Consider the following 57671-nt stretch of genomic DNA (forward strand, 5'->3'; position numbering starts at 1 on the left):
ACTCAAGATATTATAAAACATAAATTTCTTTTTATCCATAGAAACTATTCCCGCAATGATTGGTGCAAAAGTTCTAAAGATTGGCAGGAAACGTGCATAAATAATTGCTTTTCCGCCGTATTTTTCAAAGAAATCTTTTGATTGCAAAAGGTATTTTTTCTTGAACCAAAATGTATCTTCTTTTTTAAACAAATAATAACCGCTTTTTGCTCCAAACCAATAACCTGTCATGTTTCCTAAAACTCCCATAAATGCAACAGCAGTAGAAAGCAAAAATACATTGATAAAATCTCCCGGAATATAAACAACATTTTGAATTAAGTCACGGCTGTAAATACCTGCCAAAAAAAGCAGACTATCTCCTGGTAGAAAAAAACCTGCAAAAAGTCCTGTTTCGGCAAAAACTATAAACAGAACAATAAATAACCCAATCTCAAAACCTCCGATACTTAAAGTTATATAGAATTCAGGGTTTAGTAACTGGGTCCACTCAAAATTATTCATAAACGAATTTGATTATACTTATAAGTTTGTGAAATTAACAATAATTTACCTTAACCACAATTAAAAGCCATATTTTAAAGATAAATTAACTATTAAAAAAGCCCGAAGATTATACTCGGGCTTTTAAAATTATTTTTCTCTCTCATACTTACAGCAAGAATGAAGATTTTCATAATCAGCATCTGCGGCCTTTACTTCTTTTGTATCATGTCCAACTTTTGCAATTGCAGCATTCAAATCTTGTGGAGAAGATTTCTCTTCATTTAAAATCACAGTAAGCTGATGTGTGCTAATATCCCAAGAAGCAGTTTTTACACCCGGAACTCCAAATGCAGCTTTTTCAATTCGCTTTTTACACTGTTCACAGTTTCCGTTAACTTCTACAGTATATTTTAAATTCTTATTTTTTTTAGTTTGAGCCTGAGCCGAAAACCCTAAAAAAGTTATCATTGCTATTAAAATCAAATTTTTCATTGTCTGTTATTTAGTGTTATAAATTTATTATTGATATTGATATTGATATTGATATTGATATTGATATTGATATTGATATTGATATTGATATTGATATTAAATACCTATTTTATTTTAAAACGTAATCCTGCATAATACATCTGTCCAAAAATTGGTGCATAAGCAACAGAAGCATCAAAGTTTGGTCCAAAAGGATCATTTGCTCCTAAAATTGCTTTTTGCTGTTTGTAATTTCCAATATTCTCTCCTCCAATATATACCTCAAAAACTGGCGAGAAAATCCTTGTAACCTGAGCATTCATAACGACATACGAGGGTGAGAAATCAGGAAATTGATCTTCAGCAGGATTTGAAGCTGTGTACGGAAGCTGTTGTTTTCCAGACCAGTTAAAGGTATAATCGAACTTCCATTGCCTGCCATTACTTAAATTTGTTTCGTATTCTAAATTCCCCAGAAAACGATGTTTTGCCTGAAGCGGGCGCTGAAAAGTTCCTCTTAAATAATCTGTTTGTATGTCATAATATTTATAAGCCGTTCTTAAATTTAAGTTGTGAATTAGCTCATAATTAAATTCAATCTGAATACTATTAGCAAAAGAACTTCCTTTTAGATTATAAAACAAAACTTCCTGCGGACTCTGCATTAAATCTACAACGGCCTGGTTTTGAAAATCGGTTCTGTAGATATCAAATCCGGCATCGGCATTTTTACCAAAAAGTTTAAATTTCTGCGAAAAACTAACTCCGTAATTCCATGCAATTTCCGGATTTAATCCATAGATTTTTCCACTGTTATCTAAAATTGAAAATGTTCTCGAACTTGCAAAAAGCTGCTGATTCTCGGCAAAAATATTAGCCGAACGTTTTCCTCTTCCGGCAGAGAAACGAATTACTCCATTTTTCCAGGGATTGTATCTCACATGAAGTCTCGGTGTAGCAAAAAAACCTAAACGGTTATGATTGTCTACTCTTCCTCCTAAAATTATGCTGAAGTTATCTGTATTGTCATAAGTATATTCAAAAAATGCTCCAACCGAATTATCGATTCTACTGTAATCCGTAACATTTACAAACTCCTGATATTGATCGTATGAAAAATTTAAACCAGTCGTAAATTTATGCATCGTATTATTGATAATCGAATTAAAAATTAAATTCGAATAAAAACTATTCTGCTTAATATCATATTGATTTAAACCAAAATATGAATCTTGTTTATGACTATTGAAAGCATTTTGAAATCCGATGCTTTGATAGGGCATATCTTTAAAAACATATCCTATTTTCGTAGACACATCAAAACGTTCTGTATTGATTTCTGAACCCCAATGATTGGTAGTTCCTCGATCACGGTCTTTATCAAAATCAACTTCTCCGGTCTGTTTTTTATCATTCATGTATCTGAAATTGATAAAACTTACCAAACCACTTTCGGGATCATAATATTGATAACGGTTTAAAACATTTATTTGTTTTCCTAACGGATTGTCTAAAAAACCGTCATCGTTCATGTCGTTCTTAGCAACACGCGCATTTCCATGAACAAATAAACTTGTTGCCCATTTATCAGATAATTTTTTATTGAAATGCGTATTCAATTCAAATCTGGAATCGGTAGACCCATAAGCGTTCAGAAAAAATGGAATATCACTTAATGGTTTTAAAAGTTCGGTATTTATTTGTCCCGAAATACTTTCGTAACCATTAATAACACTTCCGGCACCTTTGGTAATCTGAACACTTTCGATCCAGGTTCCAGGTGTAAAAGACAAGCCATAAGCTTGTGACGCTCCGCGAACTGAAGGAATATTTTCTTCTGTTATCATTAAATACGGACTTGTTAAGCCCAGCATTTTGATTTGTTTCGTTCCTGTTAAAGCATCAGAAAAATTGACATCAATTGATGGATTTGTCTCAAAGCTTTCGGCAAGATTACAACATGCTGCTTTTAAGAGTTCTTTACTAGTAATTAAAGACGTATTTGCGGTAACGGTATAGGATTTTGTAATTCCTTTTTGCTTTTTTGTAATTTTTACTTCCTCTAGATTTTCTTGTGAAAACACAGAAACCGAAAGCAAAAACATCACAAAAAGCACGATATTATTTGACATAAAAAAGATTTTAATGTTATTTAGAAATTCTGTTTTTAAGTTTCTCACGAAGAAGAAACGTTCAACAGTCTATTACAAACCTTATAAAGAAGGCTTGATTCTAAACATTAAAATCAGGAATAAAAAATGTATTGATTATATAGCTTAAATAAGGGGGGCGAATTTGCATCAGAATAATACGAAATAACCTGATTGTTTTTGAAGTTTGGAATTGACAAAAACGCAATAGGTTTGTATTCCTGAATTACAGCTGGAAATGCAAGCTGAAAAAAGAAAACCTTAAAAGTTGCATCGCTTGATTTTTTTTCAAATTTTACAACTTTGTCTTTACAGCAAGATGATTTCTCTTCTTTTGCCCCACAGCATTTTTTTTCAGGTGATACAGAAGCTGAAGTATTTAAAGACACAGAAGCTATTTTTCCTCCGCAATAATGCACATCAAAAGCAAACCCCGTGTTGGAAACCAACAATAGGAACGCTAAAAATAATATTGTGCACTTTTTTAAACTCATACTGCAAAAGTATTCAAAAAGACTTGGATAAAAATATAATAAAATGTTATTTTTTTAAATTCTGAAGCTGGTAGTAAAATGCCGGAATAAACAAAAGTACAAATATGGGCTGAATAATAAATCTTCGAACATAAAACAACAGCCAGCTTTTCTCTGGAAAATATTCAACAATTATAAAAAACATTGCGAAAAGAACTACTGAAAAAAAAGTGTATAAAAAGGAACTAAAAATTAAAATTCCTTTATCCTTAAAAAGCGTATAAATCAGAATAAGAGATAAAGCAGTATTTAAAACAAACCGAAGTAAAAGATTCAGGAAAAGTTTTAACGAATCAACTTCTGGTAATTTGATATTATTAAAATCCGATTCAAAATAATCTAAAAACGGGTCATAAAAGATAGAACGTTCAAAGGCTCTTATCAACCCGAAACAGCAAATAACAAGTATCGAAATGAAAACTTTATTTTTTTCTTCTCTTATTTTATTTAGCATATTTCGAAAATTTATTAACCCAGATAATCCATAAAATAAAAACAGTTCCGTAAATAATTAACGGAAAAAGGACGCCGTGCAAAAAATGACTTTTTTCAGGAAAATGAAATAACAAAATTGTCAATAAAGCGATTCGGGCAATATTTAAAATATAAATAAACACGATTCCAAACAGGATATAATATAAGGTAACTTTAAACTTACCCGAAAATGCAAGCACAAAAGAAATAAATAAGATAATAACGCTTACAGCATTGCAGCCTTCTATAATTCTAACAATGTAATGATTGCTATATAGAACTTCTAACCAGGAACTGGAAAAGCTTTTTTGAACTTTTATATCAAAATTAAAAGCATGAAGCAGCTGCTCGACATTACGGCCAACCAAATTTGTAATTCCGTCGACTTCATCAGCTTTAAAGCTGTTCAAATAAAATTTATATAATAGCGTTAATGCAATGTAAGCTGCAAAAAAAGTACCTATAAAAATTAAAAACGGCTTGAATTGGGCTAGATATTTTTTCAACAGATTTTTTTTTCAAATTTATGTATTTTTTGAGTTCAGCTTTAAATACTTTTGTATAAAATTTTCAAATCATGACATTTCAAGAATTACAACCAAAAATAAGTGCTATAGTATCTGATAATAAAAAAGTTAGAGACGAAAAAATACTAGCTGTCTGCCAATTATTAAACGAAAATGTAGAATATTACAATTGGGTTGGTTTTTATTTTGCAAATCACGAAAATAAAACACTTCATTTAGGCCCTTATGTAGGGGCTGAAACAGATCATACTGTTATTCCTTTTGGGAAAGGAATCTGCGGACAAGTTGCTGAAAGCAATGCTAATTTTGTTGTGCCAGATGTAAAAGCACAAGACAATTATATTGCCTGCAGTTTAACAGTAAAATCTGAAATCGTTGTTCCGCTTTTTGTAAATGGAGTAAATATTGGCCAAATCGATATTGACAGCCACGTAATTGATCCGTTTACAGAAGCTGATGAAAGATTTTTGGAGCTTGTTAACCAAGAAGTTGCGAAGTTATTCTAGAAGACCTATTTTTAATGTATCAAAAATAGATCTGAATGAAAAAAAATGTATTCATCATATTTCTTCTTATAAGTTCAGTCAATCTATTTGGACAGATTAATGTTGTTTCAAAGAAAATTTTCCTTGACTCATTAAATCGTGAAGCTACTCCCGAAAACTATGTCTATACCAGAGTAATTACTAATTATTCTCAAAAAAGCGCGCGCTACGTTGTAACTGATTTTTACAAAAACGGAAGAAAAAAAATGACGGGCTGCACTTTAGATAAAGACATTTTAAAAAAGGATGGAGAGTTTATTTATTATTTCAAAAATGGATCGAAAGAATCAGTAGTAAATTATTCTGACGATCATAAAGTGGGTAAAGAGATTAATTGGTATGAAAACCAAAGTAAAAAGTCTGAGAAACAGAATTCGTGGAATCCTAAAACCAAAACAGCTCAAACTTTAATCCTTAATTTTTGGGATGAAAATAAAAATCAAACCGTAGTTGATGGAAATGGGGAATATGAAGAAAATGATAAGTTTGTTGCCCAAAAAGGAATGATCAAAAATGGTTTAAAACAAGGTGTCTGGACAGGAAACGATGCTTTACGTAAAGTTTCATTTACAGATAATTATGATCAGGGAATTCTAATTTCAGGAATGAGTATAGACGAAAACAATATAAAACTTTCTTACTCTTCCTTAAATGAAAAGGAAACAGGCAAAAAAATTCAGAAATCAAAATAGATTTTTGTTTAAAATCAATCTTCAAACCAATCACAAATAGCTGTATTTAAAATCAAACTGCCTTAAAATCAGCAAAAAAGGATTATTTTTACCTGAAATTGACTAATTATTAAAATTTTCAAAGTTTAAATTTATTTTTTCGGAAAAAAGATGTAATTTTGCACCCGTCTTACAAAGGATGTATGACATACATAAAAATCATTAAATAATATTGGAATGTATTTAACTAAAGAAAAGAAAGAAGAGATTTTCGCACAACACGGTGGTGCAACAAACACTGGAAGCGCAGAAGGTCAAATTGCATTGTTCACTTACAGAATTACTCACTTAACTGAACACTTGAAAAAAAATCGCCACGATTACAACACTGAGCGTTCTCTTGTACTATTAGTAGGTAAAAGAAGAGCTTTGTTGGATTACTTGAAAAAGAAAGAGATCAACAGATATCGTGAGATTATCAAAGTATTGAATATCAGAAAATAATCAATATAGAAAAGAGGTGCGAGAGTGCCTCTTTTTGTTTTTACATTACAAGCATTTACAAGAAAAAAAGTTTGGTTTTTCATTGGGTTTTAGATAACAACAACTACACACAACAACAACTACAACACAACTAAAACCCATTGTATAATCAAAAAGGAAAAATTTATGATTCCACAAGTTTCAAAAGAAATTATCGATTTAGGAGATGGAAGAAGCATCTCAATCGAAACTGGTAAATTAGCAAAACAAGCCGATGGTTCAGTTGTTGTACGTTTAGGAAACTGTATGCTTTTAGCAACTGCAGTATCTGCAAGAACATCTAACCCAGGTGTTGATTTTTTACCATTAACGGTAGATTACCGTGAAAAATTTGCTGCTGCGGGACGTTTCCCAGGTGGTTTTTTCAAAAGAGAAGCCAGACCAAGTGACAGCGAAGTATTAACAATGAGATTAGTAGACCGTGTATTGCGTCCGCTTTTCCCAGACGATTACCATGCTGAAACTCAGGTTATGATTCAATTAATGTCTCATGACGACGATGTTATGCCAGATGCATTAGCTGGTTTAGCAGCATCTGCAGCATTAGCAGTTTCAGATATTCCATTTTACAATTTAATTTCAGAGGTTCGTGTTGCACGTATCGACGGAAAATTAGTAATCAACCCAAGCAGAGCTGAATTAGAAAAATCTGATATCGATATGATGATCGGTGCTTCTTTAGATTCTGTTGCAATGGTTGAAGGTGAGATGAAAGAAATCTCTGAAGCTGAAATGGTTGAAGCAATTAAATTTGCTCACGAAGCAATTAAAGTTCAAATTGAAGCGCAGCAGCGTTTAAGAGCAAAACTTAGCTCTCAGGAATACAGAACGTACGAAGGCGAAGTTGAAGACGAAGCTGTTTACGCTAAAGTAAAAGCTGCCGCTTACGATAAATGTTATGCAATTGCACAAGAAGCTTCTGGAAAAAGTGAAAGAGGCGAAAAATTTGCAGCTGTAAAAGAAGAAGCTAAAGCTTTATTTACTGAAGAAGAATATGCTGAAAACGCAGATTTAGCTGGTTTAGTTGGAAAATATTTCTACAAAACAAACAAAGAAGCTGTTCGTAACGTAATTCTTGAAAAAGGAATTCGTTTAGATGGAAGAAAAACTACAGAAATCAGACCAATTTGGTGTGAAACTGATTATTTACCATCTGTACACGGTTCTTCTTTATTTACACGTGGAGAAACTCAGGCTTTGGCAACTGTAACTTTAGGAACTTCCAGAGAAGCAAACCAAATCGACTCTCCGTCTGAACAAGGTGAAGAAAAATTCTACTTACACTATAACTTCCCTCCTTTCTCTACTGGTGAAGCAAAACCATTAAGAGGAACTTCAAGAAGAGAAGTTGGTCACGGTAACTTAGCTCAAAGAGCATTAAAAAATATGATTCCTGCTGATTGTCCTTATACAATTCGTGTTGTTTCTGAGGTTTTAGAATCTAACGGTTCTTCTTCTATGGCAACAGTTTGTGCTGGAACAATGGCTTTAATGGATGCTGGTGTTCAAATGGTAAAACCAGTTTCTGGAATTGCTATGGGATTGATTACTGACGGAGAGAAATTTGCTGTATTGTCAGACATTTTAGGTGATGAAGATCACTTAGGAGATATGGACTTTAAAGTAACCGGAACTGCTGACGGTATCACAGCTTGTCAAATGGATATCAAAATTGACGGGTTACGTTATGATATTATGGAGCAGGCGCTTAACCAGGCTCGTGACGGACGTATGCATATTTTAGGTAAATTAACTGAAACTATTGCAGCTCCAAGAGCAGATGTAAAGGCACACGCACCAAAAATCATCACCAGAACTATTCCTGGAAACTTTATTGGAGCATTAATTGGCCCTGGCGGAAAAGTAATTCAGGAATTACAAAAAGCTACTGGAACAACTATTGTAATTAATGAAGTTGATGAGCAAGGAGTTATCGAAATCTTAGGTACAGATCCCGCTGGAATTGAAGCAGTATTAGCAAAAATTGCTTCTATTACTTTTAAACCACAATTAGGAGAAACTTACGAAGTTAAAGTAATCAAAATGCTTGATTTTGGAGCTGTTGTAGAATATACTGCTGCACCAGGAAATGAAGTATTGCTTCACGTATCTGAACTTGCTTGGGAACGTACTGAAAATGTTGCCGATGTAGTTAAAATGGGAGATGTTTTCCAAGTGAAATACTTAGGAGTTGACCCTAAAACCAAAAAAGAAAAAGTGTCTAAAAAAGCACTTGTTCCAAGACCTCCGCGCGAGGACAAAAAAGAGTAATCAGATCTTAGTTTACTAAAGGTTTATTCATAGAAAACCCCAGCTCATTTATTTGAGTTGGGGTTTTTAAATTTAATTAAACAGCTTATTCTTCTTGAAAGGAATTTTATTACGAATCAAATAGGCATGATAACAACTGGGAACATCAAATGTCCATTTTGGAAGAATTAAGATGATAAGTAAAACATCTATATGACCAATAATCCCAAAAAGATTAAAACAACAAGTTCTTTTCTAATTTCGGCTCCAAAATTATAAGTCAGCATTATTAAAATTGGCCCTAATAAAAGCCTGAAAGCGATAAGCAGGATTGGTATATTTTTCATTTGTTTTATTTTTATTTCTTAAACTGCCAGTTAAAAAAAGGAAGCTTACGTTTTCCGTTTGTATTCCAAAGACCAAATTGCATTCCTCGTAATTCTTTAGAATTATTAAACAATCCGATCTGAATTCCGTTATGTCGTCTGGAAACGTTTGATGACCCAATTTGAATTCCATTTCCCGAATCAGATATATTTGCTAAACCCGAAATACTCACCCCAGAAAAGCTCTTCGTATTCAATATCCCTCCAACAGAAAATCCATTCATTTTATTCATTCCTGAAATTATCGAAATATTTATCCCTCTTAATTCTGCACCACCCATAAATCCTCCTGAACTGATGTTTAAACCATTTATCTTAATATAAGTATCGGTTCGGTCATCAAAAAAAGCTACGTTACTAATAACATTATCATTAATTCCAACTAAAAAAGATTCAAATGGAACATTAATCGAAATTGTAAATAAAGCTACTGACAAAGGACTCGCCTCAACATTTAATCCATTAATTATTTGAAGTTTAATTTTTTCATTCTCATAATGCCCTACTCCCAAAGCAAAACCATTTACTTTATTTACTCTTCTGGATATTGGAGACAGGCTAAAAATCTTTATGCTGTCATTCCTTAAGCCATTATTAGATTTCCATCTGAAATAGTGCAGATCAATATCTTTTCCATCAAATTCTACAGAAGGGCCTGCCGAAATATTACTAGCCAAAGTATCAACGGTTTTTGATGAACCATCCTGTCCAAAGCAAAAGGTGGCAAACAAGAGAAGACTTATAAATTGTACACTGTGAAAACTGCCAAAAGAATTGACAATCCTAACTTGATTTATCATTTTCATACTGTTTCTTTTTAAAATTACAGGACAAACCTATTGCATTTATCACATATCAATTTGCACAAAACAATAAAACATTTTATTATATTTGCGATTATCGCAAATTATGAAACATCAGGAATCATTTTTAAAAGCTATTAGAAGTAAAATTTCTAAATCAAATTCTTTGATAGATGAGATTGCTTCTATTCTGGAAATCAGTTATGATGCATCGCATCGAAGGATATCACAAAAGAGTAAATTTTCTATTGATGAAACCATCATACTGGCCAATCATTTTAATATTTCATTGGATAATTTATTTTCTCAAAAAGAAAAAGTTATTGTAGAAAAAACAATTGAGATTGAATCATTAAAAGATATGCTTCAATATTTTAAAGCATCAGCACAGCAAGTTGAAATATTGACAAAGAACTCCAAAACAAAACTTTATTATTCTGCCAAGGATATTCCGTTGTTCTATTTTATGGATGGAACAATTTTGTCAAAATTTAAAGCTTTTGTATGGCTGAATCTTTTAAATACAAATCAAAAAAAAGTATCATTCGAAAATTTTGTGATTGAAGAATCTTTTACCGAGTATATGCAAACCTTAAAAAAAGCATACGAAAACACTGCTGTAAATGAAATCTGGAATGACACAACCATAAATAGCAGTTTACAGCAGATTCTCTATTTTTATGAAGCCGGCTTATTAAATTTAAAAAATGCCAATGCACTTTGTAAAGACTTAAAGAGAATTCTAAATTTAATACAAGCAAAATGCAATGATCCTAATAATAACTTTGCTCTTTATTATAACGAACTAATATTATTGAACAATAACATGCTCATAGAAACGGAAGAAAAACTAACTATGTTTGTTCCTTATACTCTCTTGGGTTATTTTATTACAGACAATGAAGACAGCTGTAAAAATGTGCACCAGTTTTTTAAACAGCAAATTATCAACTCAATAGCCTTAGGGCAATCAGGAATTAAAGAACAAAATCTTTTCTTTAATCGTGCCATTCGAAAAATAGATTATTATCTCGAAAAGATTAATTCGCAAGTCGATTTATTATTTTAATGTTTTAAGCCGTATCTGCAACAATTTATTTCCTGGTTTTTTCATTTTTTTTAAAGCAAATTATAATTTTATATCTATGAACAGCAATAAATGAATGATTTAACAAAAAAAACACGACAATCCTTATATTTTCTTAAAGAAATAAAATATCTTTAACCCACCAAAAATAAAATTATTAACCCTAAAAACCTTATTATGGACTTTAATGTCATTCAAATCACAAGAATTAACTCAGAACCTTTTTCTTTTACAGACAAAGTGAATATTACTTTTCCGGTTCCGCCTTTGGCTTCAGCTAAAATTTACGAAAATGAAGGATCAAAAACATTAAAAATTTGTGCTACTGTATACATTAACTCTAAAGATTCGCAAAATCCGGTAGTTGGAACACTAACAGAACATCTTAACACTGTCGAAATTTATTTTGACTATGACTGGGATGAAGAAACACCGGATACTTACGATGTATGGTATATTGAAATAGATTATGCTTCTGAAAGTGTTGAAAATATTACTACTGTAATGTCATATTTAAGAAATATTGATCCTGAAACATCTAGAGGAACAGAGACATCTGTAGGTCGTTAAACCCTCACAATAGATATTTTACTAACATCGTTTATTGAGATTATAAATTATCCATTAAACGATGTTTCCTCATTATATAATATTTTCTTGTTAAATTCTAAACAAAAAATGAGTAATGCTTATTATTAGATTTTTTTTAAATTTATTGATTGTTTGCTCTCCTTTCTTGTTGTTTTCTCAATCGTCAAACAAACAGTTAAACGAAGTGCTAAAGAAAAAAGAGATTGAATTCAAAAATGAATTGAATTTTAGCAAAGCTTCTAACTTTTTTATTAAAAAAAATTGGGACTCGACTTTGGTCAGTTCTATGAAACAATTAAATATTAATAAAAATAAAGAACTCGCAGATTATTGTCACTTTTTTAGGGGATATAGCTTTATTGAAAAAAAATTATTTAAAGAAGCAAAATTTGAATTAAACTTAATTTCTAAAAAATTCACGTTCTATTCTTTAGTCAACAAAAACTTAGGTGATGCTTCAATAGAGTTAAAAGAATTTGAAAAAGCAATTATATATTTCAAAAAAATAGAAAAACTTAAATCCTTAAATCAACAAGGCTTAAAAATTAGTCTTATTTATCAAAATTTAGGAATTTGTCATTTACACCTAAATGATTTTATTAAAGCGGAAGAGTATCTTTTTAAAAGTTTAGAAATTCTGGAAATAGAAAAAGACATTATAAATTTATTTTGCATTTATAATGATATTGCGAACTTATACTATATTCAATATAAAGACCAACAAGCAATTCCTTATTTTGAAAAAGCATATGATTTATCAAAAAAAACAGTTGATTTTGACATAAAGAGAAAAGCTTCATTAAACATGTCTGTTGTTGAAGAAAATAAAGGCAATTTTAAGAAGGCATTGTTTTACAGAAAAGAATCTGCTCAATGGAAAGATTCCTTAAACAATCAAAGCAAAATTTGGGCTCTGGCAGATTACGAAAAAAAATTCGCTGTAGCACAAAAACAAAAACAAATTAAAGTACTCGAAGTAGAAAATGAGCTAAAAAATGCACAGCGTAATACATTATTTTTCTCGGCTATTGGTCTTTTATTAATTTTAACCGGCGGAGTTTATTTATATGCACAAAAAGTAAAAAATGGAAAAACCATCTTACGCCAAAAAAACAAACTCGACGAACTCAATGCAACAAAAGACCAGCTGTTTTCTATTGTAAGTCATGATTTACGTTCGTCTGTAAATGCATTAAAAAACAGTAATTCTAAATTATCTGCTACACTTGAAAATAAAAACTACGACGAGTTAAATCATTTAATTATTCAGAATAGCAGTATTGCAAACGGCACTTATAGTTTATTAGATAATTTATTACACTGGGCATTACTGCAGACAAAACAATTATATTTTCACAAGGAATCTGTTCACTTATATTCTGTTGTACAACAAATTGAATATAATTATAAGCCTTTATTGCTGGATAAATCTATTACATTCGAAAATTCAGTTTCAAAAAATATCTTTCTGTTTGTTGATCTTGATTCTTTAAAAATTGTATTTAGAAATTTACTGGACAATGCCATTAAATTTTCTAATGAAAATGGACAAATTACCTTTTCGGCAAATGAAACAGACTCTGATTTTTGTCAGGTTATAATTCAGGATACCGGAATTGGAATGAATGAAAACACTATTAAGGAATTGCTTTATGAAGGCGAATTACTGGCCAAAAAAGGCAATTCAGAAATTATAGGTACTGGTTTGGGTTTACAATTATGTAAACAAATGATAAAGAAAAACTCTGGAACGTTTAATATCGAAAGCGAACTCAATAAAGGGACTAAAATGATATTAACGTTCCCAAAAACTAAATGAAATGGATAATATTAATGTTTTAATTATAGAAGATACTTTAGAGCAGAGTGATGAACTTGTAAAAGTATTGCTGGACAACAATTATAATGTTGCCGGAGTTGCCGCAAACTATACAGATGCATTAAAACTTTTTTATGAAAAGCCTGTTGATATAATTATAATTGATGTTTTCCTGGATGGAAAACCTGACGGAATAACTTTTGCAGAGTCTATTAATATAATTCCTCATGCATCTAAACCATTTGTTTTTTTAACAAGTTCTCAGGATCGCCAGATTTTTGAAAGGGCAAAACTTACCAGACCTTTCAGCTTTTTAATGAAACCTTTTAATGAACTTGAAATTTTGTATGCCTTAGAAATGGCCGTCGAAAAGTTTTATGAGCAGACCAATGTCTTTTTGAGTGAAGAACAAAATACAGTTATCAGTAATGATTCTTTATTTATTAAAAAGAAAAACTCATTGAAAAAAGTTGCACTTGAAGACATTCTGTATATTGAAGTTGAAGAACGTTACTGCAATATTATAACCGAAAAAGAAAAATTTGTAATCCTAATTTCATTGACTAAAATCAGCGATTTATTAGACAAAAATAAATTTATAAAAACGCATCGCAATACGATCGTAAATACGGATAAGATAGAAGAAATTATTCTTGCAGATAACCTTATTATCCTCAAAGGAAATCATAAAATAAATTTGAGTGATACCTACAAAGATTTTATAAAAAAGATGAATATTTTATCTTAATTATATTTCACCTCAAAATTATATCCTCTTTTCAGGAGGATTTTTTTATGCTTATTTGAAAGAAAAAACTTTAAGGCAGCAAGCAATTTATGGGATTCATGACACAGAAAAAGGGTTTCGTGACATTTTCACACTTATAGAATGAGATCAAAATTACTTTTATCTCTCCTAAATCAAAATAAAAATAGATGAAGATAGCGTTAACGAGAAACCCTGAAATGAAACTTTTACCAACTATAAAGAAAATTAAAAACAATCCGTGGGTTGGAGTTGTTGTTTCTTTGGCTATTATTATTCCTTGTTTATATAAAATTTTAGACGATGTTACAGTTTTAAGATTAGAATATATCTTACTGGCCGTTGCATTTCCAATTTATATAAGATCGCTAAAAAAAATATTCGACGAAATCCTTGATAAGACTGATGATTTCTACGATTGAAACTTAAATATACAATTCTAACTCCAATCAAATTATTCGTTAAAAACCCTAAATCACAATGATGATTTAGGGTTTTTGTTATTAATAAAATAAGAAATTATCACATTTTAACAGATATGTGTTTTGTTTATAACCTTTTTTTAATAAATTTGAAAACCCCCCAAAGCAAATCACTAAAACCATCAAATCCTTTGAAAAATTATCAAAAAAAATCCGTTTTCCTTATTTTATTTGGGTTATTATTAAACATTCATATTATTCATAGTCAAACAAATAATGATGTAAATATTTACAATTGGTTTGACAAAACTGTTGGAAAAGATAATCTTGATCTTAATAACGGAACACCACACATTAATCCGTACAGAACAATTGGAGACAGCCATTTGTATTTAATAAACAAATATGAAATTGGAAAAATCAATTACGAGGGGCAAAAATATTATGAAGTAAAACTTAAATATGACATCTACAGAGATATTTTAGTTTTAAATCCATACGGAGAATCTGAAAATATTGGAATAAATCTTATTCAAAACAAAGTTGAATCTTTTACTGTCCAGGATAAAAATTTTGTCAAAATCGACAAAAAAATTGAAACAGTTCCAGAACTTACCCCTGGTTATTATGAAGAAAGTAAAATTGCACCGGGTTTTACATTTTACATCAAGCATCATAAAGACCTTCAAAAAACAGTATTAGAAAACGGCGTATTCTATACTTTCAAAGAAAGTAATTCATTTTTTATTGATCTAAAAAACAATATTTCTGTAATCAAGGGCAAAAATGATATTATCAAACTATTCCCTGAACAAAAAAAACAAATCAATGGGTTTTATTTAATGAATAGAGAACTGCAAAAATCTGACTTAAATCAATTTATGAAAAATTTGATGAAATACATTTCTAATTCTCTTTCAATTCAAACTAAATAAGACAAATGAAAAAAATTTTACTCGCCTTTGTTATTTTATTCTCATTTCAATTGTCTATAGCGCAGAACTCGAATGAGAAATTATCAATTACATTTAAAGATGAAACTTTAGAAAATGCAATAAAACGTATTGAAACAGCGACATCGTACAAATTTTACTTTGATCCAACCTGGGTTAATTCAAACAAAGAATTGATTTCCGGAGTTTATACTGATGCAAAAATTGATGATGTCCTAAATTCAATTTTAAGCAAAACTGATTTGAATTATATTGTACTGAAGAACAAAGTGATTTTAACGCTTAACAGTACAATTCATGATACTTTACCATCGAATTATTTTACCGATGCTCCTGTCGAAACGACGAATCAAAATAATGGAAATGATCACTCAGACAATCCGGTTTTTTATCAGCAGTATGATTCTTTAAACAGCTATAGCGTAACAAAAAAAGCTTCGATCATATTTATCGGAAAAGAAAACAAAGATTCTGTTAAGAAAAATTATACTGTTTCTGGTACTGTAAGAAATGAAGAAACAGGAAAAGCAGAACAAAACATTTATATAAAAGTACGAGGAAAAAGCATCAATACATCTAGTGATCTTGATGGAAATTATACTTTACAGCTTCCGCGAGGAATAAATGTTATTGAAGTTAAATCTCTAAGCCACAAAGAGGTTGTAAGAACTTTAATGGTTTATGATGATGGTAAATTTGATATTGGTATCAATGAGAGATCAAATCAATTAGATGAAGTTGTAATTAAAAAGAAAGGACAAAAAACAACTGAAACTACAGTTTCAGGGTTAGTTTCTATTGATATTGAAGGAATTAAAAATGTTCCTTTAATTCTTGGAGAAAGAGATATTTTAAAAGTTGCTACAACATTTCCTGGTATTAAAACTACCGGAGAAGGATCTGCAGGATTTAACGTAAGAGGCGGAAAAGACGATCAAAACCTTATTCTTTTAGACAATGCTGTTTTATACAATCCGCAGCACTTTTTAGGGTTTTTCTCGGCTATAAACCCTTATACAGCAAAAAAAGCAGATATTTATAAAGGAAGTATTCCGGCAGATTTTGGAGGAAGGTTATCCTCTGTATTTGACATTACAACCAAAAACGGAAATCCGGAAAAATTCTCAGGAGAAGGAGCAATTGGACCTATAACATCAAATTTAACGCTTAGTACACCAATCCAGAAAAATAAATCAAGTATTATTTTTGGAGGTCGTGCAACGTATTCGGACTGGATTTTAAAATCTCTTGACGATGAAAATCTTAAAAACAGTCAGGCAGGATTTTATGACGGAATTCTTAAATATAACAATCAAATCAATGCCAGCAATAATCTTGAAGCAACTGCTTATTACAGCCACGATCGCTTTAGTTTAAGTTCAGATTCAATTTATAAATACAGCAACAGACTTGCTTCTTTAAAATGGGATCATACTTTTAGCAAAAAAAGCAAAGCAGCTTTAATTTTTACAAACAGCGAATACAAGTTTAACATCGATTATGATTCAAACGACATCAATTCATTTGACTTTGGATATAAAGTAAACGAATCTCAATTGCAGTTAAAACTGAATTATCAGCTTAATCCAAAACATACTTTATCTTATGGTATTGCAAGTAAATTATATAACATTTCGCCAGGTTATCAGCATCCAAAAAAACCTGAAGCAACTTTAATTTCAACGGATATTGAAAAAGAAAGAGCACTCGAATCAGCCATTTATTTAGCCGATAGTTATAAATTTAGTGATAAACTATTAATTGATTTAGGATTAAGATATTCCTATTATGCCTCTTTAGGAGAAGCAGATGTAAATTCTTATCAGGCCGGTCTGCCTTTAAGCGACGAAACCGTAACCGGAACAACACATTACGGAAAAAACGAAGTAATAAAAACATATGGCGGACTTGAACCTCGTTTGGCTGCTCGTTATTTTATTACAGAAGATTTTTCTATAAAAGCGGGTTATGATGTAACACGTCAATATATTCATCTTTTATCAAGCAATGTAACACAATCTCCAACAGACACCTGGAAATTATCTGATTCTAACGTAAAACCACAAACTGCACAGCAAGTTTCTTTAGGTCTTTTTAAAACATTAAAAGATGAAGAATATGAAGTTAGCTTAGAAGGATATTACAAAAAATCTAAAAATATTCTTGATTATAAAGTTGGGGCACAGCTTCTGTTAAATCAAAATGTCGAAACAGAATTACTGCAAGGTGAAGGAAAAGCGTATGGAGTTGAGTTATTATTAAAGAAAACAACAGGAAGGTTAAACGGATGGATTGGTTATACTTATTCTCGTACTTTAATAAAACTTGATAGTCAGTTTAGTTCTGAAATTGTAAACAATGGTAACTTTTTCCCGGCAAATTTTGACAAACCTCACGATTTAAGTGCAATTTTAAATTATAAATTTACAAAACGTTATAGTTTATCTTCAAACTTCTTATACCAAACAGGAAGACCAATTACGTATCCAATTGGAACGTTTCAATATGGAAATTCAGAATATACATTATACAGCGACAGAAATGCTTATAGAATTCCGGATTATATTCGTTTAGACATTGGTCTTAACATCGAAGGAAATCATAAAATTAAAAAGTTAGCACATAGTTTCTGGAACATTTCAATCTATAATGTTTTAGGAAGAAATAATCCATATTCAATTTATTTTGTAACTGATCAAAATGGAAAAGTAAAAGGATATAAAACATCTATTTTCTCAATTCCTGTTCCAAGTATTACTTATAATTTTAAATTTTAATAAATGAAAAATTATAAACTATATAGTATTCTTTTTCTCTTTTCAGCTTTTATTTTGAATAGCTGTACAGAAACTTATCCGTTATTAACGAATACTTACGAGGAAGCATTAGTTGTAGAAACTACAATAACAAATGAGCTTAAAATTCAGGAAATAAAACTTACTAAATCTGCGAGATTTGAAGATGAAAAGTATCTTCCTGAAAGCGGAGCTGAAGTTTACATAACCGACAATTCAGGAAACAGATATGATTTTGAAGATCAGTCTGATAAATATGTATCGACCGCAGCGTTTCAGGCCGTACCCGGAACGCAGTATCAATTACATATTAACACGAAAGACGGCAGATCTTTTGAGTCATCTCCGGAAATACTTTCGACCGTGACCCCAATGCAAAGCGTTAAAGCAGCTATAGAAAAAGATAAAGACGATAAAAGAGGAGTCGGCATTAGAGTAAATAGCTTTGATTCCGGCAATAAATCGCATTATTACAGATATGAATATGAAGAGACATACAAAGTTATAGCCCCAAAGTGGGTTCGTACTAAAGCAGTTATCAATGCAAATGGAGCGCTGACTTTTATTGAAAATGATCCTAATACAAGAATTTGTTATGGAAATAAAAAAAACACAAACCTGCTTTTATTAAGTACCACTGATTTAAAAGAAGATCGTGTTGATTATCTGGTTCGGTTTATAAGCGATCAGGATTATATAATCACAACCAGATACAGTATATTGGTAAAACAATATGTCGAAAGTTTAGCAGCATTTAATTATTACAGCACCCTAAAAAAAACATCCGGAAGTGCAAGTATTTTATCTCCAACACAACCCGGAATTGTGTTGGGTAATTTAAAATCTATAAAAAATACAAACGATAAAATTATTGGATATTTTGATGTAGCATCTGTATCAATTGAAAGAATTTATTTTAATTATGCAGATTTATTTCTTGGTGAAGCTCCCCCTCCTTTTTATACGGATTGTCAGGAATTTTGCTATGCTGACTATCCTTTCAGTCCTGATCCATGTACACATTCCGGCGGTTTTTATGACGACTTAATGATGGATAAAATCAGCTATTATTTAAATGGGAGATTCTATTATTGGGTAAATACACCATGCGGAGATTGTACCACAATTGCATCAAATGTAAAACCAACGTTTTGGGTAGATTAAAAAATATAAATTTCAAAAATAAAAAAACAAACTTTCCAGCTTTAGGGCACGAAAAAATTGTTACGAATAAAATCATGAATATGTCCCTCAATAAAATAGTATTAATTCTAATGATCTGTTTTTTTGTAAATGGTTGTACAGAAACATATCCTTTGCTTACAAATACTTATGAAGAAGCAATAGTTGTTGAAGCCAATTTGACAAACGAACTTAAAATTCAACAAATTAAGATAACAAAAACTGCCCGATTTGAAGATAAATCGATTCAGGCAGAAAGCGGTGCTCAGGTAACGGTTAAAGACAATCAAAATAATCAATATCTATTTGAAGAAAACTCGGGAGTATATGTTTCACAAACAGCATTTCAGATTTTACCAAACAGACAATATACTTTAGAAATTAAAACCAAAGACGGAAAAGTATACGAATCAAGTCCGGAAACACTTCCTGCGGTAAGTCCAATTCAAAGCATAGTTCCAACGGTTGTAACAAACAAAGACAATCAAACCGGAGTTCAAATCAATGTTAACAGTTATGATCCTGCCAGAACTTCAAAATATTATCGTTTTGAATATGAGGAAAGCTATAAAATTATAGCACCAAGATGGTCCTTATCTAAATTAGAAGTAACCGGACCTCAATCTGTACAGCTTGTGCCTAACTCATCAAATACCAGAACTTGTTACGCCGAAAAAAATTCAACAGATATTATTTTATTAAATACAAATGATCTGAGCGAGGATCGTGTAAACTTACCAATACGATTTATTGAAGAAGATAATTACATCATCGGTCATCGATATAGTATTTTAGTCAGACAATATGTTGAAAACTTAGCTGCTTATACTTTTCATAAAACAATGAGGGATATAGCTGGTTCAGGTAGTATTTTATCTCCAAAACAACCTGGAGTTCTTTCTGGAAATATAAAATGCATCAGCGATTCTGACACAAAAGTTATTGGCTTTTTTGATGTAACATCAGTTTCAGAACAAAGAATCTTTTTTAATTATAATGATTTATTTCCGGGCAAACCGGCTCCGTATTTTAATACCTGCGAAGACATTCCTTTCCTGTTTTGTTTCGCCGGAGAAGATTGCAGCGGAGAATCTATGATTTATAATGTTGAACAAAATTTAATGACATATTCCTCAAATGCCGGCATAAATTACATTTTAGTAGATGTCGTATGCGGAGACTGTACATCATTTTCATCTAACGTAAAACCTTCATTTTGGATAGACTAAAACACATATTTTTATTGTTTGTATTAATTAATACACAATTAAGCAGCGCACAACAAACAATCGCAGTAGATGAAACTGTTTTCATTCATACAAATGCAGCAACACTTGTTTCTGGTGAAACTTTGCTGTACAAAATCTATTGTTTAAAATCTTCTGATAAAACGCCAAGTAATATTAGCAAAACTGCTTATGTAGAATTGGTTGATGATAGTAAAAAATCAGTTTTTAAAACAAAAATTTCTTTAGAAAATGCAAGCGGTCAGGGCGATTATTTCATTCCTACAACTTTAAAAACAGGAAGCTACAAACTAATTGGCTACACAAACTGGATGCTGAACAAACCGCTTTCTGAGTTATTTCAGTTAAACATTAATATTGTGAATCCTTATAAAGTTGATGAAAAAACTGTTACTGCAAACATTTTAGCAAACGGATCAAATACGTCTGATGAAAATTTAACAACCGAAAATGTTTCAATTAAACTGAATAAAAAAACATTTACAAACCGCGAATTTGTTGACTTAAAAATTCAGTCCTTAAGCAATAATTTCGTAGACGGAATTTATTCACTTTCTGTTCGAAAATTAGACAACATTCCAACCCAAAATCAAATTTCTGCTGTAAAATTTGCTTCAAATACTTCTTATCCTATTGTATTAGACTTGCAAAAGCAAGATCAAAAAATAATCCTGCCAGAACTTAGAGGCGAAATTATTTCGGGAAAAATATCTGCAAAAAATAGTAGTGATCAAATTGAAAATATTTCAGTAGGATTATCTATTCCCGGAAAATCATTTGCTTTTGAAGTTGTAAAAACTGATAGTAACGGAAACTTTATTTTTAATATAAACAAAACATTTTACACGTCTAATATCGTTATTCAGATTATAGATGAAAAAGCAAAAAATTATGATCTTGTAATAAACAATGCGCCAGAGATAGATTACAGTCAAATATCATTCGAGAAAGACTCTAAATTATCCTACACTTTTAAAGAGAGCCTTTTAGAAAGATCAATTTCAAGTCAGGTTGAAAATGCTTATTATCATAAAAAAGTTGATAATATTGAAAAAGCTCCAACATCTGAATCTTTTTATTATCCAATTGCAAAAGAATATGTTTTAGATGATTATACACGCTTTAAAACTCTAAAAGAAACAATAACTGAGGTTGTCGTAGAAGTTTATTCAAAACAAAAAGAGGAAAAATTTTATCTACACGTAAATGATCCAAGTATATTTCCACAGCTTCCAGAATCTGCACTTGTTCTTGTTGACGGATTATATTTAGAGAACCAAAACGATCTTATTACCTACAACATGAAAAATGTATATAAGATTGAAGTTATCGTTGGAAGATATTATGTTGGGGCAAAGTCATTTAATGGTTTAATTAGTTTTACAACTTTTGATAGAGATTTTAAAAGCACTCAAACAGGATCTTCAATCTCAAAACCAATTATTTTAAGACCGCAGCCAAAAAAAATATACAACAAAGTAAAATACGAAAATACTGCTGACAATCAAAGAATTCCTGATTTTAGAAATCAATTATTCTGGAATCCTGATGTTCAGTTAAACCAAGATTCTGAAACTTCATTCTATACTTCTGATCTTTCCGGTACTTTTGAAATAAGACTTGAAGGTTTTACTAAAAGCGGAATTCCGGTTTCTATCAAAGAAAATATTGAAGTTCAAAATACAGTTTCAAATTAATTGAAATAAAAATATTTCTTAGAAATATTCATAACTCACTCAAAACCTGTCTGTTTGCTGACAGGTTTTTTATTTTTTTTAAAAAACAAATTATTTTTGATACAATTTGTAACTTTTTTGGAACTTCATACGTATAACCACTTGTACACTTAAAAATTGAGGAGACAAATAACATGAGACAACTTAAAATCACCAAGCAGGTAACCAATCGTGAAACTGCATCGTTAGATAAATATCTACAAGAAATCGGAAAAGTTGACCTAATTACCGCTGATGAAGAGGTAGAATTAGCACAAAGAATAAAGGCTGGTGATCAAAGAGCTTTAGAAAAATTAACAAAAGCCAACCTACGTTTCGTTGTATCGGTTGCTAAACAATATCAAAATCAAGGATTAACTCTTCCTGATTTAATTAATGAAGGAAACTTAGGTCTTATAAAAGCTGCGCAGCGTTTTGATGAAACTCGTGGTTTCAAATTCATTTCTTATGCTGTATGGTGGATTCGTCAATCGATCCTTCAGGCCCTTGCAGAACAATCACGTATTGTACGTTTACCATTAAACAAAATTGGTTCTATCAATAAAATCAACAAAATGTATGCGTTATTAGAGCAGTCTAACGAGCGTCCGCCTTCTGCTGAAGAAATTGCAAAAGAACTTGACATGACAGTAAATGACGTAAAAGAGTCTATGAAAAACTCTGGTCGTCACTTATCAATGGATGCACCTCTTGTTGAAGGAGAAGATTCTAACCTTTACGACGTTTTACGTTCTGGAGAATCTCCAAACCCAGACAGAGAGTTAATTCACGAATCATTACGTACTGAAATCGAGCGTTCGTTAGAAACATTAACTCCAAGAGAGGCAGATGTTGTTCGTTTGTATTTTGGCCTTGGCGATCAGCACCCAATGACTCTGGAAGAAATTGGAGAAACTTTCGACTTAACCCGTGAGCGTGTTCGTCAGATTAAAGAAAAAGCAATCCGTAGATTAAAACACACTTCAAGAAGTAAAATCCTTAAAACTTATTTAGGATAAATAATATTTGTTTCAGGTTTAAAGTTTCAGGTTGCTTTTTCGTAACTTGAAACTTTAAACCTGAAACCTTTGTAACGCAAACAACAGTTTGATTGACTGTTCGTTTTTTGATTGATGATTGAAACTCCGGCTGATTACCGGAGTTTTTTATTTTATTGGACGTTTTTTTACCGCAAAGTTCACAAAGATTTTTTATATTGATCTTATAATAAAATCACTAAGTACTCAAAGCTTTGCGAACTTCGTATTCTTATAATTAATTTTCTAAATAAAACTTTGTGAACTTTGCGTAAATCTTAGCGCACTCCTATGCGGTTAAATTACAATGTACAGCATAAAAAATTTATCTTTGCAAATAAAAACACACAACTACATAATGAAAAATACACTTATTGCTCCTTCAGTTCTTGCGGCAGATTTTGCCAATTTACAGCGCGATATCGAAATGATTAATAACAGCCAGGCCGATTGGTTTCATATCGATATTATGGATGGAGTTTTTGTTCCGAATATTTCTTTCGGAATGCCGGTTTTAGAAGCTATTTCAAAGCATGCAAAAAAATATATTGATGTACATTTAATGATTATTGATCCGGATCGTTATATTAAAACCTTCGCTGATTTAGGCGCTAATGGTTTAACTGTACATTACGAAGCCTGTACACATTTACACAGAACACTTCAGGCTATTAAAGCCGAAGGAATGAAAGCCGGAGTTGCGATTAATCCTCACACAAATATTGATTTATTAGAAGATGTAATAAACGATATTGACCTGGTTTGTATTATGAGTGTCAATCCAGGTTTTGGCGGGCAGTCGTTTATTGAAAACACTTACGATAAAGTAAAAAAACTAAAAGCTTTAATTACACGCAAAAACGCATCAACTCTTATCGAAATTGACGGCGGTGTAACCAATAAAAACGCAAAACAATTAGTAGAAGCCGGAGCCGATGTTTTAGTTGCCGGAAGCTTTGTTTTTAAAGCCGAAAATCCAATTGAAACAATTGCAGATTTAAAAGTCTTTACTGCTTTTTAGATTTTTCAGATTTGGAAAAAAGTCGATTCCTGTCATTTTTTCTAAAGTTTCAATAGGAACTACGAAATCATAAATTGGTTTGTCGCTGTCTTCATTCGGAACCAAAAAAGCAATTGCTTTATGTTCCTTTCCTGATTTAGCCAAAACAATTTTATAAAAATATTTAGGAACAGAAACTTTTTCTGTTCCTATTTTTTTATCTGACTCTTTCAGGATTCCGCCAGTAACTACATAAATATCATTATATTTTCCAGCCCAATAACGTGTTTTTTGTTCAATTCTATTCCAGATTCCGCTGTTAAAATCATGCCTTTGAGGCGAAATATTAGAGGTATAGAAAGTATCATTATAAGCATCTTCACTAAATTCCATATCGCCGGCAGGACAAAGATGCCCTTTATCATAACCTGATTTTTTATAATTTCTCCAATCTGCAGAACCAGTAGAAACTTTGGGATCTTCAATAAAATACGGACGTTTGTAATTTCCATTTTTTAAGTATTCTTTCTTCAATTCATAAGCGACCCATTCAGCCTGCTCAAACTTTTCATTATAAGAAAGTGTATAATATTTATGTTCTACAATTTGATTTGTGGTCGAAGTTGGCCGATAGGCAGTCGGGTACAGTGAACCGGTACTGCTTTGGTCTGAAACAAATGAATTTTCTGCTTTTACTGCTTCAGCAACAGCTTTATTTTCCTTTTTACAAGAAAGCAGTACTAAACCAATCAGCCCGCAAACTAAAATATTCTTCATAAATTACTTTTATTTTTAAACTTAAAAAAAACGCTTCATAAATATTACTTTAAGAAGCGTTTTTAATAACAAATTAAATGCTTAAAATCTTTAAGATTTTACCAATTTATCTTTTTTCATTTTAGGAGAAACGCCAGCTTTTACTAAAGATTTAGATTGTAAATCATCTAAAACATTTAAAGCCTCTTCAACATAAACATCTTTAGATAATGCCTGGTGCCAAGCTTCTCTTTTCTCTTTTAATGTTACATCGTTATTCATTTCAACCTCTTCATAAGGCAATGATCTAAAAACTAAACTGTTTTTATATTCAGAGATTGGTTTATATTTTTTTCCTTCATTTTCAACTTGTTCCTGAGTTTGTTTAAAACTATTAATATTCAGGCTGTATATGTTTTCTTTATTCTTAATATCGATCCATTTTGCATTATCTTCAATTAATTTAAATTGAGGATTTTGTAAAATTCTGTTTTTACTTTTTTCGATTGCTTTTGTAAAGTTTTCATTAGAAGTCCAGATGTTGTAATCTGCCGGGTCGATTTTATCCCATGGCATTGCATTGTCAATATCACGTTCTCCCATTTTTAGATAAGCATAACGATCTGGCATAACCACATCACTATGAACTCCTTCTAATTGGGTTGAGCCACCGTTAATTCTATAGAATTTTTGACCCGTAATTTTCAAAGCTCCCAAATCTCCATAATTTGCATTACGAACAAATTGGTTCAAATCAAGTACGTTTTGTACTGTTCCTTTACCGTAAGTTTGTTTACTTCCGATAATAACTCCACGTTTGTAATCCTGAATTGCAGCAGCTAAAATCTCAGAAGCCGAAGCAGAGAAACTGTTAACCATAATTACTAATGGTCCGTCCCACTCTATTTTTTTATCTTTATCGTATAAAACTTCTTTCTTTTTACCCGCAGATTTTACCTGAACAATTGGTCCTTCTTCAATAAATAAACCTGCAATATCAACAACTGTAGAAAGAGATCCTCCACCATCATCACGAACGTCAAGAACGATACCGTTTATGTTTTCTTTTTTCAGTCTTTCTACCTCAAGAGCAATATCTTTTCCGGCATCGCGACCGTCTTTATTTTCAAAGTCAATGTAAAATTTAGGCAGGTAAATAACGCCGTATTTCAATCCGTTTTTCTCAACAATACTAGATTTTGCATACGTTTCTTCAATTTCAACAACATCTCTGATAATTGAAATTACTTTAATACTTCCGTCAACTTTTTTAACGGTAAGCTTAACTTCTGTTCCTTTATGACCTTTGATCTTTTTTACAACATCATCAAGACGCATTCCAACCACATCAACTGGTTCTTCATTTCCCTGAGCCACTTTCAAGATTAAATCTCCGGCTTCAAGTTGTTTTCCTTTCCATGCCGGACCGCCGGAAATTAACTCATCAATTTGAGTGAAATCATTTTTCTTCGTTAATCTTGCACCGATTCCTTCTAATTTCCCGCTGATATTTACATCAAAACGATCTTTTTCCTCTGGTGCAAAATAACTTGTATGCGGATCAAAACGAGCCATAATTGAATTCAAATACACTGAAAACCAGTAATCTTTATTCAAATCTTTAATTACACTAAAATTATCATCCAAAGATTTTAATGAACTTTCGCGTGTTTCTTTTTCTAAAGCATCAAAAGATTTTTCCTGATAAGCAGGATCTTTTTTCTTTTTCTCTTCTTCAATTTTTTGCTTTGTTACAAGCGATGAAAGTGTAGACAATTTAATTTGTTTTCTCCATCTTTCATTGATCTCAGTTAAGTTTTTTGCATACGGAAGTTTCTCATAATCTGCATTAAAAGTCTCATCTGTAGTATAGTTAAAAGGCTGTGCTAAAATCGTTTTGTAACGTTTTTTGCTTTCTTCCATTCTCTTCATTAACCTCGTATAAGTCAAATTAAAGAATGTTAAATCTTTATTCAAAAACTGATCGTCCAGCATCAACTCATATTGTTTAAATTCATCAATATCAGACTGCAGGAAAAATCTCTTCGAAGGGTCTAATGCCTCGATATAATCTTTAAAAATACCTTTTGAAAATTCGTCATTAATTTCAGCCGGGCTGTAGTGTCCTTTTTCAATAACAAAAGCCAGTAATTCTAAAAGTGTCTTGTCTTTATTTGGATCCGGATCATCATTCTTATCAGCATTTATTTTAAAAGCAAACAGGGTTAAAGACAAGCATAATACGGCTATAAGTATTTTATAATTTCTTTTCATAAACTTAATAATAGCATTCATCAAATTTTTTAATCTAAGTTACGGTAAAAACTATGCCAACATGCCAAGATCAGTATAATTTTTTGTTAAAGATATAAAAATGTTTGATGCTTAAAAGTCTTATGGAATTTAGTTTACAATTTTTATTTATTTGTTAGTATTCTACCAAAATCTGTTACTACATTTGCCCTAACAAGCTTTTATTTTGACAAATCAAAAATCAAAAACGCAGTATGAAAGAAGAAAAACCTCTAATATTAGTAACGAATGACGATGGAATTCTGGCTCCCGGAATCAGAGCTTTAATAAGCGTTATGGAAACTATTGGCGATGTAGTTGTGGTCGCTCCGGACAAACCTCAAAGCGCAATGGGGCACGCAATTACAATAAATAATACTTTATTTCTTGATAAAATTTCTAAAGATGACGACATAATTACGGAATACAGCTGTTCCGGAACGCCCGTAGACTGCGTAAAACTAGCTGTAAATGAAATTTTAAAACGAAAACCAGATTTGTGTGTTTCGGGAATTAATCACGGATCAAACTCTTCTATAAATGTGATTTATTCAGGAACAATGAGTGCCGCTGTCGAGGCCGGAATTGAAGGAATTCAGGCAATTGGATTTTCTCTTTTGGATTTTGACTGGAATGCCGATTTTGAACCGATTAAATCTTTCGTTAAAAAGATAGCTTTAGAAACATTAAAAAATAAACTTCCGGCCGGAGTGGTTTTAAATGTTAATTTTCCAAAATTGAGCGAAAAAGAAATCAAAGGAATAAAAATCTGCCGTCAGGCGAAAGCTTATTATGCCCAGAAATTTGACAAAAGACAAACTCCTTTTGGGAAAGATTATTACTGGTTAACGGGCAAATTTACCAATGAAGACAATGGCGAAGATACTGATGAATGGGCGCTTGAAAACGGATATATTTCGGTAGTTCCTGTTCAGTTCGACTTAACGGCACATCATACAATGCAGCAACTTAACACTTGGAAATTAAATGGATAAAAAAGAACTCGTAATCGGATTTATTGTTGGAATTTTTACTTCGCTTCTTGGAAGTTATTTGTTTATCAAATTTTTTACAAAATTTGATCTTCCAGCCGGAATTCAAACCATTAGAGAAATGGGATATTTAGGAAAAGTTATTACAATTGGGGCTGTTTTAGATCTTCCTGTTTTTTTAATTCTTTTAAAGAGAAACAAAGAAATGATGGCCAGAGGCGTGATTTTTGCCGTGATTGTTTTAGCAATTTCGACCATAATTATTTAAATCCTATCTTTGTGCTGCAATAAAAATTCGTTGATATGAAATATTACATAATAGCTGGCGAAGCTTCCGGAGATTTACACGGTTCTAATTTAATGAAAGCCTTATACGAGGAAGACCCTCAGGCCGATATTAGATTTTGGGGCGGTGATTTAATGCAAAAAGCCGGCGGAACATTGGTAAAACATTATCGCGAATTGGCTTTTATGGGATTTGTTGAAGTGGTTTTTAACTTAAAAACTATTTTAAACAACATCAAATTCTGTAAAAAAGATATCTCTGAATTTAAACCCGATGTTTTAATTTTTATTGATTATCCGGGTTTTAATATGCGTATTGCAAAATGGGCTAAAGAACTGAACTACAAAACACATTATTATATTTCTCCGCAAATTTGGGCCTGGAAGGAAAATCGTATCAATGCTATTAAACAAGACGTTGACAGAATGTTTGTGATTTTGCCTTTTGAAAAAAGCTTTTACGAAGACAAACATCATTTTCCTGTAGATTTTGTTGGACATCCTTTGATTGATGCTATTCAAAATCAGCCTGTTTTTAATGAAACCGCTTTTAGAGAAGAAAACAAGTTAGGAGAAAAACCAATTATTGCTGTTTTACCGGGAAGCCGTAAACAGGAAATTACCAAAATGCTGAGTGTTATGCTGAGCGTTGTTGATGATTTTCAGGATTATGAATTTGTTATTGCGGGTGCGCCAAGTCAGGATTATGAGTTTTACCAGCAGTTTATTAAAAACAAAAACATCGCATTTGTTTCGAATAAAACGTATGATTTATTGCGTTCTTCAACTGCGGCATTAGTTACCTCTGGAACTGCAACTTTAGAAACGGCTCTTTTTAAAGTTCCCGAAGTGGTTTGTTATAAAGGAAGTGCAATCTCTTATCAAATTGCCAAACGAATTATTACTTTAAAATATATTTCGCTTGTCAATTTAATTATGGATCAGGAAGTTGTAACTGAATTGATTCAAAATGAATGTAATACCAAAAGAATCAAAGAAGAATTGAATAAATTACTTGAACCTTCTCACCGCGAAAAACTGCTGAAAAATTATGATATTTTAGAGCAAAAGCTAGGCGGCGTTGGCGCAAGCAAAAAAACAGCCAAACTTATTGCTGCCGATTTAAAATCTTAAACTTTTCTGTTTTGAAAAAAATACTCATTTTCTTTCTTTTATCAATCGTATTGGTTTCTTGTAAATCGACTTCGACTGCTGTGAGCAAAAGTGAATCGAAAAAAGAAAACAGATCTATTGTAAAAAATTTAATTGAAACTGCAACAGATAATATCGGTGTTAAATACAAAGCGGGCGGAACTAGTAAAAGCGGTTTTGACTGCTCTGGATTAGTTTATACAACTTTTGAATCTGAAAATATAAAACTGCCAAGAAGTTCTTTTGAACAGGCAAAAATTGGAAAAGTAATTCCGCTGAATGATGCCAAAAAAGGCGATTTGATTTTCTTTAAAACGAATAAAAGTAAGCAGATCAATCATGTTGGCCTTATTACCGAGGTAAATTCAGATGAAATTAAATTTGTACATTCTTCTACTTCAAAAGGCGTTATCATTTCTTCTACAAAAGAAGCTTATTACAAAAACTCGTTCGAACAAATTAACCGCGTAATCGAATAAACAAAATATATTTATTTTCTTACAAATTTTTAATACTTTTAAGCCATGAAAGTATTAGATTTTCCTTTAGCTAAAATTACAATTAGTTTTCTTTTTGGCATTTTAGTTTCTTATTATTGTCTGCCTTCAATTCAAGTTTCATTTATTTCTCTTGGAATTTGTACTGTATTATTTTGCATTAGTTTTTTCCTTTCGAAGAAAAACAAAAAGAATAATCTAATTTTCGGAATAAGCAGTGCTTTTATTTCGCTTTCAACAGGAATCTGTGTTTTGCTTATCCATACCGATACTTTTGATAAAACTAATTACACACATTCCAAAACAGCTTTTGAAAAGCCTCAATTTATAACTTTTACGTTACGGGAAAAACTCAAAAGCAACGATTACAACGATCGTTATGTCGGACTTATAAATACTATTAACAACAAGATTTATTCAGGTAAAATCATTGTCAATATTCAAAAAGACAGTACTCAAAATCCATTGATAATTGGGAATATAATTAAAGTAAAAACTGCTTTACAAAGAACATCTTCGAGTAAAAACCCAAATCAATTTGACTATGCTAAATACTTAGCAGACAAACAGATTTACGCACAGGTTTATTGCAAAAAATCAGAAATTAAAATTAGTCAAACTATCAAAAAAGACATTTGGTATTACTCCGGCCGGCTCCATGCCACTATTTTAAAAAATCTGGAAAGCGCTCATTTTAATAAAGATGAAATGAATGTGGCGCTGGCTCTTATTTTGGGACAGCAGCAGGAAATTTCAGCCGATATTATAAAGGATTATCAATATTCCGGAGCAACGCATGTTCTTTCGGTTTCAGGGCTGCACGTTGGCTTTATAATGCTTTTTATCATGTTTGTTTTAAAACCAGTTCCCAATACGCGAAAAGGTTCTGCCATTAAATTGTTTTCTATTTTAATTTCATTGGCAGGTTTTGCGGTTATATCTGGTTTATCTCCATCGGTTTTGCGTTCGGTTGTCATGTTTTCTTTTGTTGCCATTGGAAATCATCTCCGCAGAAGCGGAAACATATATCATACACTATTAGTTTCTATTTTGTTGATCTTGCTTTTTGAACCTTATTTCTTATTTGATGTTGGTTTTCAGTTAAGTTATTTAGCGTTGTTTTTTATAGTTTGGCTGCAGCCGATACTGAAGAAAATCTGGTCTCCAAAAAACAAAATCTCAATTTATATCTGGGATGCCTTAACGGTTTCATTTGCTGCACAAATTGGTACTTTACCTTTGTGTCTTTATTATTTCCACCAATTTCCCGGATTATTTTTTGTTACCAATATTATAATTCTTCCTGTTTTATCTTTTATAATGATTGCCGGAATAATCGTTATGATTTTTGCAGTCTTTAAAAGTCCACCCGAAATATTAGTGTACCTTTTTGAAAAAAGTATTTTTATTTTAAACCAAATGATTCATTATGTAGCATCGTTTGAATCTTTTGTAATTCAGGATATCAGTTTTAATTTTTATTATTTGGTTACGCTTTACTTCGTAATAATCAGTGCGATAATTTGGTCAAAGAAACCTAGCTACAGCAAACTTATTGCTGTATTTGTATCAATAATTCTATTACAGCTTTCTTTTATTTACACTAAAAAAGAAACCGCAGATCAAAAAGAATTAATTGTTTATAATACCAAAAAAAGTACATTAATCTCAAAAAGATTCGGCAGCAATATCACACTTTTTACAAACGATACAACTGGGGACAAAAGCTCAAAAAACAATGCTTTTAATTCTTATTTAGTTGGCAATTTTAGTGTTTTAAATAAATCGCAGCAAATCAGGAATGTCTTGTTTTTTAATGGAAAGAAAATCTCAATAATTGACAGCACCGGAGTTTATGAAAATAAAATTCAGCCTGATATTTTGATTTTGACGCAGTCACCTAAAATAAACATGGATAGAATTTTAATCGAACTACGTCCAAAAATTATTATTGCAGATGGCACAAATACTTATGCCATTCAAAAAAAGTGGAAATTGAGCTGCGAGAAAAAAAATATCCCTTTTCATGCTACTGCCGAAAAGGGATTTTATAGATTAAACTAATCTTTCTTTATTCTGGATTTAAAATCAAATTAGAATCAGTAATAAAAGCTTTCACACCATTTGAACTATACGGCAGCCTTCCTAATAAGCTAAAAGCAGTTTTACCATTTCCAATTGAACCTTTCGCATAACAAACCTCTGGCAGACCTGCAACGCCAAAGGCATTTTTTAATTTAATGTTTTGTTCTCTGACTTCACTTGATATTCCTGTATCAGACAAATCAAGTTTTACTAAAATAACATTCCTGCGCGACCATTTTTCAAAATCTAATGTTTTAAACACCTCATTTTGTAGATTTTCCGGGGCATTTGCAGCAGTAAATAAGATCAAAAGCGGTTTTCTTTCCTCATTACTTAAGGTAATTGCATCAACCATATCAGTTTTCCATTCTAAACTTTGGGATTTTGCTAAGAATGTTACTAAAAAAAATAGTAGAATAAGTAGTTTTCGGGTCATAATTATAGGTTTTGGGCTTGTTAATAAAACTAAATTAATACAAAACCTACTGCCAACAATCTTCATTAAAACAAATAGTTATAAAAAAAATGCATTAAAATGAATTTAATTATTTAAGATTATTTATTTGAAAAAAACGGAAAATTTGCGGCCTTAAAATATTAAATGTATAATCTACATTTTAACTTGTTTAAAAAAAAAATATCCCTTTTCAACTATCTTGAAAAGGGATTCTACAAATTAAACTAAGAAACTTAATTTAAATTTATTACTCACTTGGATGCAGAATATTATTTGATTCTGCAATCCATGCTTTTGCTCCTCCTGGTTTGTATGCAATTTTTCCCAGAGCGCTAAAAGTTGTTTTGTTTTTTCTTATCGAAGCCATTGCATAACATACTTGCGGCAGATCATCAACTCCAAATGCATTTTTTAATTTAATGTTCTGTTCTTTATCTCCATCTGAAGCTGTAGCGTCTGACAAATCTAATTTTACAAGAATTACATTATCACGCGACCAAACTGCAAAGTCCGGGGTTTTAAATACTTCATTTTGAAGATTTTCTGGTACACCTGAGGCAGTGAACAAAATTAACATGGGTTTTCTTTCTTCATTACTAATTGCAATTGCATCAGTCATGTTTGTTCGCCATGCAAGAGTTTGCGCCTGCATGAAAAATGAACCTAAAAAAAACAGTAGGATAAGTAATTTTTTAGTCATATTATATCGGTTTTGGTTAGTATAGCATGACGAAATTAACACAATATTTTAATTATCCAAATTATATTATACCAAAAATTACATTATATGTTTTTTTATTTATAAATAAATATTGAAATAATAATTTAGCCTTAACAAATGAAAATCTTTTCTTACTAAACAAAAAAACTCCTTACATAACTGTAAGGAGTTTTATATATAACTTTTTGATTTAAAAATTAAATTTTTCTACGATTTTTTAGGATGAACAATTCCTTCTGCAACTGTTAACCAAGCCGATGGACCTCCGGCAACATACCCTGTTTTACCAAGGCCTGTAAAATTAACTTTCCCATCTTTTGTTTGTGCGTTTGTAAAAAACACAGTTGGAAATCCCTGTATCCCAAAAGCCTGCTGCAATTCATTATTTTGATTTTTAAGCTCCGGAGTCTGCGGAACGCTTCTTGGATAATCTAATTCGACTAAAACAACATTATCAGCAGCCCATTTTTTAAATTCTGCAGTTTTTAAAACTTCGTTCTGCAAACGAATACACCATCCGCACCAGTCACTTCCTGTAAAAAACATCAGCATTGGCTTTTGTTCTTTATTACTTATCGTAATTGCTTCTTTAACATCAGTATACCATTTTAGTTCCTGAGCCTGGCTGGCAAATGCCCCAGCTATAAAAAAGGCTATTAATAATATTCTTTTCATAACGTATTATTTTTCGCAAATTTAAACAAAAAATGAATTGAAAAACATCTATTTATTTTACTTCTTGCATTAACCTTCTAATTAATGGAGTCAAAACAATCAATACAATACCCGCAATAAGCGAATATACAGCTAATTGATAGTATCCATCTGTATAAGCAATAAGCTTAGACATTAATGTTGTACCTGTATTTGCATCAGATATTTCGGCTCCTAATTTTCCGGCAGCAAATTGCCCGAAAGCACTTGAAAGAAACCATAATCCCATCATCATTCCAAACAAACGTTTAGGCGATAATTTTGTAATTACCGACATTCCGATCGGGCCGATACACAATTCTCCAAGTGTATATACAAGATATCCTAAAGCAAAAACATCCAAAGAACTTAATCCATCTTCATTTACAAAAAATCTTGCACAGTAAAAAATAAAGAATCCTGCAGCCAGCAAAATAAATGACAATCCGAATTTAATAACGGTATTAGGCTCAATTTTTCGCTTGTACATGAATATCCATAACAATCCTACCAATGGACTAAAAATAACAACATACAATGAGTTAATACTATTATTTACCACATTTGGATCAATGTAAAAAAACAACATTTTGTTAGACAAATTATCTTTTGCAAACAAAGACAAGGATCCTCCTGATTGTTCTGAAATTGCCATAAACATAAAATATCCAAAAATAAATACAAATGCAGCCAAAAGTTTTCGCTGTTGTTTTCCATCCTTTAACATTATCAGTTCATATGCAAAATATCCTACTGCAACTATTCCCATAGTGTACATGAAATACTCTGTAAAATCTGAGTTGATAACCATTATATATACTAATGGAACAACGACAAAAGACCCCACATAAACTGCAATTTCATATAAATTACGTTTTTTAGGCGCATGATTTTCTAACGGAGAATTTCCAATTGGCGCTAAATGTTTTTTCGTTAGAAGAAAAGTTATGACACCAATAATCATAACGATTGCCGCTGAAAGAAAACAAAGGCTCCATGAATAGTTCTTTCCTAAGTAAATAGGAATTGCACCGCCAAGCATTCCGCCAATATTAATTCCTGCGTAAAACAACCCGTAACCTGCGTCACGACGACCGTCATTTTCATGATACAACTCTCCTACCATTGACGAAACATTCGGCTTAAAAAAACCTGTTCCAATAATAGAAAGTGTTATGCCGTAATAAAAGAAATCATGCGGAGAAGCCGCAATCAGCAAATTCCCCAAAATCATTACGATTCCTCCAAAAAAAAGTGATTTTTTAAATCCTAAAATTTTATCGGCAAAAATACCTCCAATAAAAGTAAACGCATAAACAAAAGCCTGAATCGCTCCGTATTGTAAATTTGCTTTTCCTTCCAGTAAACCTAATTGATCTACCATAAAAAAAGCTAAAACCCCTCTCATTCCGTAGAAACAAAAACGTTCCCACATTTCAACCAAAAACAAGTACCACAATTGTTTTGGGTACTTGCCTTTAAAATTTTGAATTTCCTCTAAAGTGATTTTATGCTCCATACTATCTTACTCCGTGCATCATTTTTTTCAACAATGGAGTCAAAGCAAATAATACAATTGCCGCGATACCTGTAAGAACAACAAATACCATAAAGAACTCATATAAATTATGAATCTCAAATCCAGCAAAAATAGGGTTTTGAGCACTAATTTGATGTTTATCTAATAATGCTAACTGCTCAGCAGTTGGCGTAATTGTTTTATCTAAAACCGCCTGAAGATCAATACCTAGTTCTTTTGCTTTTGCAAATTTATCTCCGGTTGCAGGTAAAATAGAACCTAAAGTTCCTCCTAATGCATAACCTGATGCGTTTGATAAGAAAAACACTCCGTACAATAACGAAGCAAAACGTTTTGGAGACAATTTACCAACTAAAGACAAACCAATTGGAGATAAACACAACTCAGCACATGTATTTAAGAAATATAATAAAATTAACCATTTTACAAGTAATAATCCTGAAGTTCCTAAGAATGATACCTGAGTAGCAATCATAAAGAAACTTATTGAAATAATTACTAATCCGGCAGCTAATTTTACCGGCGAAATTGGTTCTTTATCTCTTGCTCTTAAGAAATCCCAAAGAACACTAAAAGGAACTGCCATTACTACAACAAAAAGTCCATTAAAAATCTGAACCATCGATGGCGGCATCAGCCAGCCAAAGAAATGTCTGTCGGTTTGATTATCAGCAATAAAAGTCAATGAAGAACCCGCTTGTTCAAACGCTGCCCAGAAGAAAACGATAAAAAACGAAACGATATAAATTACAATAATTCTGTCTCTTTCAATTTTAGTTAATGATGTATCAGAAATAATTAATCCGGCTAATGCCAAACCGCTGGAATAAATCAAAGTGTAAATTAAATTCTGACCTACTGCATAATGAAAAAAGAATCCTAAAGCGATAAATGCAGCTCCTGCAATTACTAATGATTTAGAAGAGAAATTTGCTTTTTGTGCTTCTCCTTCTTCAAAATCTTCTGCTACATTTTTAGAAGGCAAACCTCCCAATGGTCTTCCTTCTGGAGAAACCACATATTTGTTTTTCAAGAAATAGAAAAGAACAGTTCCAATAAGCATCGCTCCTGAAGCCGCCATGAACCCCCATCTAAAAGCATGAATATCCCTAACTCCTCCTGCATCTTTTACATCTCCTAATAAAGGACAAATAGACTGCCCTAAGAAAGCTCCCATGTTAATTCCCATATAGAAAATAGTGAAAGCTGTATCTAGTTTAGTTTTTTCCTGTTTTGGATACAAACTTCCAACCATACTAGAAATATTTGGTTTGAAAAATCCGTTACCAAAAACAATTACGCCTAAACCACAGTACATAATAGCTTTAGCCATTTCTAAATTAGATTCAAAAACACTTCCGCTGGTAAACAATAACATTTGACCAATTGCCATTAATAATCCGCCTAACAGGATACAGTTTCTGTTTCCTAAAAAACGGTCGGCAATAAAACCTCCTAACATTGGAGTTAAATAACAAAGTCCAAGGAAACCTCCATAAATTAAAGACGCTTCTTCTTCCTTCATTAATAATGAATTCACAAGAAATAAAGTTAATAAAGCTCGCATTCCATAAAAATTGAATCTCTCCCACATCTCCGTTCCAAACAATACCCAAAGTCCTTTTGGATGCGCAGTTTTTACTTGAGTTTCTCCCATATTATTCATTAATTATTTAGGTTAATATATTTAGATTATAAATTTTCTTTGATGAAATTAGTCATTTTATTATAAAGCTGAACTCTCGTTTTTCCGCCATAAATACCGTGGTTTTTATCTGGATATATTTGAGATTCAAATTGCTTATTAGCCTGGATTAATGCTTCCATCATTTGCATTGAGTTCTGCACATGAACGTTGTCATCACCAGAACCATGAATCAATAAAAACTTACCTTTTAATTTATCAACATGGTTTATAGGAGAGTTTTGATCGTACCCGCTTGTGTTTTCCTGCGGAGTCTGCATGTATCTTTCTGTATAAACACTGTCATAAAATCTCCAGTTTGTAACCGGAGCAACAGCGATTGCCATTTTAAATACATCATTCCCTTGGAAAATACAGTTAGAAGCCATAAAACCTCCATAACTCCATCCGAAAATTCCAATTCTTGAAGCATCAACATAAGGATACGCTCCAATTACTTTTGCAGCATCAATTTGATCTTCAACTTCGTATTTTCCTAATTCTTTCTGTGTTACTTTTTTAAAATCAGCACCTTTAAAACCAGTTCCTCTTCCGTCAACACAAGCTACGATGTAACCTTGCTGCGTAAGAGATAAAAACCAGTAATCATCGCTGTTGTTCCAATCGTTGTTTACCTGCTGTGAACCAGGACCAGAATACTGATACATGAAAACAGGATATTTTTTAGAAGGATCAAAATCTTTTGGTTTTAAAATCCATGCGTTCAATTCGTTTCCTTTAGCCGTTTTTAAAGCAAAGAATTCTTTTGCAGGAAGGTTATACGTTTTTAATTTATCAGCAAGAGCCTGATTATTTTCGATAACCTGAATTTCTTTTCCTGTTTTTGCTTCGTTTAAAGTATACGTTGTAGGTACTAAATTACTTGAGAATGTTGTAATAAAATATTCAAAATTAGGGCTGAAAGTTGCTGCGCTTGTTCCCACTTTTGTAGTTAAACGGGTTTTGTTTTTTCCGTCTAAACCAATTCTGTAAATATCTCTGTTGATAGAACCATTTTCTGTAGATTGGTAGAAAATAGTTTTTGTTTTTTCGTCGAAACCGTAGTAAGAAACAACTTCCCAGTTTCCTTTTGTAACCTGATTTTTAAGTTTTCCGGTTTTATCATACACATAAATATGATTAAAACCGTCTTTTTCGCTTGTCCAGATAAAACTGTTATCTTTTAAGAAAGTCAAATTATCTGTAACATCTACGTAAGCTTTGTCTTTTTCATTCAAAACTACTTTTGCAGCAGCTATAGTTCCGTCAATAAATAATAAATCAAGATTATCCTGATGACGGTTTAAAACCTGTGCAGACAATGTATTGCCATCATTTGTCCATTGTAATCTTGCAATGTAGAAATCATTATAATTTCCTAAATCTACTTTTTTAGACGCATTTCCTGCTGCATCATAAATATGTAATGAAACTTCAGAATTTTTTTCTCCGGCTTTAGGATACTTAAACGTTTCGATTGTTGGATATAAATCTTTTTTGAAGATTGACATCGAAAACTCAGGAACCTGGCTTTCGTCAAAACGAATGTAAGCTAATTTTTTACTGTCTTTACTCCAGTCAAATGCGCGGACAAAAGCAAATTCTTCTTCGTAAACCCAGTCCGTAATACCATTAATGACTGCGTTTTTCTTTCCATCAGTAGTAACTGCTGTTGATTTTTTTGAAGCTACATCATAAACATATAGATTGTTTTCTTTAGCATAAGCAATCTTAGTTCCATCTGGAGAAAAAGTTGGCTCCTGAATTTGAAAATCAACAAGTTTTGTTAATGATTTGGAAGCGATATCGTATAAAAAATAGTCTGCTGTAAAAGAGTGACGGAAGATTTGATTAGAATTACAAGCAATTAAAATCTTTTTTTCTGAAGCATCGAAGGTATAGCTGTCAATTCCGTCTTGAAGTGCTGCGTGGTTTTTAGTATCAATAAGGTTCGATACTTTTTTTAGGGTTGCAAAATCGTATAAATCAATCTGCATTGTCTTGCTGGCCTGATCAACATTTAAGACCGTATATTGATTTGTGTTTTTTAACGATTGCAATTCGTCCATTCCTTTTGTCCGAAATGCCCCGCCATAAATATTTTCGACCGTTATTTTTTGCTGCCCAAAAACCGATGCAACTATAAATAAAAGTACTACACTAATTTTACTTGTATTCATTATAATTATTTTAAATATAAAAAGAGCCCAATTTTAGTGAAAAAAATAAACATAATACACATTTTAAGTGTTAAATGTTAAAAAAAATAACGATTGCGTACCTCCATGTTTGAAATAGATTACAATCAAAACTCTTAAAATAGTATCTTTGCAGCAACATTATTATTTAATATATTGAGAATGAACAACGCTGTTGCCGGATTTTCTAAATTATCCAAAAAAGAAAAAATTGACTGGATCGCCAACGAATATTTTTCGACTCCCGGAGAGGCTTTAAATATTATAAGAAATTACTGGAATTCAGATGAAAAGCTCCAACAGCTTCATGATGAATTTATTGAGAACACAATTACCAATTTATATATCCCGCTTGGAGTTGCACCCAATTTTTTAATCAACGGAAAATATAAAACAATCCCAATGGCAATTGAGGAAAGCTCTGTTGTCGCAGCAGCATCAAAAGCAGCAAAGTTTTGGGCTGCACGAGGAGGTTTTAAAGCCACTATAATTGATACAGAAAAAATTGGCCAGGTTCATTTTAGTTTCAATGGAGATGCCGAAAAACTGCAATCATTCTTTCAACAAATAAAACCTAAATTCTTTTCTGATACTCAAAGCATTACCAAAAACATGCAGGAACGCGGCGGCGGTATATTAGATATTCAGTTAAAAGACAAGTGTAATTTACTCGAAAATTACTATCAGCTTCATGCCACTTTTGAAACTAAAGACAGCATGGGTGCGAATTTTATTAATTCGTGTTTAGAACAATTTGCAGCGACTTTAAAAGAGGAATTTCTGGATTCTGCTTTATTTTCTGAAAAAGATACGCTGACTGTAATTATGAGTATTTTATCTAATTATGTACCCAATTGTGTCGTAAGAGCCGAAGTTTCCTGCCCAATTGAAGAATTAGCAGAAAAACATATTACAAATCCGCAGGAATTTGCAGAACGTTTTGTTCAGGCTGTTCAAATTGCCGAAGTAGAACCTTTTAGAGCTGTAACACACAATAAAGGCATCATGAATGGTATTGATGCAGTAGTTTTAGCAACAGGAAATGATTTTAGAGCGGTTGAAGCCGGAGTTCATGCTTATGCCTCAAAAAATGGTCAGTACACAAGTTTATCGCACGCTAAAATCGAAAACGGAATTTTTACTTTCTGGCTTGAAATTCCTTTAGCATTAGGAACTGTGGGCGGATTAACTTCATTACATCCTTTAGTAAAATTATGTTTAGATATGCTTGAAAAACCTTCTGCAAGAGAATTAATGGAGATAACTGCGGTTGCCGGTTTAGCGCAAAATTTTGCAGCGCTGCGTTCTTTAACCACAACTGGAATTCAGGAAGGACATATGAAAATGCACCTAAATAATATCATCAATCAGTTTGAAGCTACAGACGAAGAACGTCATTTAATTAAAACTCACTTTAAGAAAACTGCCGTTTCACATAGTGCTGTAGTTGAATTTATTGAAAGTTTAAGAAAATAAAATAAATAAAAATTCCAAAAAAATATAGTCTTTAAGTAAAATTCCAAATCCCAATAATCTTTGAAATTTGGAGTTTATCCCGATATTTCGGGATTGGATTTTTTAAAACTGAAGTATGAACACAACCTTTTATAGTAACGGAAAACTATTCATCTCTGGAGAATATTTAGTTTTAGATGGTGCAGATGCATTTGCATTACCAACAAAATTTGGTCAAAGTTTAGTTGTTGAAAATGGCGAAAACCAAATAATAGAATGGAAAAGCTACGACTATGATAACAATCTTTGGTTTGAAACTTCTATTTCATTTGAAGAAGTTATTAATAATTCAGATTCTGAGATTGAAACTGTAAAAACTACCTTAATTAATATACTTCACGAAGCATACGTTTTAAATCCTGATTTTATTCAGCAGTCTAAAGGATATAAAATTACAACAAACCTAACTTTTCCAAGAAATTGGGGATTAGGAACATCGTCGACTTTGATTAACAATATTGCGCAATGGACAAAAATTAATGCTTTTACACTTCTTAGAAATAGTTTCGGCGGAAGCGGTTATGACATAGCCTGCGCGCAAAACAATACTCCTATTATATACAGAATAGAAAATAATTTTGTTGAACCTGTTACTTTTAATCCGGATTTTACAAAAAATATTTTCTTTGTTTATCTAAATAAAAAGCAAAACAGCAAAGCAGCAATACATGCTTACAACAAGCACAAACATCAAAATCTGGCTAAAAGTGTTTTTGAAAACAATAAAATAACACATGCCATTTTGAATGCTAAAACTCTAAAAGAGTTTGCACATGCTGTAGAAAAACACGAAATACATTTAAGTAATATTCTGGAAATACAAACCATTAAAGAAATCGCTTTTCCTGATTTTAATGGTACAGTTAAAAGTCTTGGCGCGTGGGGCGGAGATTTTGTAATGGTAATTTCTAAAGAAAATCCAAAAAATTATTTTGCATCAAAAGGTTATGATACAATTCTAACGTACGATGAAATGATTTTACAGGAGTAATTAATTTTATCAAAAACTAAAATTAAAAATTTACTTTCTGATCACTAACATGTTCTGCTTCCAGACGTCGAACTTTTTCGTTTTCCTGTTCATTCGATTTGATAAGCGTGTTGTGCAGGCGTTCGGCCATTTTTTCTATACTATTCGTAATAGAATCATAAACCAATTCCATTCTGCGATGTTTTTCTTCTTTTACTGCTTTTAAAACATCTTCAACAAAAACCTTATCGTACTTTTCAGCCACAGAATCGCGAGTATTAGTAAGCCTGATGACATAATCGTTACTTAATATTGTAACTTTAAAATGCTGTTCTTCATTGCTTAAATAATACTTACCTCCTAATTCATCAACATTGATGTCAGTACTGCTCACTTTCAAAAGTTCCGTAATTATTCCAAAAATATGATTCTCAATTTTGGAATACACTTTAGGCTTTTTTCTCAATAGATTAAACATAAACATTAAATGCCCCAATTTTTAAAGTATTTGTTCATCATTCTCTCTCAGTTTTTATTTACATCTTGTAAACAAAACACACCTTGTTACAACTAAAATTCCGACAAATTAACTGTAATATTTTGAATATCACAAATTTTTTAAACTATATTTCCATTATTCCTATATAGTTAAGAAAAACACATAAAGTATTTACTACAAAACAGTTATAAGAAATACTTATAAAAAGAAAACCCGAAACATTCGATTGAATGTTTCGGGTTTGAATATAATTTTATTTTACTAAACTAGTAATTGAATTGTAATCTGTTGTCTTCAATTTTAGCATTGTTTTTCAACGCTGGTAAAATTCTGTTTGCATCTGATGCGCTTTGAGCTTTTACTTTAGCAACATATTCAGCATGATTTGCAATTGCAGGCGCTTTTACTGTGCTAATGTTTTTCACAACATAAACTCCAGTGTTTCCTTCAATTGGAGCAGAAATTTTGTTTGCAGCTAAAGCAAATGCATTACCTACTACTTTTGGTTCTTGTCCAACACCACCAGGTAAAACCGGATTATCAAGAGTTACGTTTGCCGCTTGCTGAACCGCTACACCAGCACTTTTTGCAATAGCTTCGATGGTTGAACCTGTCATTTTCGCTTTTAAGATTTCAGCTTTTTTCTTGTTTTTCAAGATTGGCTCAACATAAGGTCTTGCCATTGTAACAGATACTAAACCTGATTTGTTTTCGCTTTTGTACTGAGCAATTACATGGCCAATGTTAGCTAATTCAAAACGTTTTACGTCTCCAGTACTTGTTTCTTTATCAAACGCCCATCTAATGATGTTTCTTTGGTTTCCTAATGGTCCAAATTGTTCATCCATCGCTTTTGCAGAAACCGGTGCCGCAACTTTTAAACCTAATTCTTTTGCAGTAGCAGCAAAATCTTTCTCTGCAGCTTCCATTTCGAATTTAGTAGCCAATGTAAATACTTTATCAGAAGTAGCTTCAGAAGGCTCAATTTTTTGAGCGATTGTAGCTAAACGAATTCCGTCTTGTTTGTCAGTAATTTTGATAATGTGGAAACCAAATGGAGTTTCTACTAAACCAATTTTTCCAATACCGTTATTGAATACAAAATCATTGAACGGTTTTACCATTTGGCCTTGACCAAAGTATCCTAAATCACCTCCTTGCTGTGCAGATGAATCATCAGAAGCTGTGAAAGCAAGCATCATGAAACTATCTGGATTAGCCTGAACTTGTGCTAAAATTTCTTCAGCTTTAGCTTTAGCTTCTTCTTTAGTCCTTTTTTCTTTTGGAGATGGAGTTTGAGAACCTTCATAAGCAATTAAGATATGGCTTGCTTTTGCGTTAACACCAGCTTTAAATCCTAAAGATTTAGAAATAGCATAATATTTTCCGTATACATAAGGCCCGTAAATTGCTCCGGCAGGTAAGCTGAATAATTTATCAGCATCTACTGCTGGTAAAGCATTTTTAGGAACATATGTAGAATCATAAGGAACGTCAGAATTTGCGTTTACGAATTCAGCAATATTAGTTGCGTTTTTAAAACCTGGTAATGTATCGTTTTTACCTGTTTTTGCATTGTATTCTACCCTACCGTTTAATAAAGCAGTAATCTTAGCTTTAATATCAGCTTCGTCTTGTTTAGAAGCTTTATCTTCAACTAAAACGTATTGAATTTCACGAGTTGCATCTGCTTTGAATTTCTTCTCGTTTTTCTTCATATAATCTACGATATCTGAATCAGAAATTTTTACTTCGCTGTCTTTAATAGACGAATATAAAGCTCCGGCATAAGCAAAGTTTACTTTGTTAGCTTCCATTTCATACTTCAGCTTTCCTTCACTAGCAGTTGTATAAAGTCCAGATTTTATTAAAGTATTGTAAATTTGAAATTTTGCGTTTAATTCAGCGTCTTTTTCTTTTGCAGCAATAAATTGAGCCGCTTCAGGGTTTGTTTTAATGTAGTCTTTGAACTTTGTAACATCAAACATTCCTGCTGCATTTAAAAACATAGGAGCTTTTCCAATGTTTGGATCTGCTTTTAAAACTTCAATTAAGTGTTTTTCACCAACTCTCAATCCTAATTTATCAAACTGAGCTGATAATAAAGTGATTGAAACTTCTTGATCCCAAACTCTGTTTGCAGCTTCAGTGGAAGTAATTCCTTGACCACTTTTTTCAAGATTACTAACTTTAACTCTAAAGTCTTCAAATGAAATATCTTTTCCATCGATGCTTCCTACATCTTTTGAACTTTGACTAAATGTTCCTTTACCGATTAGATCTTGTATTATAAATGCAAATAATGCAAGTGCAATAACTCCTATCAATAAAGCGGAACGCTGTCTAATTTTTGCTAAAACTGCCATTTTAATTATCGTTAATTTTATATTCAGTTTGCGAAAATACAATTATCTAGTTAATAACAATACAACTAGCGTTTTATTTTACACAATTTTTTTTAATTATTTAAAAATTCACTCTTTTATTGTCAATCTGACCAATTCAATTTTGTTGTTTGATGCCTGTTCTATCACGAAATGGTACCTGTCAATAACAATCTTTTCGCCCTTTTGCGGAATTTCTTTGGTCGAATTTACAATAAATCCTCCTAATGTTCCGTAAGAATCTTCTTCCGGAATCATCAATTTATAGGTTTCGTTTAAATACTCAACATCTAATCGTGTCGAAAACAAATACTTACCTTCTCCTAATTCCTGTTCAATCAGTTCTTCATCTAAATCGTGCTCATCTTCGATTTCTCCAAAAAGCTCTTCAACTATATCTTCTATGGTTATAATCCCTGAAGTTCCTCCGTATTCATCTAAAACTACGGCAACATTTTTTCGTTTTTTAATTAAAAGATCTAAAGCATCTTTAATTAAAATGGTTTGCGGTACAAATTCAACAGTCATTAAAACCGATTTTATAGTTTTCGGCTTTTTAAATAAATCAAATGAATGTATATATCCCACAATATCATCTAGAGAATTTTGACTTACCACGATTTTAGAATATCCTGTTTCAATAAAAAGTTCTTTTAGATCTGATACTGTGTCAAATAAATCTATCGAAACAATCTCTGTACGCGGCGTCATAATATCGCGCGCTTTTACACCGGAAAATTCTAACGCATTTTGAAAAATCTGTATTTCTGAATCGACTTCGTCATCATCTTCAACAGAATTCATTTGCTCTGTGATATAATTACCTAACTCTATTTTGCTGAAATATAATTGCACCTGATCGCCTTCTGTCTTGAAAAATTTCTTCAAAACAAAATCTGAAATCCAGATAAAAAATGTGGAAATATAGTAAAACAGCCGATAGAAAAGATACGCCGGAACTGCAAAAACCTTAATTAATGAATTGGCATAAATTTGAAAAAATACCTTCGGAAAAAATTCAGCCGTTATTAAAACTATAAAAGTTGAAATTAAAGTCTGAACCAAAATTGTCATTAAATAAGAAAATTGAAACCCAAAACCAATTATCCAGTGAAGCACAACATCTCCCATATAAAATCCATAGACTACGAGTGCTACATTGTTCCCAATAAGCATTGACGCAATAAATTTTGAAGGATTTTCGGTAAGTTTAGTTAGAATTTGGGACAAAAAATTATCTTGTTTTTTTTCAATTTCAAGATAAATTTTATTTGAGGAAATAAAAGCTATTTCCATTCCTGAAAAAAAAGCTGATAGTATTAAACATAATATTATAATACTAATCTCCATTTTTACTGTTTTTTATTACGATCGTCAAATCTCTTGGTAAATCTTCTTCTAAAGAAAAACATAAAAATTGCCATTCCTGCAATTAAAAAGCTTAACGGATAATTTTCATTTCCTTCATTTAACTTGGTCACACCGTCGTAAATAAAGAAAACTGCAAATGCTATGTAAACGTATTGTGTATATTTTAAGTAACCCATAATTTATATTTTATCATCATTTGATTCGATTTCACCGCTTATTCGCTGTGAATTAATCACTTTAAAATCTTTGCTAAAATCAATTCCCTGACCGTAAGAAACCCCTTTTGCATCTGTAAGCTTAAATTTTCTTTCGGTGTAAAACCATTCATTTTTCTGATCAAAATACAATTGTTCTGTTTCCAGAACCTGACCTGCTTCTGATGTAATTTTAACTTTTCCCTGCAAATCAATTATACCGGTAGTTTTGTATGAAACAGCATAATTTGATCTTATAAAAGTACGCTTTTGTTTTTTATCGTATAAAGTAACATCGAGTCCTTTAGGAAATTCTGTAAAAGGAAAGTCAAGATTAGAATAATCAAGCATTTTTGGACTTATTAAAACGCCGGTTATTCTTCCTGAATCTGTATATTTTATGTTTACGGTATCTGCATCACTTCCTGGAACGAACTCTGAGAAGTTAATTTTTTGGACATCCTTAAAATTACTTTCGCATCCAAAAAACAGTGTCACAGCAATAACTGTGACAACGTTTATAATATATCTCTTTGGTAAATTCATCTGCCAAATGTAATAAATTGTGACGAGGTTAAAAAACCATGTAAATTTAAGTTTAATTAAATTTACTCTTCACAAACCATCTGTCATTAAACGAGAAGCTTACGCTGAAGTTCATATAGTTTTCCTGAACCAGTCCTGCAGAAGTTGTTCCTCTTTTACCAAATTCAATTCCAACATTTACATTTGAAAAAGTTCCTGTTATTGGGAATCCTGCTCCTAATGACATTCCAACATCGTTGATTGATTCGTTGTTTACTATTAAACCAAGTTTTTCATATTTTAAACCTGCTCTATAGGTAATTCTGCTAAAATAACTTGCAAATGAGCTATAGTTTGGAATATAATAACCCCCTACAGCATATTTAGTATATTTTTCATATCTAACATTTGGGCTTGAGTTGTAATCATTAGCAAGCTGTCCTGTTCCCTGAAAAGCAAGCGTTGTACCTACTAACCATTTTCTTGCCTGTCCGATACCAGCTCCGAAAGTTAATTTATTTGGAAGTTTTAATTCTGTGTCTACGGGATCTTCAGTTACTGCATCCGGATCTCCGTCAACCTCAGTCACTCTTGTACTAACTGAATTTAATGTACTGCCGAAAGTATAGTTTAAACTAGTATAAATGTTTAACTTTTTAGTAATTTTAGTTTGATACATTGTACCAATATTAAAATTCACACCAGATAATTCAGATGTGTTTGTTTCTCTGGTTGCATTTTGCACACCACTTACAGCCTCTATAGTAGTTGTTGTTATTTTACCAAAATTGTACTGTAAATCTGCTCCAATATTCCACTTTGGTGTAATTTTATATCCTAACCCAAAAAATACTTTATTAACACCGCCTTTTCCTTCAAGCTGGCTGCTAATTTCATTTTCTCCGGTATTAATATCCGTAATTTTATAACCAACTGATGATAAAGGAACCAAACCGAAACCAGCTCCAAACTTTCCCATAGGTATTCCTAATGCCAAATAATCGAAAGTTGATCTTTGTGCTTTTGAAGATTCTGTACTGCTTTTTATCGTATTAGTTCCAAAAGTTCCTCCAACAGAAAAAGTAGTTTGACCCAGACTGGCATAACTTGCCGGATTTTCAATATTCAGGTGAATACTATCCTGTTCAACCGCAACTCCTGCCATGGTTCTGTTTTCAAGAGTTCCTTTAAATCTTGTATCCCCAATTCCGTAAAAAGAATATGGCGACGAAGTACCTTGCTGAGCAAATGAAACGAACGAGATAAGCAGACAAGCGCTTATTATAATTTTTTTAATCATTGTCGATTTTATATTGAAATGTTTGGTTCAAACTTTCCAGAAGGAAATTTGAATTGGCAAATATGGTATTTTTTAATCGTTTAGCCAAAAATTCTGCATCGCCTCCCGTTAAAATTATTATAAAATTTGAAAAGTTTGCCCGATATTCATCGATAAAACCGTCAATCTCATAGACGAACCCATTAACAACTCCAGAATGAATGGCCTGTGCAGTCGAGTTTCCTATATAGGAATCAGGCGTTTCTAAAGTTAACAAAGGCAGTCTGGCTGTGAAATTATGTAAAGATTCATAACGCAAACGAAGTCCCGGAGAAATCGCACCGCCCAGATAATTATCATTTTCGTCGATAAAATCGTAGGTTATGCAAGTTCCGGCATCAATTACTAATCTATTTTGCTTCGGAAATTGTAAAGTTGCTCCGGCGGCCAAAATCATTCTGTCGATTCCTAACGTTTTTGGCGTTGCATATTTATTGGTGAAGGGAAAAATATCTTCATGGGTAAAAAAATGAATGTTGAGTTGATTTTCGAAAGTCAAAAATGATTGTTTTTCGACATTCCCAACTGAAGCGACAACCAAATCAGAGCAGTTTTGAAATTTATCCAGAATTTTTGTGATTTTTTTTTCGAGTTCGTTTTTCTCAAAAACAAAATTCTCAAGAACAGTACTTCCCTCAAAGACAGCTGCTTTAATTCGAGTGTTTCCAACATCAACTGCTAAAGTCATATTTATTTTTTTACCATTGCGAAGATACGAATTGATTTTTTTAAAAAAATGTTTTGGATAAACGAAAAATGATTCTATCTTTGCACCCGCAATAAGCACCACACGGTACCTTAGCTCAGATGGTAGAGCAATGGACTGAAAATCCATGTGTCCCTGGTTCGATCCCTGGAGGTACCACCAAAACCCGAATAGCAATATTCGGGTTTTTTGTTTTATATTTTAACCGCAAAGGTTCGCAAAAAAAAATTTTTACCAATGACTGGCAAGTTGTGGATCAATACAAAAACCTGTGGATTGATAAAATTTACGCATAAATATTAGTTAGCCTAAAAAGGAAAAATTCTATGTTTCTTCTTTAACAATAAAATAATAGCTGGCCCTTCTATTTTGAAAGACATTTTATCTAAAAGAAAATCATAATGTACCACTGGTTCTCCCGAAGCCTCGGGACTGGGGGTACCACCAAAGAGGCTGTATCAAAAATCGAGACAGCCTCTTTGGTGTTTTACATGTTTCCTTGTTCTGTAGGAACATTTCATTGGTAGAAAAATTATATGTTATAATGGTTTACGTTCTGTAGAAACGTTTGATTTTGAGATTGTTTTTTAAGAATCTGACCTATCAAACGTTTCTACGGAACGCAAATGCAGCTGATCTTTATTTTTTTTCTACTACGAAACATTCCTATGGAATGATAAATCGGATATCAAAAAGTGATCAATTAAGTCACTAAAAACAAACAAAATAATTATAAAAGAGCTGTGTCGACTTTTGATACAACCTCTTTTGTTTTTTATATTTTCCTGAAATTTAACAGCAAAGAGCGCTAGGATTTACGCAAAAGTTTGCGTTTTTTCTTTGTGTGCTTTGCGGTTACCTCCCTTTATCTTCTCTCTTTGTAAACTTTTAATTACCAAAAAAACAGAAAGTTAATAATTAAACATATTTTGTTAAAAAAGTACCAACTAAATAACAAAATATCTTTTATATTCGTGAAATCGTATTTTAATTTTTTATTTATTATCAAAAACACAGAACGTTTTTTATGGGTAAAACTTCTACTAAAGGCATTTGGAAAGTAATTTCAGCCTCTTCTATGGGAACTATGATTGAATGGTATGATTTCTATATTTTTGGAAGTTTGGCCGTTGTGATTTCAACTAAATTCTTTCCGAGTGATAATCCAACAGCAGCATTTTTATCTACATTAGCCACATTTGCCGCTGGATTTGTTGTTAGACCTTTTGGCGCTTTATTTTTTGGACGATTGGGAGATATTATCGGCCGAAAATACACCTTCATGGCTACTTTATTATTAATGGGAGGTTCTACTTTTTTAATAGGCTGTATTCCAAGTTATGAAACCATTGGTTTTCTTGCGCCTTTATTAGTTTTGATTTTACGTTTATTGCAAGGTTTGGCACTTGGCGGAGAATATGGCGGCGCGGCTACTTATGTTGCCGAACATGCTCCGGTTGGCCAAAAAGGATATTGGACTTCCTGGATTCAGACCACTGCAACTGTTGGTTTATTTATTTCTTTAATGGTAATTCTGGCTACTAAAAATATACTTTCAAGCGAGGCTTTTGATTCCTGGGGATGGCGTGTTCCTTTTTGGGTTTCTATTGTTATGGTTGGGATTTCTTATTTGATTCGGAAAAATATGGATGAATCGCCTGTTTTTGCAAAAGCAAAAAAGGAAGGAACTACAAGTACAAATCCGCTAAAGGAAAGTTTTGGAAACAGATATAATCTGAAATTTGTTTTGCTGGCTCTATTTGGTGCTACAATGGGGCAAGGTGTTGTTTGGTACACCGGGCAGTTCTATGCCATGAGTTTTATGAAAACTGTAATGAATATTGAGTCTTCTCAAGTTGACAGTTTACTCGGAATTGCATTGTTATTAGGCACTCCTTTTTTTATTGTTTTTGGGTGGCTGAGTGATAAAGTGGGCCGAAAATATATTATGATGTCTGGAATGCTGCTCGCTATTTTGTTTTACAGGCCTATATATAAGATGATGTACAACACAACTGATGTTAATTACAAAACCGAAATCTTAGAAAAAAGAACTCAAAATGTTGAAACAGCAAAAAACAATGATGCAGTTACCTCAGTTTCAAAAATCTATACTGATGGAACTAAGTATATAGAAAAGAAGACAGATTTTGCTAATAAAAAGAAATCTCAAAGCAATATTATTATCAGCATCAATTCCAGTGATGAATGGACATTAATTTTTTTAGTCTTCATTCAGGTTATATTTGTTACAATGGTTTATGGGCCGATTGCTGCGTTTTTGGTTGAGATGTTTCCAACTAAAATCAGGTATACTTCGATGTCACTTCCTTATCATGTGGGAAATGGAATTTTTGGAGGTTTGCTGCCGGCGATTTCAACTTATTTTGTAACGCATGCAAAAGCAGCCGGAAAAAGTGATTTTTATCTTGACGGCCTTTGGTATCCTATTATTATTGCTTCAGTCTGTTTTGTGATTGGAATGATTTACATAGACAACAAAAATAAAATTAATCATCTTTAACATTTAAGAACATGAACAAAATCAAACAAGTTTTAGGCGTTTTATGGGTTATTTTAGCAGTTGCAGCCGCTTATTTTTGCGTGTTTGAATTTGGCTTACCTAAATTATTATCAGACCAGCAAGATGATTTAGTCTTTGGTATTATTATTCTTTTTATTCTAACGCCTCTTATCGTTTTGGGCTTAGGCACTTTTGGTTATTTTGCCGTGATTGGAGAATACAACGATAAAAAGAAATAAACAAAAACAATAAATAACTAAACCAGAAAAGGGCTGTCTATTTTTCAATAGAACAGCCCTTTCTCATTACTAACCAAACCAAATTTTTAATCTTTTAGATATATTTCCAAGTTTTATTTTTTGATAAACTTCATTACCTGAACTTTGTTATTTTCATCTGAAGCTTTTACGATATAGAATCCTGTTTGTAATTCGCTTACGCCAAATTGAAAATCAGCATTACCATTTGAAGCAAAACTTTTTACTAATTGACCAGAAATTGAATAAACCTGAACTTTTGTAAAGGCCGTATTTAAAGTAAAGTAATTTGAAACCGGATTTGGGTATAAACTCACTGTATTTCCTTTTTCAAAATCTTCAATAGCAAGATTTGCCGTTTTATTACCATAAATTCTGTATTCTCCTGCTGGTAAATTTATCGCAGCATTTACGTCGGCAACATTTATTGTTGTATTGTCCATTAAATTGTACCATGTTCCTGTATACGGGAAGCCTGTTGCAACATTTTGTGCTGAAGTATCAAAATTGGCTAAGATCACAACATCTTTTAATTGTGTTGAAACTAAACTGGCATTTGTAATTTTAATGTTTACCGTCAATGAATTAGCATTTGTCATTGCTGCAGTTCCTAAAAAAACCGGCTCGACAGTTTTTAGCGTAATCATTTTTGCCCAATCGTTATGGATTTTATTACGATTTGAATCTCCTAACCAATTGTTTACCCATTGCGGCTGTGGTTTTGTATCTAATTTACAATCTCCAGATATTGTTCCTGAAGCATCATTTACAGTCCCATCATTACATGTATAAATAGATTTTTCCCATCCTAATTCGCCAAAATGCCAAATCATTTTTGGTCCCGGAACCAATAAAGAAACTGCTCCAATAGCAGACATTCTAGACAAAGCTGTATTTAATGTTTTTACATTGTATGAACCATTTGAAGCTCCGTACTGCACATTTTTATACATCAATCTTTCTTCATCATGACTTTCTGCATAACCCATTAAACGGTTTGCTGTAAAACCACGATTTGAACTTAACATTCTTGAAACATTGCTGTCAGAAGCGTATCCCATAGATAATTGATTGTACTGATCTGTCATTTTTCCCCACATCATAATACCTTTACTTGGTGTTTCTGCAATTCTATAATTAGCCCATTGCTGTTCTTCAGCATCAGTTCCTAAATGTTCAAAAATGGTATAATGTGTTGGATCTAAACTCCATGAATAATCAGCATATTTTTTCAGAATATCAACCCTATCCTGCTGATATCCGTTTGTACAAGATTCATCAGATGCTGTACAAGCTTGCGTAAACCCTTTCGTTAAATCCCAACGGAAACCATCAATTTTATATTCTTCAATCCATTGCTTAATAACACGATTAACATAATATTGCGTTTTAAGTGACTGATGATTAAAGTCTTCTCCAACACTATAACTGTGTTTTGCAGCCATATTAAAATAAGGATTTTCAGCTGTTGGAGATCCAAAACCATCTCCATCAGGATCATTCATCCACATTCTCACCATTGGGTTTCTTCCAAAAGCATGGTTTAACGCCACGTCAAGAATAACCGCGATTCCGTTTTGATGAAATACATCGATCAATTCTTTTAATTTATCTGATGATCCATAAAATTTATCCAAAGCCATGTGAAATGAAGTATTATACCCCCAGCTTTCATTGCCTTCAAATTCCATTACCGGCATTAACTCGACAGCATTTATTTTAAGGTTTTTAAAATAATCGATCTTATCTATTAAGCTTTGATAATTACGAGCCGCATCAAAATCACGAACTAAAACTTCATAAACTACTAATTTTTCTTTTTCTGGTTTTGTAAAATTTGCAACCTGCCAATTATACTGAGTTTGACCTGTTTTAAGAACCGTAACTTCAAATTGCTGTCCTGCAGGATAAGAAGGAATATTTGGGTAAGAGGCTGCAGGAATTCCCGGATCATCATAAGGAGACAAAACCAAAGTTGAATACGGATCGGCAGTTTTTACCATTGAAGGTGAATTTGCAAGCGGTGTAGCATCTACAACCCAATATTGATATGTATTATTTACACCAGAAATCAAGCCTGTTAATTCCAGCCAAAATTTCCCAGAAGTTGGATCTTTTTTCATGGCATACGCCGAAGTTGGCTGCCAGTTATTGAAACTTCCCGCTACATAAACAAAATCTTTTAAAGGTGCATCTAAAACCAAAGTTGCTTTTGAAGCATCTGCAGTATTATAATTAATTCCATCAACCAAACCTGCAGGCATCGCTGCAGAAACTGTATTAGGATCTACTACAACCGAAAACTTTTTTACAATCGTAACGGCTCCCTGAGTTACACTCAATTCATAGCTTTGATTATCGGCAATATTAGTATGAGAATACGAATAACTTGTAGTACTTGCATTTGTATTAATAACTGCTCCATTTGCTTTTAAAGAATAACTTGCATTTCCGTTTGTGTTTGTCGCTGTGATGTTAAAGTTAGATCCTGATGCAATAATTGCAGCACTATTCTCTACAGGAGAAGTTAGATTTACTTGAAAAGATCCAACTTCAACAACAATGTCCTGAGATTGTTTTGTACCAGATCCGTCTTTTGCTTTAATAAGAAATCCTATCCTTCCAATTCCGTTTCTATTAAAATATACCGAAGGTGTAAATGTTTTTGTGTAAGTATCTGTTCCTGCATTATAGGTAAATTTACTAGCTTCAGCCGAAACAGTCCAAGAGCCATTAGACGGTGAATCCATTTGACTTGCATCATTTACATCATAAGACCATGACCAAAGATACAATGCATTCCCCGTTACCCCCCAAGTACTTTCATTAATACTTGTACCATTAACTGTTATCGTAATTGGTGTAGTATCTTCAAAAGTTGATGGATTTATAGAGTAAGTGACTGTTTGCAATTGTGCGAAACCTGCCACTGACAATAAAAGAAATATTGATAGTAAAGTTTTTTTCATAATAATTCGGTTAGGTTAATTATTAAAAAAGGGCTATCTGGAGATAGCCCTTTTGTGTAACTACATTAAAAACTAGTCTAATGTTATAGTTTTTGCACCATTATCAATTGTTAAAACTCTTGGTCCTGTTGGTCCAGTATATTTAAAGTTACTGTCTCCATCTCCTGCATTTGCTAACTCTGGATCGATTGTAAATCCTAATCCTGAATAGTAAGTATAATTATGACTAGAATCCCAGTTACCATCGCTTGTAAAGTTATTTCCTAAGAATTCTCTAAATGCTTCTCCGCTTTTAAGAACGATAGTTACTTTATAAACATTTGTTGTACCAACTACTAATGGAAATTCAGTTTCAGCATCACCAGCCCATGTCCATCCTCCTGGAGTTGCAGCTCCAACTAACCAGTGGGAGCTAGCTAATGGTACGTGATAAGGAGTAGCTGTAATAGTATAAACATTAGAATATTGAGGAAGTCCAGAAGCACCTACAACAGCTTTAATACGAATATCAACTTTGTTTGCTTCTTTTTCAACAAATCCTCCGTTAACTAATGCTGAATTTAATTCAGATACCGTTAAAGCTACAAATCTTTCAGTTGTATTTGTAACAGTTACAGGTGCTGCAAAGCTTGTTCCTGCTTTTGCAACTTCTACTGTATAGTTTACAACTGTCGATGATCCGCTGTATGCTGCGTCATTCCACACAACTGTTGTTGCCACTTCATTTTCTGTTTCTTTAGAAAGTACAATAGTGAAATCAGATTTAGGTGTCAATAATACCGGCGCAGTCGCTGCTTCAATTACTGGTCTGTCTTCTACGTCATCTGCGTTACACGAAACTGCTAAAACACCGATGAAAGCGATTAAGATTTTATGTATATTTTTCATTTTTAATATTTTTATAAGGTTAGTTAGTATCCTGGATTTTGTTTTAAAGTTGGGTTTGCTTGTATGATTCTAGAAGGAATTGGCATTAAATCTCTATAAGATTCTGTAGCAATTCCATTTATAGAACCACCTTTCCATTGCCAGATTTTAGAGGCTCCAGTAAATTTACCAAAACGAATTAAATCTGTTCTTCTGTGGCATTCCCAGAATAATTCTCTTCCTCTTTCATCTAAAATAAAATCAAGAGTTAATTGAGATGCATTGATTGTTGCTGCATTTGCTCTGGTACGAAGTTGATTAATATACCCAACTGCAGTTCCTGTATTTGCAGATGCTGCTCCTCTAGCAGCTGCTTCTGCATACATCAAGTACACATCAGACAATCTGAACATTGGGAAATCAGTATCAGGAATATCATTTCTTTGTGCTGCAGATCCATCAGATTTTTTGTTGATGTATTTTGTCACAGCATAACCGTCTGTAAATGTTCCAACATTTTTAATGTCTTTAGATTGACCATTAGTGTAGAATGTTCCTCTTTTATCTCCAGTTGCCGTTTCATCAGGGAATAAATTCACAAACTCTCTACGAGTTCTGATTCCCTGCCATCCACCATCCATACCTCGAGAAGATGCATCCATACTTCCACCGATTGAAGCGTGAAGGATAAAACTCATTCCTCCTCCAGTTGCTCTGATAGCATTTCCATCGCTGATAACTGGGAAAATAAATTCAGACTGAGCACCATTCACATCATTATCAGCAGAGAATAAATAACTGTAAGGAACATTTGCAAATGTGTATCCTGAATTATTAATGATATCCGCACACACAGTACCTGCATCATTAAATTTGTCAACTCCAGTGTAAACTTTTGAATTTAAATAAAGCTGAGCTAATAAAAACTTAGCCGCTGTTTTATCAATTCTTCCGTATTCATTTGTTCTTGGAGCTGCCAGGCTATTATCTAAATCTTTTAATTCTGCTTCAACAAAAGCAAAAACTTCAGCTCTTGATTTTTGTACAGGATAAAAGAAACCAACTGGATCTGCTTCAGTTGTAATTGGTACATTTCCAAACAAATCCATTAAATTATAGTATGAAAACGCTCTTAAAAAACGTGCTTCAGCTCTAAATGTAGCAATGTCAGCTTTTAAATTAGCATCAACACCTCTTGCAGTTAGTTTTTCATCAGTAGTTTGTCTCAAAAATTCATTAGCAACACTAATTTCATAGAATGCTCTTGAATAAGTTCCTGCTAAAAATTCATTTGCCGGAGACCAGGTTTGAGAATTCAACGTAGGTAATGTTCCATCAGCCCAGGCAATAATAGCTTCATCTGTAGTGAACTCCTGTGTTACAAAAAGTAAACGTAAATAACTGCTGAAATCTCCTCCAATCCCAGAAATATCTGGCTGACCATCACCATCGTTACCTCCAACATACAAACCTGCATATAATTTTGCTAGAACTTGTTTATATGATGCCGGATCCTGAAAGAACTGCTCTGATAAAAATTCATCATCATCTCCCGGAGTAACATCCAAGTCGCTCGTACATGAAGTAAGCGTCATATTTAATCCTAAAACAAGTAGGAAAAAATAAGATATATATTTAAATGATATTTTCATTTTGTGTGTTTTTAAAATTTGTTTTTTCAATATTCTACTAGAAGCTTGCATTTACTCCAAACAAGAAAGTTCTAGCTCTTGGATACACATTGTT

Annotated in this window: 52 protein-coding genes, 1 tRNA gene and 1 pseudogene (2 of these 54 running past the window's edge); 26 read left to right on the forward strand and 28 right to left on the reverse strand. The window is 32.3% G+C overall.

What is annotated here, in order from left to right; genetic code table 11:
* The 6 genes from LUU93_RS00960 to xrtF all read right to left on the reverse strand — a co-directional run.
* Nucleotides 1–504 carry the 5' portion of a DedA family protein gene (locus LUU93_RS00960; RefSeq protein ID WP_232676744.1) on the reverse strand. 177 nt of this gene lie to the left of the window's left edge, so only the first 504 of its 681 coding nucleotides appear in the window; its start codon is at nt 502–504; its stop codon lies off the left edge, out of view.
* Nucleotides 505–633: 129 nt separating this feature from the next.
* The gene (locus LUU93_RS00965; RefSeq protein ID WP_053470050.1) at nt 634–978 is read right to left on the reverse strand and encodes a heavy-metal-associated domain-containing protein; all 345 of its coding nucleotides are present in this window, start codon (nt 976–978) and stop codon (nt 634–636) included.
* A gap of 104 nt (nt 979–1082) precedes the next feature.
* Nucleotides 1083–3089 carry a TonB-dependent receptor plug domain-containing protein gene (locus LUU93_RS00970; RefSeq protein ID WP_232676756.1) on the reverse strand — a complete coding sequence of 669 codons (2007 nt, stop codon included), beginning with the start codon at nt 3087–3089 and terminating at the stop codon, nt 1083–1085.
* A 113-nt stretch (nt 3090–3202) separates the two neighbouring features.
* Nucleotides 3203–3601, reverse strand: a complete 399-nt coding sequence (locus LUU93_RS00975; protein WP_232676759.1) for an HYC_CC_PP family protein — start codon at nt 3599–3601, stop codon at nt 3203–3205.
* A gap of 46 nt (nt 3602–3647) precedes the next feature.
* Nucleotides 3648–4094, reverse strand: coding sequence for an exosortase F system-associated membrane protein (locus LUU93_RS00980; RefSeq protein ID WP_232676767.1), 447 nt, complete (start codon nt 4092–4094; stop codon nt 3648–3650).
* A complete protein-coding gene (xrtF, locus tag LUU93_RS00985; RefSeq protein ID WP_232676777.1) occupies nt 4084–4620 on the reverse strand; it encodes an exosortase family protein XrtF in 537 nt (178 codons plus the stop codon). The genes LUU93_RS00980 and xrtF overlap by 11 nt, the downstream gene beginning before the upstream one ends.
* Nucleotides 4621–4691: 71 nt before the next feature.
* On the opposite strand from xrtF, the gene LUU93_RS00990 reads away from it, so the two are divergent.
* The 4 genes from LUU93_RS00990 (at nt 4692) to LUU93_RS01005 (ending at nt 8671) form a co-directional block, all read left to right on the forward strand.
* Nucleotides 4692–5147 carry an XrtF-associated fRMsr-like GAF protein gene (locus LUU93_RS00990; RefSeq protein WP_232676779.1) on the forward strand — a complete coding sequence of 152 codons (456 nt, stop codon included), beginning with the start codon at nt 4692–4694 and terminating at the stop codon, nt 5145–5147.
* 35 nt (nt 5148–5182) lie between these two features.
* Complete coding sequence (locus LUU93_RS00995; protein WP_232676781.1) at nt 5183–5878, forward strand: toxin-antitoxin system YwqK family antitoxin; 696 nt, start codon at nt 5183–5185, stop codon at nt 5876–5878.
* Nucleotides 5879–6094: 216 nt separating this feature from the next.
* Entirely contained in the window at nt 6095–6361 is a 267-nt protein-coding gene (gene rpsO / locus LUU93_RS01000; protein WP_125723301.1) for a 30S ribosomal protein S15, read from the forward strand.
* 165 nt (nt 6362–6526) lie between these two features.
* Nucleotides 6527–8671 carry a polyribonucleotide nucleotidyltransferase gene (locus LUU93_RS01005; protein WP_232676791.1) on the forward strand — a complete coding sequence of 715 codons (2145 nt, stop codon included), beginning with the start codon at nt 6527–6529 and terminating at the stop codon, nt 8669–8671.
* Between the two features lie 72 nt (nt 8672–8743).
* Here the strand turns inward: LUU93_RS01005 and LUU93_RS21865 are convergent.
* The 3 genes and pseudogenes from LUU93_RS21865 to LUU93_RS01015 all read right to left on the reverse strand — a co-directional run.
* Nucleotides 8744–8860: pseudogene (locus LUU93_RS21865) on the reverse strand (CDP-alcohol phosphatidyltransferase family protein); the annotation flags it as partial.
* Complete coding sequence (locus LUU93_RS01010; RefSeq protein WP_232676793.1) at nt 8860–8997, reverse strand: hypothetical protein; 138 nt, start codon at nt 8995–8997, stop codon at nt 8860–8862. The gene LUU93_RS01010 and the pseudogene LUU93_RS21865, both read right to left, overlap by 1 nt.
* 11 nt (nt 8998–9008) lie before the next feature.
* The gene (locus LUU93_RS01015) at nt 9009–9842 is read right to left on the reverse strand and encodes an LA_2272 family surface repeat-containing protein (RefSeq protein WP_232676794.1); all 834 of its coding nucleotides are present in this window, start codon (nt 9840–9842) and stop codon (nt 9009–9011) included.
* 103 nt (nt 9843–9945) lie between these two features.
* Here LUU93_RS01015 and LUU93_RS01020 point away from each other — a divergent pair, with 103 nt between their 5' ends.
* The 12 genes from LUU93_RS01020 (at nt 9946) to rpe (ending at nt 24474) form a co-directional block, all read left to right on the forward strand.
* Nucleotides 9946–10908, forward strand: coding sequence for a hypothetical protein (locus tag LUU93_RS01020; protein WP_232676796.1), 963 nt, complete (start codon nt 9946–9948; stop codon nt 10906–10908).
* A 195-nt stretch (nt 10909–11103) separates the two neighbouring features.
* Nucleotides 11104–11496: a hypothetical protein gene (locus LUU93_RS01025; RefSeq protein ID WP_232676799.1), complete on the forward strand. Its 393-nt coding sequence runs from the start codon at nt 11104–11106 to the stop codon at nt 11494–11496.
* A 205-nt stretch (nt 11497–11701) separates the two neighbouring features.
* Nucleotides 11702–13336, forward strand: coding sequence for a tetratricopeptide repeat-containing sensor histidine kinase (locus LUU93_RS01030; RefSeq protein ID WP_232676802.1), 1635 nt, complete (start codon nt 11702–11704; stop codon nt 13334–13336).
* A 1-nt stretch (nt 13337) separates the two neighbouring features.
* Nucleotides 13338–14084: a LytR/AlgR family response regulator transcription factor gene (locus LUU93_RS01035; RefSeq protein WP_232676806.1), complete on the forward strand. Its 747-nt coding sequence runs from the start codon at nt 13338–13340 to the stop codon at nt 14082–14084.
* A 188-nt stretch (nt 14085–14272) separates the two neighbouring features.
* Nucleotides 14273–14524: a hypothetical protein gene (locus LUU93_RS01040; protein WP_232676809.1), complete on the forward strand. Its 252-nt coding sequence runs from the start codon at nt 14273–14275 to the stop codon at nt 14522–14524.
* Nucleotides 14525–14715: 191 nt separating this feature from the next.
* Nucleotides 14716–15459 carry a hypothetical protein gene (locus tag LUU93_RS01045; protein ID WP_232676812.1) on the forward strand — a complete coding sequence of 248 codons (744 nt, stop codon included), beginning with the start codon at nt 14716–14718 and terminating at the stop codon, nt 15457–15459.
* A 5-nt stretch (nt 15460–15464) separates the two neighbouring features.
* A complete protein-coding gene (locus LUU93_RS01050; protein ID WP_232676828.1) occupies nt 15465–18254 on the forward strand; it encodes a TonB-dependent receptor in 2790 nt (929 codons plus the stop codon).
* A gap of 3 nt (nt 18255–18257) precedes the next feature.
* Nucleotides 18258–19436, forward strand: a complete 1179-nt coding sequence (locus LUU93_RS01055; protein ID WP_232676836.1) for a DUF4249 domain-containing protein — start codon at nt 18258–18260, stop codon at nt 19434–19436.
* Between the two features lie 110 nt (nt 19437–19546).
* Nucleotides 19547–20683: a DUF4249 domain-containing protein gene (locus LUU93_RS01060; protein WP_232676845.1), complete on the forward strand. Its 1137-nt coding sequence runs from the start codon at nt 19547–19549 to the stop codon at nt 20681–20683.
* A gap of 14 nt (nt 20684–20697) precedes the next feature.
* Nucleotides 20698–22398, forward strand: coding sequence for a hypothetical protein (locus LUU93_RS01065; RefSeq protein WP_232676847.1), 1701 nt, complete (start codon nt 20698–20700; stop codon nt 22396–22398).
* A 173-nt stretch (nt 22399–22571) separates the two neighbouring features.
* The gene (locus LUU93_RS01070; RefSeq protein ID WP_007804760.1) at nt 22572–23435 is read left to right on the forward strand and encodes a sigma-70 family RNA polymerase sigma factor; all 864 of its coding nucleotides are present in this window, start codon (nt 22572–22574) and stop codon (nt 23433–23435) included.
* A 376-nt stretch (nt 23436–23811) separates the two neighbouring features.
* Complete coding sequence (gene rpe, locus LUU93_RS01075; RefSeq protein WP_232676857.1) at nt 23812–24474, forward strand: ribulose-phosphate 3-epimerase; 663 nt, start codon at nt 23812–23814, stop codon at nt 24472–24474.
* Here the strand turns inward: rpe and LUU93_RS01080 are convergent.
* On the reverse strand, nt 24451–25230 hold the full coding sequence (locus LUU93_RS01080) for a DNA/RNA non-specific endonuclease (RefSeq protein WP_232676866.1): 780 nt from the start codon (nt 25228–25230) through the stop codon (nt 24451–24453). The genes rpe and LUU93_RS01080 overlap by 24 nt on opposite strands.
* Nucleotides 25231–25320: 90 nt before the next feature.
* On the reverse strand, nt 25321–27504 hold the full coding sequence (locus LUU93_RS01085) for a carboxy terminal-processing peptidase (RefSeq protein ID WP_232676876.1): 2184 nt from the start codon (nt 27502–27504) through the stop codon (nt 25321–25323).
* A 212-nt stretch (nt 27505–27716) separates the two neighbouring features.
* Between LUU93_RS01085 and surE the strand changes: the two genes are divergently transcribed.
* From surE to LUU93_RS01110, 5 genes are read left to right on the forward strand one after another with little or no spacing between them, the layout of a single operon-like run.
* The gene (gene surE / locus LUU93_RS01090) at nt 27717–28496 is read left to right on the forward strand and encodes a 5'/3'-nucleotidase SurE (protein ID WP_232676887.1); all 780 of its coding nucleotides are present in this window, start codon (nt 27717–27719) and stop codon (nt 28494–28496) included.
* Nucleotides 28489–28761, forward strand: coding sequence for a hypothetical protein (locus tag LUU93_RS01095; protein ID WP_232676889.1), 273 nt, complete (start codon nt 28489–28491; stop codon nt 28759–28761). The genes surE and LUU93_RS01095 overlap by 8 nt, the downstream gene beginning before the upstream one ends.
* A gap of 35 nt (nt 28762–28796) precedes the next feature.
* Complete coding sequence (gene lpxB / locus LUU93_RS01100; protein WP_232676899.1) at nt 28797–29912, forward strand: lipid-A-disaccharide synthase; 1116 nt, start codon at nt 28797–28799, stop codon at nt 29910–29912.
* 11 nt (nt 29913–29923) lie between these two features.
* On the forward strand, nt 29924–30409 hold the full coding sequence (locus tag LUU93_RS01105) for a C40 family peptidase (protein WP_232676908.1): 486 nt from the start codon (nt 29924–29926) through the stop codon (nt 30407–30409).
* 45 nt (nt 30410–30454) lie between these two features.
* Entirely contained in the window at nt 30455–32491 is a 2037-nt protein-coding gene (locus LUU93_RS01110; RefSeq protein ID WP_232676936.1) for a ComEC/Rec2 family competence protein, read from the forward strand.
* A gap of 7 nt (nt 32492–32498) precedes the next feature.
* On the opposite strand, the gene LUU93_RS01115 is transcribed toward LUU93_RS01110, so the two are convergent.
* From LUU93_RS01115 to LUU93_RS01140, 6 genes are all read right to left on the reverse strand, one after another.
* Complete coding sequence (locus LUU93_RS01115) at nt 32499–32948, reverse strand: thioredoxin family protein (RefSeq protein ID WP_232676949.1); 450 nt, start codon at nt 32946–32948, stop codon at nt 32499–32501.
* 268 nt (nt 32949–33216) lie between these two features.
* Nucleotides 33217–33669, reverse strand: coding sequence for a thioredoxin domain-containing protein (locus LUU93_RS01120; protein WP_232676951.1), 453 nt, complete (start codon nt 33667–33669; stop codon nt 33217–33219).
* Between the two features lie 228 nt (nt 33670–33897).
* Nucleotides 33898–34365 (reverse strand): thioredoxin family protein, encoded by a 468-nt coding sequence (locus tag LUU93_RS01125; protein ID WP_232676965.1) that lies wholly within the window; start codon nt 34363–34365, stop codon nt 33898–33900.
* A gap of 52 nt (nt 34366–34417) precedes the next feature.
* Nucleotides 34418–35902: a peptide MFS transporter gene (locus tag LUU93_RS01130; protein WP_232676976.1), complete on the reverse strand. Its 1485-nt coding sequence runs from the start codon at nt 35900–35902 to the stop codon at nt 34418–34420.
* A gap of 1 nt (nt 35903) precedes the next feature.
* Nucleotides 35904–37580 carry a peptide MFS transporter gene (locus LUU93_RS01135; protein ID WP_232676989.1) on the reverse strand — a complete coding sequence of 559 codons (1677 nt, stop codon included), beginning with the start codon at nt 37578–37580 and terminating at the stop codon, nt 35904–35906.
* Nucleotides 37581–37615: 35 nt separating this feature from the next.
* Nucleotides 37616–39787 carry a S9 family peptidase gene (locus LUU93_RS01140; RefSeq protein ID WP_232677003.1) on the reverse strand — a complete coding sequence of 724 codons (2172 nt, stop codon included), beginning with the start codon at nt 39785–39787 and terminating at the stop codon, nt 37616–37618.
* 180 nt (nt 39788–39967) lie between these two features.
* Here LUU93_RS01140 and LUU93_RS01145 point away from each other — a divergent pair, with 180 nt between their 5' ends.
* Entirely contained in the window at nt 39968–41281 is a 1314-nt protein-coding gene (locus tag LUU93_RS01145; protein WP_232677011.1) for a hydroxymethylglutaryl-CoA reductase, degradative, read from the forward strand.
* Between the two features lie 115 nt (nt 41282–41396).
* Nucleotides 41397–42311, forward strand: coding sequence for a GYDIA family GHMP kinase (locus LUU93_RS01150; protein WP_232677013.1), 915 nt, complete (start codon nt 41397–41399; stop codon nt 42309–42311).
* Nucleotides 42312–42333: 22 nt separating this feature from the next.
* On the opposite strand, the gene LUU93_RS01155 is transcribed toward LUU93_RS01150, so the two are convergent.
* From LUU93_RS01155 to LUU93_RS01185, 7 genes are all read right to left on the reverse strand, one after another.
* Nucleotides 42334–42738, reverse strand: coding sequence for a hypothetical protein (locus LUU93_RS01155; protein WP_232677015.1), 405 nt, complete (start codon nt 42736–42738; stop codon nt 42334–42336).
* 317 nt (nt 42739–43055) lie between these two features.
* Nucleotides 43056–45155, reverse strand: coding sequence for a peptidylprolyl isomerase (locus LUU93_RS01160; RefSeq protein ID WP_232677028.1), 2100 nt, complete (start codon nt 45153–45155; stop codon nt 43056–43058).
* 108 nt (nt 45156–45263) lie between these two features.
* Complete coding sequence (locus LUU93_RS01165; protein WP_232677039.1) at nt 45264–46523, reverse strand: hemolysin family protein; 1260 nt, start codon at nt 46521–46523, stop codon at nt 45264–45266.
* 2 nt (nt 46524–46525) lie between these two features.
* Nucleotides 46526–46720, reverse strand: a complete 195-nt coding sequence (locus tag LUU93_RS01170; RefSeq protein WP_232677042.1) for a hypothetical protein — start codon at nt 46718–46720, stop codon at nt 46526–46528.
* Nucleotides 46721–46723: 3 nt separating this feature from the next.
* On the reverse strand, nt 46724–47284 hold the full coding sequence (gene lptC / locus LUU93_RS01175; RefSeq protein ID WP_232677055.1) for an LPS export ABC transporter periplasmic protein LptC: 561 nt from the start codon (nt 47282–47284) through the stop codon (nt 46724–46726).
* A 52-nt stretch (nt 47285–47336) separates the two neighbouring features.
* Entirely contained in the window at nt 47337–48563 is a 1227-nt protein-coding gene (gene bamG / locus LUU93_RS01180; protein WP_232677057.1) for a BamG family beta-barrel-assembly machinery protein, read from the reverse strand.
* Entirely contained in the window at nt 48556–49290 is a 735-nt protein-coding gene (locus tag LUU93_RS01185) for a type III pantothenate kinase (protein ID WP_232677071.1), read from the reverse strand. Before LUU93_RS01185 ends, bamG begins: the two co-directional genes overlap by 8 nt.
* A gap of 104 nt (nt 49291–49394) precedes the next feature.
* Between LUU93_RS01185 and LUU93_RS01190 the strand changes: the two genes are divergently transcribed.
* From LUU93_RS01190 to LUU93_RS01200, 3 genes are all read left to right on the forward strand, one after another.
* Nucleotides 49395–49470, forward strand: a tRNA-Phe gene (locus LUU93_RS01190).
* 865 nt (nt 49471–50335) lie between these two features.
* On the forward strand, nt 50336–51832 hold the full coding sequence (locus LUU93_RS01195) for an MFS transporter (protein ID WP_232677083.1): 1497 nt from the start codon (nt 50336–50338) through the stop codon (nt 51830–51832).
* 11 nt (nt 51833–51843) lie between these two features.
* Nucleotides 51844–52071, forward strand: a complete 228-nt coding sequence (locus LUU93_RS01200; protein WP_232677085.1) for a DUF6814 family protein — start codon at nt 51844–51846, stop codon at nt 52069–52071.
* 113 nt (nt 52072–52184) lie between these two features.
* On the opposite strand, the gene LUU93_RS01205 is transcribed toward LUU93_RS01200, so the two are convergent.
* The 4 genes from LUU93_RS01205 to LUU93_RS01220 form a co-directional block, all read right to left on the reverse strand.
* Nucleotides 52185–55058 (reverse strand): alpha-amylase family glycosyl hydrolase, encoded by a 2874-nt coding sequence (locus tag LUU93_RS01205; RefSeq protein ID WP_232677096.1) that lies wholly within the window; start codon nt 55056–55058, stop codon nt 52185–52187.
* 72 nt (nt 55059–55130) lie between these two features.
* The gene (locus LUU93_RS01210) at nt 55131–55946 is read right to left on the reverse strand and encodes a SusE domain-containing protein (protein ID WP_232677106.1); all 816 of its coding nucleotides are present in this window, start codon (nt 55944–55946) and stop codon (nt 55131–55133) included.
* Between the two features lie 23 nt (nt 55947–55969).
* Complete coding sequence (locus tag LUU93_RS01215; RefSeq protein WP_232677118.1) at nt 55970–57577, reverse strand: RagB/SusD family nutrient uptake outer membrane protein; 1608 nt, start codon at nt 57575–57577, stop codon at nt 55970–55972.
* A 37-nt stretch (nt 57578–57614) separates the two neighbouring features.
* Nucleotides 57615–57671: the 3' end of a SusC/RagA family TonB-linked outer membrane protein gene (locus LUU93_RS01220; protein ID WP_232677129.1), read on the reverse strand. Its footprint extends 2922 nt past the window's final position; 57 of the gene's 2979 nt are visible here — the last part of the coding sequence; its start codon lies beyond the right edge, outside the window; the stop codon is at nt 57615–57617.

It is taken from the genome of Flavobacterium soyae, assembly GCF_021245985.1.
GTDB classification, from domain to species: Bacteria; Bacteroidota; Bacteroidia; order Flavobacteriales; family Flavobacteriaceae; genus Flavobacterium; species Flavobacterium soyae.

What these genes read in the sequence shown, in the direction of transcription:
- LUU93_RS01145 (WP_232677011.1), top strand. Translation starts at nt 39,968, where the DNA reads ATGAACAACGCTGTTGCCGGATTTTCTAAATTATCCAAAAAAGAAAAA.
- LUU93_RS01130 (WP_232676976.1), bottom strand. Translation starts at nt 35,902, where the DNA reads ATGGAGCATAAAATCACTTTAGAGGAAATTCAAAATTTTAAAGGCAAG.
- LUU93_RS01060 (WP_232676845.1), top strand. Translation starts at nt 19,547, where the DNA reads ATGATCTGTTTTTTTGTAAATGGTTGTACAGAAACATATCCTTTGCTT.
- LUU93_RS00995 (WP_232676781.1), top strand. Translation starts at nt 5,183, where the DNA reads ATGAAAAAAAATGTATTCATCATATTTCTTCTTATAAGTTCAGTCAAT.
- LUU93_RS01085 (WP_232676876.1), bottom strand. Translation starts at nt 27,504, where the DNA reads ATGAATGCTATTATTAAGTTTATGAAAAGAAATTATAAAATACTTATA.
- LUU93_RS01200 (WP_232677085.1), top strand. Translation starts at nt 51,844, where the DNA reads ATGAACAAAATCAAACAAGTTTTAGGCGTTTTATGGGTTATTTTAGCA.
- LUU93_RS00975 (WP_232676759.1), bottom strand. Translation starts at nt 3,601, where the DNA reads ATGAGTTTAAAAAAGTGCACAATATTATTTTTAGCGTTCCTATTGTTG.
- rpe (WP_232676857.1), top strand. Translation starts at nt 23,812, where the DNA reads ATGAAAAATACACTTATTGCTCCTTCAGTTCTTGCGGCAGATTTTGCC.
- LUU93_RS01010 (WP_232676793.1), bottom strand. Translation starts at nt 8,997, where the DNA reads ATGAAAAATATACCAATCCTGCTTATCGCTTTCAGGCTTTTATTAGGG.
- LUU93_RS01015 (WP_232676794.1), bottom strand. Translation starts at nt 9,842, where the DNA reads ATGAAAATGATAAATCAAGTTAGGATTGTCAATTCTTTTGGCAGTTTT.
- LUU93_RS01150 (WP_232677013.1), top strand. Translation starts at nt 41,397, where the DNA reads ATGAACACAACCTTTTATAGTAACGGAAAACTATTCATCTCTGGAGAA.
- LUU93_RS01095 (WP_232676889.1), top strand. Translation starts at nt 28,489, where the DNA reads ATGGATAAAAAAGAACTCGTAATCGGATTTATTGTTGGAATTTTTACT.
- LUU93_RS01195 (WP_232677083.1), top strand. Translation starts at nt 50,336, where the DNA reads ATGGGTAAAACTTCTACTAAAGGCATTTGGAAAGTAATTTCAGCCTCT.
- LUU93_RS01110 (WP_232676936.1), top strand. Translation starts at nt 30,455, where the DNA reads ATGAAAGTATTAGATTTTCCTTTAGCTAAAATTACAATTAGTTTTCTT.
- surE (WP_232676887.1), top strand. Translation starts at nt 27,717, where the DNA reads ATGAAAGAAGAAAAACCTCTAATATTAGTAACGAATGACGATGGAATT.
- lpxB (WP_232676899.1), top strand. Translation starts at nt 28,797, where the DNA reads ATGAAATATTACATAATAGCTGGCGAAGCTTCCGGAGATTTACACGGT.
- LUU93_RS01025 (WP_232676799.1), top strand. Translation starts at nt 11,104, where the DNA reads ATGGACTTTAATGTCATTCAAATCACAAGAATTAACTCAGAACCTTTT.
- LUU93_RS01125 (WP_232676965.1), bottom strand. Translation starts at nt 34,365, where the DNA reads ATGAAAAGAATATTATTAATAGCCTTTTTTATAGCTGGGGCATTTGCC.
- LUU93_RS01120 (WP_232676951.1), bottom strand. Translation starts at nt 33,669, where the DNA reads ATGACTAAAAAATTACTTATCCTACTGTTTTTTTTAGGTTCATTTTTC.
- LUU93_RS01055 (WP_232676836.1), top strand. Translation starts at nt 18,258, where the DNA reads ATGAAAAATTATAAACTATATAGTATTCTTTTTCTCTTTTCAGCTTTT.
- LUU93_RS01140 (WP_232677003.1), bottom strand. Translation starts at nt 39,787, where the DNA reads ATGAATACAAGTAAAATTAGTGTAGTACTTTTATTTATAGTTGCATCG.
- LUU93_RS00965 (WP_053470050.1), bottom strand. Translation starts at nt 978, where the DNA reads ATGAAAAATTTGATTTTAATAGCAATGATAACTTTTTTAGGGTTTTCG.
- LUU93_RS01210 (WP_232677106.1), bottom strand. Translation starts at nt 55,946, where the DNA reads ATGAAAAATATACATAAAATCTTAATCGCTTTCATCGGTGTTTTAGCA.
- LUU93_RS01185 (WP_232677071.1), bottom strand. Translation starts at nt 49,290, where the DNA reads ATGACTTTAGCAGTTGATGTTGGAAACACTCGAATTAAAGCAGCTGTC.
- LUU93_RS00990 (WP_232676779.1), top strand. Translation starts at nt 4,692, where the DNA reads ATGACATTTCAAGAATTACAACCAAAAATAAGTGCTATAGTATCTGAT.
- LUU93_RS01170 (WP_232677042.1), bottom strand. Translation starts at nt 46,720, where the DNA reads ATGGGTTACTTAAAATATACACAATACGTTTACATAGCATTTGCAGTT.
- LUU93_RS01115 (WP_232676949.1), bottom strand. Translation starts at nt 32,948, where the DNA reads ATGACCCGAAAACTACTTATTCTACTATTTTTTTTAGTAACATTCTTA.
- lptC (WP_232677055.1), bottom strand. Translation starts at nt 47,284, where the DNA reads ATGAATTTACCAAAGAGATATATTATAAACGTTGTCACAGTTATTGCT.
- LUU93_RS01135 (WP_232676989.1), bottom strand. Translation starts at nt 37,580, where the DNA reads ATGGGAGAAACTCAAGTAAAAACTGCGCATCCAAAAGGACTTTGGGTA.
- LUU93_RS01020 (WP_232676796.1), top strand. Translation starts at nt 9,946, where the DNA reads ATGAAACATCAGGAATCATTTTTAAAAGCTATTAGAAGTAAAATTTCT.
- bamG (WP_232677057.1), bottom strand. Translation starts at nt 48,563, where the DNA reads ATGATTAAAAAAATTATAATAAGCGCTTGTCTGCTTATCTCGTTCGTT.
- LUU93_RS01080 (WP_232676866.1), bottom strand. Translation starts at nt 25,230, where the DNA reads ATGAAGAATATTTTAGTTTGCGGGCTGATTGGTTTAGTACTGCTTTCT.
- LUU93_RS01205 (WP_232677096.1), bottom strand. Translation starts at nt 55,058, where the DNA reads ATGAAAAAAACTTTACTATCAATATTTCTTTTATTGTCAGTGGCAGGT.
- LUU93_RS01005 (WP_232676791.1), top strand. Translation starts at nt 6,527, where the DNA reads ATGATTCCACAAGTTTCAAAAGAAATTATCGATTTAGGAGATGGAAGA.
- LUU93_RS01050 (WP_232676828.1), top strand. Translation starts at nt 15,465, where the DNA reads ATGAAAAAAATTTTACTCGCCTTTGTTATTTTATTCTCATTTCAATTG.
- LUU93_RS01040 (WP_232676809.1), top strand. Translation starts at nt 14,273, where the DNA reads ATGAAGATAGCGTTAACGAGAAACCCTGAAATGAAACTTTTACCAACT.
- LUU93_RS01160 (WP_232677028.1), bottom strand. Translation starts at nt 45,155, where the DNA reads ATGGCAGTTTTAGCAAAAATTAGACAGCGTTCCGCTTTATTGATAGGA.
- LUU93_RS00980 (WP_232676767.1), bottom strand. Translation starts at nt 4,094, where the DNA reads ATGCTAAATAAAATAAGAGAAGAAAAAAATAAAGTTTTCATTTCGATA.
- LUU93_RS01070 (WP_007804760.1), top strand. Translation starts at nt 22,572, where the DNA reads ATGAGACAACTTAAAATCACCAAGCAGGTAACCAATCGTGAAACTGCA.
- LUU93_RS01165 (WP_232677039.1), bottom strand. Translation starts at nt 46,523, where the DNA reads ATGGAGATTAGTATTATAATATTATGTTTAATACTATCAGCTTTTTTT.
- LUU93_RS01215 (WP_232677118.1), bottom strand. Translation starts at nt 57,577, where the DNA reads ATGAAAATATCATTTAAATATATATCTTATTTTTTCCTACTTGTTTTA.
- LUU93_RS01035 (WP_232676806.1), top strand. Translation starts at nt 13,338, where the DNA reads ATGGATAATATTAATGTTTTAATTATAGAAGATACTTTAGAGCAGAGT.
- rpsO (WP_125723301.1), top strand. Translation starts at nt 6,095, where the DNA reads ATGTATTTAACTAAAGAAAAGAAAGAAGAGATTTTCGCACAACACGGT.
- LUU93_RS00970 (WP_232676756.1), bottom strand. Translation starts at nt 3,089, where the DNA reads ATGTCAAATAATATCGTGCTTTTTGTGATGTTTTTGCTTTCGGTTTCT.